The sequence below is a fragment of the Methanoregula sp. genome, assembly GCF_049686655.1.
Taxonomy (GTDB): Archaea; Halobacteriota; Methanomicrobia; order Methanomicrobiales; family Methanospirillaceae; genus Methanoregula.
Map to the genome: position 1 here is coordinate 1 of NZ_JBAVIG010000035.1, position 46,775 is coordinate 46,775.

Here is a 46,775-nt window from a genome sequence, read left to right on the forward strand (position 1 = left end):
TATGATAATGAAACACTGATCCGGGGATTTGCAAAGGCCTGCGACAGCGATCCCCGGCTACACCTGACACTGAAGGGGGACGGCCCCGATGAGCAATACATCAGGGAGCTGGTCACCGATATGCAGTTAACTGACAGGATCAGCTTTCGGAAAAAAACCGGTTATGCGGAAGTCCCTCTTGATTACCGGAATGCGGATATTTTTATCACAACCTCAACATCCGACGGCACACCGGTATCCGTGCTTGAGGCAATGGCAAGCGGCCTTCCCTGTATTGCAACATCGGTCGGGGGCATTCCGGAATGGGTGGAAAACAATGTCACAGGACTCCTGATCGAACCGGGCTCTCCGGATCAGGTTGCGACTGCCATCCTCATACTAAGCCGTGATCAGGGGCTGCGGAAACGTCTGGGAGCCACGGCACGGGAGGTCGTGGTAAACAACGGGCAATGGAAAATACTCATGGGACGGGCAGAGAAAGATTATCAGGAACTCATAAAAACATATAGACAGGACTCACCATGAAATGGCAGGACAGGCAGGTACTGGTGACCGGGGCCGGGGGTTTTATCGGCAGTCACCTGGTTGACGAGCTTCTGCAACGGGGAGCAGATGTCACCGCATTTGTGCATTACAACGCCCGGAACGACTGGGGCATGCTGGAAGACCGCTACACGGATGCAACACCACACCTGAAGGTCATTGCCGGCGATGTCACAGATTCATTATTCGTAAAGAAGGCCGTGGCCGACAAAGAATACATCTTCCACCTGGCTGCACTCATCGGTATCCCCTATTCTTACGTTGCTCCGGAATCCTATGTCAACACAAACATCAAAGGAACGCTCAATGTAATGCAGGCCTGCATTGATGAGGGCGTTACCCGTGTAGTCCACACATCAACCAGCGAAGTATACGGGACTGCGCAGTATACGCCCATCGATGAGAAGCACCCGCTCCAGGGCCAGTCCCCGTATTCCGCCAGCAAGATTGGTGGCGACAAGATCGCCGAATCCTTTTACTGCTCGTTTGGCCTGCCGGTGACGACCATCCGTCCGTTCAATACCTTTGGCCCCCGACAGTCCACCCGGGCTGTGATCCCCACGATCATCACGCAGGCACTCACGTCCAATAAGGTGAAACTCGGCTCGCTGACGCCGGTCCGGGATCTCACCTATGTTGCGGACACGGTTTCCGGTTTCATCAAATTCGCGGAGAGTAAGAAGACTATTGGCAAAACAGTCAATACCGGGACCGGCCGCGGCGTAACCATCGGGGAACTTGCAGAGACAATCATCCGGAAAGTCAACCCCAAGGCAAAGATCGTCTGCGAGCAGAAACGTGTCCGGCCGGAAAAGAGCGAGGTTATGCAGTTGTTGTCAGATAACAGATTAGCCAACGAGCTGGCAGGATGGCAGCCTGCATACACACTTGAAGACGGCCTTGGCCTCACGATCGGATGGATGAAGGAACACATTGCTTCGTACAAAACCGGAGTATATACCGTATAGGAGTGACTTATGCAGGCGATCATTCTTGCGGGCGGGAAAGGCCGGCGGCTCATGCCGTACACTACGGTTCTTCCCAAGCCCCTTATGCCCATCGGGGATTATCCCATCCTCGAAGTGATCCTCCGCCAGCTCAAACACTGCGGGTTTGGGAAGGTGACAATAAGCACAGGGTACCTGCACGAACTCATCCACGCGTACCTGGACAGCAACAAGACGCTGGGGCTTGACATCACCTATGCGCACGAAGATACCCCGCTCGGTACCATTGGCCCGCTCCGGCTGATCGAAAATCTCGACGACACGTTCCTTGTCATGAACGGGGATATCCTGACGGACATAAAGTATCGTGATCTCATCGCGAGCCACCATAAGAACAATGCGATCGCTACCGTAGCTACCTACCGGCGGGATGTGAATATCGATTTCGGTGTACTTGAAAAGGACGAGGCATGCAGGATAACAGCGTTCACGGAGAAACCCACATTTCACTTCGATGTCAGCATGGGAGTCTACGTATTCTCGAAAAAAGTGCTGGACTATGTCCCGGAAGGAGAGCCGTTCGGGTTTGACCAGCTGATGTACGCCCTCACGGCGAAGAATGAAGCGGTGTACAGTTACCCGCACACCGGTTACTGGCTGGATATCGGGAGACCGGATGACTATGCCCGCTCCATCGAGGAGTTTGAGCGGTATAAGGATCGTTTTCTCCCATGAGGCTGTTGGTTACCGGGGCATCCGGTTTTACCGGTACGGCCCTGATCCGGTTCCTGTCTCCGTATGAGGATATCCAGATCACGGGTATTACCCGGGACAAGGTAACCCGGCCTTCAGGAGGGCCAGGTGGCGTAACATGGGTTACGGCGGATCTTCTCGACCGAGATCATCTCTGCAGGTTGGTAGCCTCGCTGCAGCCGGATGCAGTTATCCACCTTGCGGGTATGAACCACGGATCGCCCGCGGAATTATTTATGGCAAATATCTGCGGCACACAAAACCTGCTGGAAGCAGTATCCGGAATAAAACGCGATTGCCGGGTTCTTGTCACCAGTTCATCAGCCGTGTACGGTTATCAGGGATCATCCCCCATAAACGAGGAAAATCCGTTCCAGCCATTGAATGAATATGGGGCAGCAAAAACAGCCCAGGAAATCCTTGCCGTAATGCATTACCGGGCCTTGGGAATCAGCGTGACAATTGCACGCCCATTCAATCTCGCGGGTCCCGGCCAGGCTCATGCATTTTTATGTGGGAAACTTGTCAGTCAGGTCGTGGAGTTCGGGCAGGGGAAGAGAAAAGCCCTTGATCTCTTTGAAACGCAGTCATCCCGTGATTTTGTTGATGTCCGGGATGCAGTAAAGGCATACTGGGCGCTTGTAACTCATCCACGTTTCATGGAGGATTGTGCCGGTAACGCATTCAATATCGGGTCGGGAAGATCGTACGCGATCTCTGAAGTGATCGCAACGCTTGAGAAGATCACCGGCAGGAAGTATCCTGTCAGTCTCCCGGCTGACCCACAGCGGGTCGCCCTCTTATCACAGCAGAGCGATATTTCCCGGATCCACCGGGTTACCGGCTGGAAACCGGAGATTTCCCTTGAAGAGACATTACGCGATATGCTCGCAGCGGAACAGGCACGGATCGCTGCGTAAAAAAATACGTAAAAACAATTGAAACGGGGAATTTCAGATGATCCCCATCTCGCTTAACCGCGCTGGCAGGTACTTCTTGGTGACGAAGTCCAGTCCGCGTGCAGCAAATGCCTGCTGTTCCGACTTAAGGTTCATCCCGATCTGCAGGTTAATCTGTTTTCGCCAGTAATCCGTTGCAAACCGGGGATCGGTCAGCTCGGCCTTCAGCGCCTCCACATCCTTCTCGGTCAGCTTGTCCGAAGGCAGGTTGTAGTCCCGGATGTCGCTCGGCTGCAGTCCGAGGAACTGGGCCTTCGGCGTTGCGAGCAGTTCGGACATGTGGGCGCTTTTGATCGCCCCGTATGCCACAGAGGCATAGATCCGGTACGACCACGGGTCGCCATCGGTAAAGACCATCACGGGGAGATCCCACGTGGAACTGATCTTGTTGAGCATCCGCCGGGTCGAGCGGGCCGGCTGGCCCTTGAGGTGGACGAGGATCGCGTTGTGCTCCTCGTCAAACCCGTTCTCGATCAGCCGGTCGTACATACCTCCCGTCTCTATGGCAATCACGAACTTTGCATCATGGTCCACGAATTCAATATTCTCCACATTGTTCGGGATCGTGTACCCGGCCTGCCCCACATCGTCCTGGCAATGGATTGTCTTCATTCCGCGCCGGGTCTCCTCGCGGATCCGCATAGGTCCATAAATAGAGGCGCCGTTCTCTTCGGGGTGGAGGTGAAAGCCTTCGCGGGGGACATCCGAGAGGATCTCGAGGTCCTCGATTAAGAAATTGCTCTCATCCTGAGCCCCGAACTTTGCGCGCTTCCAGCCCTCGGAGATGTAATACATCTCTCTTAATGTCGAGGACCGGTTTTCTTTGAGTTGCTGCTTGATGAACCCGATCACATAGGCCATCTTCAGGAGGTGTGTTGCGCTCTTGGCCGAGGCCGCGGTCCGCATACTCTCCTTGTCCCCGTACTTCCAGACCTCACTCGCGTCGTCGAACTCGATGTTGTATTTTGTACGGGTGGGCAGGGAGATGGACGGGATCTCTCCTGCTCTCATCTGGTCGTACCAAGCCGTGGCGATCCGGAGCAGGGCCGCCAGCGATTTCTTCTCCAGTTCTTCTTTAGACATCGAGGTCCACCACCATCTTCTTCGCGTCGTCTATACCCCGTACTTCGAGGATCCCCCCGCCGTTCCCGGAGTAGGAGATGCGCGAGGTCTCCTTTGGGGGTACGATAAGCTTCCAGACTTTTGTGAACTGGCCCTCCATGTCGCTCACGAAATCCGCTTTCGGGTGTGCATCGGCTGCATCGTCGGCAGAGATATCGTAGACCGAGATCTCACCCTCATAGCCGCTGTAGTTGGAGAGCTCGATCATGACTTTCCCGTCACGGGTCCACCGCTTGACAATCAGTTTCCGCATGAGCTTGCCTTCGATCGGTGATGTATCGACCAGCGGCTTCTCAACGATCTCGCTCACCTTCTCCGCGATCTCGGGGATGATTGCACAGACCGCCCGGGCCCGATCCTCGGCCAGCTTGTTCTTGTCCCTTCGGGAGACGAAGAGCTTGAGGTCGCGGCCGAGGTCCTGCAGCGCGAGCACGATCTCCTTCTCGATCTCCGGGATGCTCGCGATCGCATCCTTGCTCTCGCTCGTGAACGGGACGTTCGTCGATGCCACGTGGACGAGAATCAGGACGGGGCCGGTCGGCAGGCCCTGCTGGGAGATGTTGTAGGACTTCCAGTTCACCCGTGAGATGCACTCCGTGATCGCACAGGCGCCCTGCTGGTACATGAGCGGGACGCGGTTGGCAAACCGGAGGATGATCGCGTTCCCTTCCGCGGGAAGTTTCCCGCCGTACCCGATCGCGGCCTCGACCATGAACGAGTGACCGGAGAAGACCGAGCTCGGGCGGGTGCGGGCTGCAACAAAGTCCATCTGGAACTCCTTGTCGAGCCCGCGCCGGATCAGTTCCTCTCCGATGGGTGAGAGACACTGGGATGACGGGGGTGCAGGAACGGCAACCGCCTGCATGGCCGCGAGAAGGGACTTGAGTTGTTCGGTATTGAGCCCGTTTACCTTGAGCATGGCTTTCAGGCCGGCCTGGTCGCACATGTCCTGGGCGGACCTCTTGCCTACCCGGCTGAACCCGTTTACCAGGAAATCGAGAAGTTTCTCATCACGGGTCACGGCCATCCGCTTGAGCTGGCCGAATTCGATCCCGTGCGGGTGCGGCTGGATGGCAACCGGACATGCTATCACTTCCTGGCTGACGCGCTCGAACGTGAACGCCTCGTCATCCAGTTCCACGCGGAAACGGGCATGGGGGTTGACGATAGATGTGTACCTGAGGTATTCGATCAGCTTCTTCTTTGCCGCCATCGTGCTTTTGAACTCGATCTGGACCCGGGTGCCGTGAATCCGGTCCCACTCGAACGGGCCATTGGCAATGATATCCGGCTCGTTCGTCTCGATCTTTATCTGGACCTCGAACCGGTGCGCAGATTCCTTATGCCCGGTGCGGGAGATGACAACCGTGGGGAGACCGCTCGTGAGCTGGGCATAGAGGACGGCTGCCGAGATGCCGATACCCTGCTGGCCGCGGGTCTGCCGTATCTGGTGGAACCGCGAGCCGTAGAGAAGTTTGCCAAAAACGAAAGGCACCTGAGCCGGAACGATACCTGGACCATTGTCCTCCACGATGATCCGGAATATGTCGGGGCCGGTCTTTTTGATGCTGATAAAAATATCCGGGAGCACCTGCGCTTCCTCGCAAGCATCCAGCGCATTGTCCACTGCTTCCTTGATAGTTGTAATGACACCGCGTGTCGGGGAGTCGAAGCCGAGCAGGTGTTTGTTCTTCTCGAAGAATTCTGCCACACTGATGCTGCGCTGCTGTTTTGCCAGTTCGTCAGCAAGAACCACGGGCCTCTACCTCGGCAATGGCTTCCCTGAGGCCGAGCGTCTTCTGTTCGCCGGTCTTTAAGTTCTTCAGGGTGATCTCCCCGGACTCTGCCTCTCGCTGCCCGATGACAACGGCAAAATCAGCGGATTTCGCGGCATGTTGGAGCTGGGCACCAAGTCCACGTTCCATCAGATCCATCTCGGTGCGGATGCCGGCATCGCGGAAAGCACGGCCCACTTCAACAGCCCGTTTCCGGCCTTCACTTGTACAGACCAGACCAATCACGGTATCCTTCCTGGCTTGCGTATCGCCAAGGGAGACCATCACCCGGTCGAAACCGATCGCAAACCCGCAGGAGGCCACATCATCTCCACCAAAGAGATGGGCAAGCCGGTACGCTCCGCCGCCAAGGATCTGGTTCTCTGCACCGAGGTTCTGTGCAAAGGCCTCGAACACGATCCCGGTATAATAATCGAGCCCGCGGGCAATGCCGAAGTTCAGAGAGTATTTTATTCCGGCTGCATCGAGGGATCCGATCGTCTGTTCGACCCGCTCCTTCTCCGGAATAGTCCCGGCGATCTCGAAGGCTTCCTCAAGGTCCCGTGTATTTACGAGCGCCGTGAGTGATGCTGCAAGCTCAGTCCTGTCCAGCGACTCGAGAGTGGCGTTGAGCCCGTCGAAGTCCTTCTTGTCAAGGTGTGCCCGCACCCTGCGCTGCATGGGCGGTTCGAGATCCCGTACCAGGTTCTTCATGAACGAGAGATGACCGACTTTCAGATCGTACGTTACACCGGTTGCATTGAGCATATCGGAGGCGAGCATGATTGTCTCTGCATCGGCCGCGGCGGTATCGGCGCCAATCAGTTCGACCCCGAACTGCCAGAACTGGCGGTACCGCCCTTTCTGCGGCCGTTCGTACCGGAAGCAGTCCGCGTAATAGCACCAACGGAGGGGTTTTGGGGCCACCTTCGACTCGTTGATATACATCCGGATCACTGCTGCAGTGATCTCGGGCCGGAGGGCCATCTTCCTGCCACCCTTGTCCTCGAAGACATACATCTCCTCGATGATCCCTTCGCCTGACCGCATGGTGAAGAGTTCCAGGTCCTCGAACTCCGGCGTGCAGACCTCGCGGTACCCGTAGCGACGCGCCACTTCCCGCAGGCGCCCCTCAACAGCCCGTCGGGCTTCCATCTCATCCGGTAAAAAGTCCCTTGTCCCTCGCGGTTTCTGCAGCATGATAAAAAATCCCTATCCTGATTTGTTCGCAAAACATTATCTCTTGTTCGCCCGTTTTCGCGACACGCTGCCAAGGAAGCGCTCAAGCGTCCCTTCGCCATTCCAGATCTTTTCTTTCTCCCGGTTTACCTGCAGGTAGAGCGCGCCAAGGATCAGTCCAAGGCCTAGGATCTCGTAATCCGGCATGAACCACGCGACCTGGAAGCCAAGGGATGCGAGAGCACCATATGCTACACCCCAGTATGCAGCCTTCCGGAACCCGGGCAGGCCGGTCCGTAAAAAGATCCGGGCATCCCGTAACCAGAGGAAGATGACCGATACAGTCCCGAAGATCGCAACATAGACCAGATATGACATGGCAATGAACTAACTTATTATGCGCCGTTCCATATCTGTATTATTGAACCATGCCAACAAACCCGACGTTACAGGATCTTCTGGCCCGGTACCGTGACGGGAAGATCTCCCTTGAGGCCGCAACTGAGGCGATTGAAGGGCTCCGCCTTGAGAGGATCGGCGATTTTGCCTGCCTCGATCTCGGCCGGGATGTCCGGTGCGGCATGCCTGAAGTCATTCTTGCCGAAGGGAAAGATCCTATCCACCTGGCAGAAATTACGATCCGTCTAGCTGAAACGGCCGGCAGGTGCGTAGTTACGCGCGTTGACCCGGCGCAGGCTGCACTGATCTGCGAGCGGGCGGCTCACGCAGGCATTCCATCGGAATACCGGGAGACAGGCCGGGTACTGGTTGTCGGGAAGGCCCCGGCTCCAAAGCCCACCGGAGGAATTGTGGCGATCATCACTGCGGGCACATCGGATATCCGGGTAGCGGAAGAGGCACGCATTATCGCCGAGGAGATGGGCTGTCAGGTCAGGACTGCCTACGATGTGGGTGCGGCAGGCATCCACCGGTTGTTCCCGGCGCTCAAGCCCCTGCTCGGGGCGCACGCATTCATTGTCTGTGCCGGGCGCGAGGGCACGCTGCCTGCAGTTGTCGCGGGACTTGTCGACAAGCCGGTCATCGGCGTGCCGGTCAGTGTGGGATACGGGTACATGGGCCACGGACAAGCAGCGCTTGCCAGCATGCTCCAGTCCTGCTCGGTGGTTGCAGTCGTCAACATCGATGCCGGGTTTACAGCCGGGGCGTTCGCGGCGCGTATCGCAAACAACGGGGTATCACCATGAAACGCGGGTTCTATATCGGGAGGTTCCAGCCGTACCATAACGGGCACCAGTCGGTGCTCGAGCACATAGCAAAAGACGTGGACGAGATCATCATCGGTGTGGGGAGTGCACAGCTCTCCCACAACGTGTCCAACCCGTTCACATCCGGCGAGCGCGTGCTGATGATCACCCGGGCGCTTTCGTTGCTCGACTGCCCATTCTATGTGATCCCGATCGAGGATATCCAGCGCAACGCGCTCTGGGTGGCGCATGTGCGGTCGATGACCCCGCCATTCGATACCTGCTATTCGTCAAACCCGCTCGTAGTCCAGTTATTCAGGGAAGCAGGTGTAGAAGTCCAGTCCCCGGCGATGTACGAGCGGGAACTCCTCAGCGGGACCGAGATCAGGAGGCGCATGATCGCCGGGGAGCCCTGGAAACAGCTGGTCCCTGCCGCGGTGGTCCGGGTGCTCGACGAGATCGACGGGACTGAACGCCTGTGCCAGATTGCACGGGACGACTGAACGCCATTTGCCGAAGGTGTTTGAGAGGCAAGCAGTACATAATCCGGTGATACCCCATGCATGAATTCATAAAAAAACTCTTTGGCGGGAAAAGACCGGCAGCAACGACAATTACCCTCGATTCTGTCCCTGCCTGGATAACCGAACACGAGAATACAACACAGGCAGTCCTTTGTTCGGAAACGGAGGAGCCGATCCGCATAATCAGGAATGCCGCAGCCCAGCTCCAGCTGATCGTCAACACCCTGGCCGGCGCCGGGCACGACCCCCTGCTCCACCCGAAACTCAAGAGCATCGCGAAGAATTCCCTCCCCCTCTTTGTAAAAGCCATGAATGCCTCACTGGTAAAGGAACTGCCCGAAGATCCCGAAGAGTTCTATGCCGCGGCGGTCGAATGCGTGAAAGTCTGCATCAATAGTGCGCGGGGCCAGGGCCGGTATCTCCAGGCGGTCTTCCCGGAAGAGATGAAGTGCGTCAAGCAGGGTATCGATGCGATGGGCCGGGAGATCAACAGCATCACGGGATCCATTGTGCAGTACAAAAAAGAGATGCAGGAACTGGGGACCATACGAACGTTGCATGAAACGGTAACGGACCTGAAAACAGATTTTCTGAAATCTGCCGACAAGGACCGGCGCATCTCGGAACGGATCTCCGGGATCACAAAACGGCTCGAAACAATTGAGAACGAGGAACTGGCGCTGGAAGGCGATGAACGTCAGGCAGGCATTGCCGCAAAGAGAGAACAGCTCGCCCGCATTGCACAGGCGCTTGATGAGGTAGGCCGGTCGTACTCCGCCCACTCCATGACTGCATCGCATGTATTCCGGAAAGCGGAGAAGATTGCAACCCGTCAGCACCATCCGGCGGAGATCGTTACGATAAATCACGCAATGGATCTCCTCTCAAGCCATGATGTTCCGGATGCCGACCAGCTCGGCGAGATCCTCGCGGCCGCCTGCCCGATCGCGGAGAAGATGATCGCATCCGGGGATATCATTCTGAAAAACAAGGAGGAACGGGCAGTTTTTTCGGATATTCTCCTGTTCTGTACCACGATCCGCGGGAGCTGCCGGGAACTGGTCGCCCGGGAAGAGGAGTACCGGAAGGCAGAAGAGGCGCTCGCTACAGACCCGCTGCTTATGAAAACCGGCTCTCTCGGGCGTGAAAAAACGCAGCTGAAATCCATGCTGGAAAAAGAACAAAGTGCCAAGCGGGAACTCGGGGAATGGCGAGTAAAGACCCGGAAGAGGATTCCCGTGCTAACAGAGGAACTGCGTAAAAAAATTGAGGGTATGGAAGAGAACGTGCAAATTCAGATTGATGACCGGCTGCCGTTGTGAGGGTGAGATGCCGGCAGGGCGGGTAACTGCTCAGGTTTCATTCTCGAATTCTTCCAGATCCGAGGTCATCTCATCGACATGCTCGATGAGCCAGTTGAGCTTTTCCTGATTCAGATCTTCGGTCAACATCAGTTTCATGGATGTGATTCTCCGGTTCCGGCGGGTGTGCCGGAATGATCATGGGAGATTTTTTACTCGTTCACCGGGATTGCATCTCGATGAAATCCTCCAGCTCTCTCTGGCCCGCCGGATGCTCATCCGACCAGCCATAACAGTCCTGGATCAGTTTTGCTATGACGTTTGAGAACGTCATATTCCCCCGTTTGAGCGAGAGAAGCGCCTCATACACGTCAGGGTCAATCCGGATCGACCGCCCCTCTCCTGCACGAGGCATAATTACCACTTTGTGGTCACGATATATAAATATTTCTGATAAAAAGAAAAAATACGCGTCTGACTTTAAATAAAGTTGACCCGGGAGACCCGAATTGACGAGATCTGATGAAGTGATATCTCAAAATACTCCTTACAAAAGTGATTCCCCTGAAATGTCTTTCAGGATGCCGGAATTATTCGGATGAACGAGAAACTGGAGAAATCAGTGTAAGCAAATTCCGGCACATCTCCATGGCAGCCCCCGATCCTCAGCAACGTCGGACAGTCCAGGGGAATCCGGGCCACTTCAAGATGAACAACCTGTTCATTATGTTTGAGGTCAACCGGGGTGAAGTCGAGCTGCTGTTCCACGATACCATCCATCGTTTTCCTGCAGCAGATATGCTGGTGCTGGTGGCCGCAACACATATGAGTCAGGCCACGCCGGGCGAGCGTTTCGAATGCCATCGATGCCGTATAATGATAACCGGTGAAAAAATCCCCGCTCTGGTGGGAGAGTCGTTGCCAGCACTTCAGCCGGAGAGTCTGTGTGCCGAGATCCATGGGGCCGCCATGTACGAAAAGCATTCCCTTATCCGCCCACTCCATGGGCATCGCATCGAATATCGACAGGAGCGGGGAGTCACGGAGCTGTTCGTGCCGGTACGTGCTCGCCGCATCACTCCCGCTGACAATGATCCCGTGAAGAAAGGCGTGATCATGGTTGCCAAGTACGGAGACGAGGCGGAATTCCCGTGACAGGGTGTGGATTCTTTCGAGAGTCTCCTGAGGACGGTTTCCCCGGTGAAGGAGGTCCCCGAGGTTTACAAGTATATCAACAGGCCCGAAGTCCTTTTTAAAGGCGGGTAAACGAATGCAGGTCGCAAGTGCTCCAATTGCAGCTGCATCGGCGTGTACATCAGAAAAAACTACTGCACCCATACCGGTGGGGGTATATTAGTGCTTCATTCTCATATAAACCATTGATACCCGGAGTTCTACATATCCGGTAAGGCACGTTAAGATACGTTCATGAGATCGGGACCATAAACCTACTATAAGGATAAGATTTGGAGTCCCACCGGATAATGATAATATCGTCAGGGATCTCCTATAACCACAGACGATACACCGACCCACGGGAGATTTATATATGATGGAACAGTTTCTCGACACCTATATCGAGCGCATGAGATTATCCTATCCCGGATTCCCGCCATCAACGGCCCATGAGATTGCTTCTGCGTTCCTTGCATTCAAATTCGGTATCTATGCAAACGCAGTCCGGGAATGTACCCATGCACTATCCCTCATCCCGGACAGCGCTCCTGATGCGGCATTGAAAAAAGCACTTTCCATTGTCCGGGCAAATGCGCAGGATCGCGATAATTCACAGGTCACCGCTGATCTCGCCGTTGCATTTTCTCCGGAAGAGCGGAAGTTTACGGCCATAAACCTGACTCAGGACAAGATCGAGGATCCCGGTACCTATGAACTCGACAATGCCATTATCCTCGTCTATGTAGTGGCCCTGATCACTTCAGCAGACGATGAAGAGGCACTGGAGGAACACCGTAGGCTGATTGTCCGGCTGCTGACGGATTATAAAAAAGCGCTGGGACTTGAGTGAGAACGATCTCCACGCTGATTTTTTTTTGGAAAATGCCCATCAACCTTGTTTGAAAATTTTTTGGCGTACGTGATCGCGTCTGGAAAATTATTCCGGATCAACCCTGGTTAAAATTTTTAAATAAACCTTACCTGAAAAATTTTGAGCGCGATCATGATCGCATTTGAAAATGTGATCCGGATCGGCACCATACCACAGATGCAGGATGTCAGGTCCCGGGTTTCAGGGATCAAAGTATTGTCGGGTCCCGGGAACTTCCAGTATCCGTGCATATCCGGAAGCTCCCACCTGGCACGACAATTTCAAACCGTGCGCCCTTCCCCGGTTCCCCGGTCTCCCGGATTGTGATGCCGGTAATCGAAAGAATCTCGCGGGCAAGGAATAAACCCTGACCGGTATTTTTCCCAAACCCACGTTCGAAAATCTTCTCCTTCTCGGCATCTGGAATTCCATTGCCGTTGTCCTCGCAGATAATGATCAGTCCCTCATCTGACTGCCGCAATGAAAACGTGATGGCCGTCAACTTTCCGCCATATCTCAGCGCATTGTCGACAAGATTATAGAATACTTTTTCAAGCATGGAATCCGCAAAAATTTCTGGATCCTTATCTGGTATCACGGACAGTTTTATCGATCCCAAACTGGTGGTCTTTGTCACGTTGGAAATTACATTGTTCACATTCTGCCATTGGGGTGAATGGACACCAATATCCTGGTAATCCCTCGTGAATGTAATCTGCTGCTGGATCCGACGGGTTGTGTCTTTAATTTCCCGGATAAGTTGGGACAGCTCCCTGTCAGAGATGAGAGCTATAGCCATATCCTCAAGACCAAGAAGTCCTGTGACCGTGTTGAGGATATCATGCCGGATGATGCTGTTTAACAGGTTCAGTTTTCTGTTGGCAACCTGGATCGCTTTACTCATCCGTTTGAGTTCTGTGAGAGAGGAATCGCGTTCCATCATTTCCAGTGCAAACGAGATGTCATCGGTGAGCTCCTGGAGGAGTTGGAGTTCCCGTTCATTGAAAAAATTGGACTCGCCCGAATAAAACCGCATGGCACCTACAACCGTACTGCCGTTCCTCAACGGGAATCCCGCGGACGAGCAGTACCCGCGTTTTGCTGCTTCGTCATAGTAGGCGGCCATCCGGGGATCTGACGGGATATCGTTGCTGACAGTCGGATGCCCTTCGCGGATCGCGATACCCGTCAGTCCCATCCCCTGCGGGACATTGTCCACAGTAATAGAGAGCCTGCTCAGGTAACCTGCTTCGTACCCGCAGGCAGCGACCGGCCTCACCTTGTGGGTAGCCGGGTCCACCATGCCGATCCAGGCCATCAGGAATTTTCCCTCTTCGACTGCGATCCTGCAGGCTTCGTCAAGGAGTTCCTGCCGGTCGTGGATGCGGATCATCGCCCGGTTGGTCCGGGATACGACAGAGTACAGCCGGTTGAGGATCGTAACCTCCGCATAGGCCCGGCGATGTTCCACCGCCGCCTTGATTTTGTGTATGAGCTCGGCAAACTGCGGTTTGGCGGCTCCACCCTTCTGTACATAAAAGTCTGCACCGAATTCGAACGCCAAAATAGCGATCTCTTCCCTCCCCTTGCCGGTAAACATGATAAACGGGATATCATTGTCAGTTGCCCGTACCTGTTTTAAAAACGCGATGCCATCCATCTCAGGCATCTGGTAATCGGATACAATGGCATGGATCCCATTGGACTTTAACAGCTCAAGCGCACCTGAAACTGATGAAGCGGTTATAACGGTAAATTCGTTTGTCCGCTCAAGGAACAATTTGCAAAGATCAAGGAACGCTGGATCGTCATCTACATAGAGAACTGATATCATAATAACCGACTACAGAGAATTTTTTTTTTGGTGATTACTAAACAGAAGCCACCAGGGAATACTCAATAGATAATTTCACTATAGATTCATAAAGGTCATTATGCCGGCTATAGCAGACAGGGTTAACCCGCCGGCTTATCAGGTGTTACGGAAACCTGATCCAAAGGATGTGTATGCGTGAAATCATCTCCACGACACGGAGGGGCAAGGGAGGTGTTTTTTATTAGTGTATAGCACTGATCCGCCGCGTTGCGCCCCTCCGGGGGCGGGGTTCATTGCAATTTCCACCACAAAATGCATCTTTGGTTTTTACTGCTCTGTAGAAAACCTCATAATCGCTGACGCTCTTTTGGGCTTTGCTCCCGCCGCTATGGTATCCCCCAGTTGCGATGATGATGTACCATTTGACTAAGGTCATCGCACTGCGCCCCGTCCCCCGTGGGAGACTGGTGGCGCAAGAGGGGGCATCGTCTCTTTGAAAAAAATGATTTCTACAGACCGGTTTTTAACAATAAACACTGTGTTTTAAAAAAAGTGTCAGCCAGTCCGGCTACAGACTGTCCATGCTGATCCCGCTGAAATCCTGGGCAACTTCCCGGATATCCTTGACACCAAATGCAGTCTGCACCTGCATGAGTTCGAGCTGGTTTGCCGCATCGCACATGTAGTCCAGGATATCGACCGAGAGTTCTTTCTGGATCTTGCTCTTGCGCAACTGGTCCACCAGTGCCGCCATCTTTTCAGGAGGCTCCATGCGGAGTTTTGCAAGGCTCATGACACACATGTAGATCCTTGTCAGGTTACGGTCAGTACCGGTGATACAGTCAAAGAAGTTCCTGATCACCTGTGCCTGATAAATTTCTCCAGCCATTCCTTTCCACCTCCTGTTCTTTCTTCGGTAATTCCACTTTACCGCTTACCATCTTATAAACTTTGCGGGAAAAATCCCTTTTTTACGGGAAAAAAACAAAAAATTGCCGCTCTTTTTTGAAAGTGCGGCTGCATTGTCTGACAATCGAATGACAATTGTCATACAGCCGCCGCAGGGCCCCGCACCTACTTCGCGGCACTCACGATTTTGATGACATCCCCGTTCTTCAGTATGTGGGTCTCCTTGATCCGCATCTTGGTCCGGGCATCGATGGCATACAGGAACCCCTTGCCAATATCCGTGTGGACCTGGTATGCAAGATCGTGGGGCGTGGATCCCTTCTTCATCAGGAAGGCATCGGGCAGCACATCGCCCTGTTTGTTGCAGTAATGGTTCTCATCCTCGACCGGGTAGACAACGATCATGTCGAGCAGCTCGAAGACCGCCTTGTTGATCGCCTGCTGGACACCGGTCCCTTTGCACTGCTTCATCACGTCAGCAATCTTTGCAAGGCCGGCCTTCTGGGCCGGTGAGAGCGTGCCCTCATTTGCAATTTTGAACATCTCGTCGCCCGGCAGGTACTGGATCACGTGGGCAGCCGCGGCATTGCGCAGGGCCAGCTCCGATGCTGCGCTTGCAAAGAAGACCCCCTCATCGGCAAGTCTCGTCCGGAGGGCTTCCGGGGTCTCATCGAACTTGTTCCCCACGATGAGCATCGGTTTTGAGATCTTCACGATCTCCGCGCAGAGCGGCACGAGATCTTCCATGGTGGCATGGACGAGATCGAGCTTGAGGCCGAGCGAGATGTCCCGGATATCTTCCATCGAGATACCAAGGCCCGTGAAGGTCTCGGCAATACCCTGCTCGATGGCCGCGCCTTTTCCCTGGGACTGGCGGCTGATCCGGGTCCAGTGCTTGTCCAGGATGCCGTAGACCCACATGGTCATCTCAAAACCGAGGAACTTCACATCCTCCGCGGGATCATGGTTGCCGACACCGACCGGGTTCCCCTCGCTGTCCGTGCCTCCGCTCGCATCGATCACGTGCAGGATCGCATCGGCCTGCCGGAGGTTGTCGAGGAACTGGTTGCCGAGGCCCTTTCCCTTGTGGGCATCCGGCACGAGTCCCGCCACATCGATCAGGTTCACGGCTACAAACCGGCTGCCGTCAACACAGTGGGTGCATTTGACATTCAGTTCCGTGCAGGCGCACTTCGTACGCACATATGCCACGCCAAAGTTCGGGTTGATGGTCGTAAACGGGTAATTGGCAATCTCGGCATTCGCCATGGTGGCAGCCTTGAAAAACGTGGATTTTCCGCAGTTTGGTTTTCCTGCAAGGGCAAGCGTGAGCATGATCTGTTCCTCATCGGATAGGTATTACGTGTAGGTAAAATGATAGCCGGAGATACCGGCATGAATCTGACAAAGTTTTTCCATTACGGCTTATTAAAAGGTACTTATGACATTTGTTGAACGAAAATGCTACTATTTTGATGCGCCCGGGGCAGGAAACACTGCCGACGCGGCGCGCTTTTCCCGTGAGCGGGCAGAAGAGCTCGGGGTAAAGACGGTAATTGTCGCAAGTTCCTCCGGCAAGACCGCGCAGGTGTTTTATGAAACCCTCAAGGGATCGGGCATCAGGCTTGTCGTTGTCACGCATGTTATGGGATTTACAAAACCCGGAGAATGGGAATTTTCAAAAGAGACGGCTGCGGACCTGCGGAAGCAGGGAGTGACCATCATCACCGGCACCCATGCGCTCTCGGGGCTTGAGAGGGCGATCTCCCGCTCGCCGCGGATCGGAGGAGGTTCCCGGACGGAAGCCATTGCCGAAGCACTCCGGAGAATTGTTGCAGTCGGTCTTAAAGTCGCCGTCGAATGCGTCCTGATTGCTGCCGACCAGGGAGCGATTGGCGTAGAGGATGAGGTTATTGCAGTCGGGGGAACTGCCACCGGCGCGGATACCGTATGCGTGATAAGGCCGGCCCACACTGCCAGCTTCTTCGATCTCCAGGTGCGGGAGATCGTAGCAATGCCGAGGGCCCGGTAACAATGGCAATCGCTGAACTCAAAACTGCATTCGGGCTCCTTTCCCGGATGCCGGTTCTCTGGATCCCGGGGGTTGTCTGCGGATTATGTGCCGCTGCGCTCTGGCTGGTCTTTAATTTCAGCGGGACCTTTTTTGCCGGCAGGCTGGTGATTGTATCCGGCCTTATTATGCTCCTCTTTATCACCGGCATGTTCTGGAGTGCCAAAAATGAGAGCGGGAATATCCGGACCCTGGTTGAAGGCGGCATCAGGTATTACTTCAGGGTCCTTCTCCCCATCCTTGTCATTATCTTTACCGTAATGCTCGTCTTTATCCTTATCTTCATCACCCTGACGCTTGCAGGAGTTACCCCGGACCCGGTTCTCATGGCGGCGGTTTCCCTGGTGATCATGATCCCATCCATTATCCTTTCCTTCTTCTGCGATACTGCGGCCGTGTTTGAAGATCGCGGCGTATTCGATGCCATCCGGCGCAGTATCGAACTGGTCGGGACCCGCCTGCAGGAAGTGATCGCGTTCCTGGCGATATGCGCGGTAATTACAGCCGGGGTCCTGTTCAGCCTGATGATTCTCTGGGAGGCGGTACTCTACGACAGGCTCGAACCTCTCACTCACTATACCGAAGCGCAGATCCAGGCGTTCACACCAGATCAGCTTGTCGCCATTATCGGTCCGGACGGCACGTGGATCACCGCTCTCGTGCTGTTTATCGCCTGCCTGATCCTCGTGCCTGTGCTCTTTACATTTAAGGCATGCTTTTTCAAATCCCTGGCGCAGAAAGAGGTCCCCGTCCAGCAGGCAACCGGGGAATTCGACAGCAAGGGCCGCTGGTATAAATACTGAAATACGAACAGGGAAAAAGCTGACAACCAGCATGAAATAATGTAGTAAAAAACTGCTCTGTAGAAAACCTCATAATCGCTGACGCTCTTTGGGCTTTGCCCCCGCCGTTATGGCATCCCCCGGTTGCGATGACGATGTATTACCTGCCATTTGACTCGGGTCATCACGCTGCGCCCCGTCCCCCGCGGGGGACTGGGGGCGCAAGAGGGGGGGCATCGACTCTTCGAAAAAAATGATTTCTACAGAGCAGAAAAAACGACAAAGTGCGGGGATTGTACCGGAATCCCAGGCCCGCCCGGGTGTAACCTTTTTTCTTTGTCCTGCCCTACAATTTCAGGAGGATAAATAAAGCGATCGAGAACAACCCTCCACCGATAGTGGCCAACAGGTTTGTTCCCGCATTTCCGAGGAACCCGCGGTTCTCCAGCGTGGCCCCCACAACACTGTCAATATTGGTGCCGACAAACCCGGCCAGCGTGCAGACAAGGACCATCGGGAGGGTGATCACACCGAGGAAAAACGCCGCGAGCGAGACGACAAGGCCGCCAAGCAGGGCGACCGATTCGCCAACAAGCGTCACACCGCCATTCGTGCCGATGGGGACCTTTTTCAAGGTGGTGATCATGTAGGGGATCCCCCCGGTAACGCCGATCTCGCTCGCCAGCGTATCAGCAGCAGCTGTAGCAACGCTGCCGACATACATCACAATGAAGATCGGTTGCTGGAAGACCCCGAAGAGAACGGCCGCCGCAGTAGCCACGATCCCGTTCGCAAAGACATTCCGGTATCCCCGCGCACCGCTCTGCCCCTGTTCCACGCCAATCCGCTTCTTGTACTCGAATTTATACTTCGTGGCCGCCGATCCCACGATGAAAAAGACGAGCATGATCATGAACCAGCGGGGGCCGGCAAATACCAGCAGGACAATCCCGACCAGCGCTGAAGAGAAGAGTCCCGAGAGATCCGCGGTCTTTGACCGGAAGGCAAAATAGGCAAACGTAAACCCGACAATGACGGCTGCGACAACCATCTGGAGATCGGCCTGGTAATTGAGTTCCTGGATCAGCCACATGGTCATCGCGGTACCGACACCCTCGATTACCAGGGAGTCCTCGTATTTCAGGAGGATCACCTTGAGAAGGACCGCAGCAATGATGCCGAATATCACCGTCAGGATCGCGGCCTCGTGGAGGTAGGCCATGACCAGCACACCGGCCCATGCGGTAGATATCACATAGTACAGGTACGTATTCAGGTCATCTGCACCCGTCTGGAAGACAAGTTCTCCCAGTACCAGCATCGCAAGTGTTGTGGAAAAGACAAAAAACGGCAGGAGACTGATCCCATAGAGTGCGGCAAGAACGCACATCGTGTAGGTCAGGTACTTGGTATCGAAAAAACGCCAGAGGAGAAGGGCGAAAAATATGACAACGAGGCCCATCAGCCATGCGGGTTTCATGTACGGGCCGATGAGGATCGCGCCACCGACGAATGCCGATGCAAACCCGAGGCCCCGCTGTCGCTGCATTGGACAGTCATTTGCTTTCAAGCAAAAAGAGTTTTATTATGCACCACATGTCCGGAAGTATCCGGTTTACCGATGAAATATGGTACATCCCCGGGCAGGATACGATCACTATATTTTATTTCACAACCAACTTTCTCCACAAATGGTGTCATCTGATCAACTGCCGAAAAACTATGATTTTGCCGAAGTGGAAGAGCGCTGGCGGAAAACCTGGCGCGATGAGGATCATTATTTTGACCGGAACTCAAAAAAACCGCAGTTCGTCATCGATACCCCGCCTCCTTACCCGACAGGGAATTTTCATATCGGCAATGCACTGAACTGGTGTTATATCGACTTCTTTGCGCGCTACAAGCGCATGAAAGGCTTCAACGTAATGTTCCCGCAGGGATGGGACTGCCACGGCCTTCCCACGGAAGTGAAGGTTGAAGAACTCAACCACATCACCAAGAACGATGTCTCCCGCGAGGAGTTCCGGCGGATGTGCCGCGAACTGACCGAGAAGAACATTGCAGCGATGCGCATCACCCTCCGTAAGATGGCGTTCTCAACGGACTGGTCCAACGAGTACATCACGATGACGCCGAAGTATTACAGCAAGACGCAGCTCTCGTTCCTGCGCATGCTGGCCTCCGGCTACATCTACCAGAGCGAGCACCCGGTCAACTACTGCACCCGGTGCGAGACCGCCATCGCGTTTGCTGAGGTTTCCTACGATGACCGGGAGACCCAGCTCAACTACTTCAAATTCGATGGCGTCGAAATTGCCACTACCCGCCCCGAGCTGCTGGCGGCTTGCGTGGCAGTCGCAGTCCACCCGGGTGATGAGCGGTACCACAAACTGAAAGGCAAGTCCATGAAGGTGCCGCTCTTCGGCCACGATGTCCCGGTCGTGCAGGATGAAGCTGTGGACCCGGCATTCGGTTCCGGCGCGGTCATGATCTGTACGTTCGGTGACAAGCAGGACGTCCACTGGTGGAAACAGCACAACCTCGCGTTGCGGAAGGCAATCGACCGTCAGGGAAAGATGACTGCCATTGCCGGTAAGTTCCAGGGCCTGAACACCACCGAATGCCGGACTGCGATTCTTGCCGACATGAAGGAGAAGGGGATCCTGAAACGGCAGGAAAAACTTGCCCAGCGCGTGGGCACCTGCTGGCGCTGCAAAACCCCCATCGAGATCCTTTCCGAACGGCAGTGGTTCGTGAAGATCAAGCCGGAGGAGATCCAGAAGGCGGCGCACCAGATCACCTGGTATCCCGAGCACATGCTCCGCAGGATGGAGAACTGGGTGGAGCAGATGGAATGGGACTGGTGCATCTCCCGGCAGCGGATCTTCGCGACCCCGATCCCGGTCTGGTTCTGTAAGAAGTGCGGGGAGATGGTGGTGCCGGACGAGAAGGACCTCCCTGTCGATCCCACGATCGTAAAACCGAAGCATCCCTGCAAAAAGTGCGGCGGAACGACGTTCGACGGCGAAGTGGATGTGCTCGACACCTGGATGGACTCCTCCATCTCGGTCCTGAACGTGACCGGCTGGGACGGGAACGGAATGCCACCGTTCTTCCCCGCCCAGATCCGCCCGCAGGGTCATGACATCATCCGCACCTGGGCATTCTACACGATCCTCAGGTCGGTCGCCCTCACCGGGAGCAAGCCCTGGGATGAGATCCTGGTCAACGGTATGGTGCTCGGCGAAGACGGGTTCAAGATGAGCAAGAGCCGGGGCAACATCATCGTCCCCGAGGAGATCCTGGTCAAGTACGGCGCCGATGCGCTCCGCCAGTGGGGTGCAATGGGCGCAGCGACCGGCTCGGACATTATGTTCAACTGGAACGACGTGGTCTCTGCCTCCCGGTTCCAGACCAAAATGTGGAACATCACCAAGTTCGCCCTGATCCAGCTGGAGAAGGGCGGGTTTGACAAGGATACTCCGGTCACGGCACTTGCCGACCGCTGGCTCCTCGTCCGGCTCTCGGACACGATCCAGCAGGTGAGTACGGCGATGGAGAACTACCATTTCGACGATGCGCTCAAGGCGATCCGCGAGTTCGCGTGGGACGTGCTGGCCGACAACTACATCGAGCTCGTCAAGGGCCGGCTGTACAAACAGGACGCGTCCCGCGCGAGCGCCTGCCTCGTGCTCCACACCGCGTTCGATGCCCTCTGCCGGATGCTCGCCCCGTTCACCCCCTACTTCGCAGAGGAGTGCTACTCCTACCTCAACCCGGGACACAGCGTCCACAAGCAGCCCTGGGTCTCGTTCACGTACGAGGATGAAGCGGCACGGAAGGAGGGAAACCTTCTCGTGCAGGTCGTTGCGGAAGTACGTAAGTACAAGCACGATGCCGGTCTTGCCCTCAACGCCCCGCTCGGGAAGGTCACCATCTATGCCCCGCACACGGTCAATGATGAAGGGGACACCGGCCGCACACTCAACGCCGATGTCCACTGGCGCACGGATGTAGCGAAACTCGACCGGGTCGTTACCGACATCGACTTCAACCGCAGCATTGTCGGCCCCACGTTCCGGAAGCAGGCGCAGGCCTTCATGACCGCGGTCCGTGCGCTCTCACCGGAACAGCTGGCGAACCCACCGAAGACTATTGTTCTTGAAGGTACGGAAGTTGCCCTGCCGGAGAATGTCTTCACGCCGAAGTACTCCTATATGGAGGAAGGTGCAAAGGTGGACGTGCTCACGATTGGGGATGTCATTGTGACGATCACGAAGCAGTGATTCAACCCTTTAAAATTTCTTTTTAAGATCGTATTCGTGATTATTATTTGGATACTTGCGATGTCTGCCACCACCCCCGAAGGGGCGCCCCCGCGGCGGCTCAATTACCGGGATTCACAAAACCGGTAATCTGCCCGGCCGCGACCCGACAAGGTATCGCGGCGACACCCCTGCGGGGGTAGGAGGCATCACATATTTTCAGGAAGTATCCTGAAACTCTCATCATTTCCGAGAGTTCGTATTTTTTCCTGAGGGGTTAGGGGGCTCACAAAAATATTTTGCTGAGGGGAATGGGGGGTCACGATAATTTTTTGCTGAGGGGGACATCCCCTCAGCTCATTGTTTTTTACAGGACCTGACAGGGGTCACCGACGCGGACTGAATCATATCTGTAAGGAAAAAGGTGAGGGGCTGGGGATATACCCCTCAGCCAAAATTTTTGATGTTTTAATGAGGGGGTCTGGGAAACTGATCCAATCTATATAGGATCTATCCGGTTTTCCTTAGGCTCCATTTCATATCCAGCCCAGTCCGGCTTTGATAGTCGCAACGAGGGCTCCCCGCCTCAGGGCCTCTCCGAGGCACGGCGGGGCAGATTACCGGTTTTGTACTTGTGAGAATGAGACAACACCTCGCCCGGTAAAATAATTTGTCAGGACTGCGCAAAAACCCGGTCATCTGCCCAGCCGCGACCCGACGAGGCGTCGCGCCGACCCCCATCAGGGGGTGGGTTCACTCGCAACTCCACTACGGTCACCAAAATAGAGGAATCGATCTAAACGTTATTGTCTGGAGAGAAAGTCCACTTTAGCGCTTCCCCTTCCCTTTCTTCGTCCCCGCCTTTGCCATCTCCCGTATCGCCTCCGCCACGAACAGTGCAATCTCCCCCCGGTCCTTCAGCGCATCGATAATAACAAACCGCGACGGTTCGGCCCGGGCATACTCAAGATAATTATTCTGGACCTTCTCCAGCACCTCGCGTTTCTCGAAATGCTCCCGCTCACCTGCGGGTTTGAGCCGGGTCAGTGCATCGTCAACCGGCAGCACGCAGAGGAATGTCCGGTCCGGGACGATCGTCCAGCCATTGTGCATGGCCCGCAGCCATCTCTCCGGTTCCGGAATAATTCCCTGAAGGGTCACGGACTGGTAGGCATACCGGCTGTCGCTGTACCTGTCGGAGATGACGATCTTTCCTTCCGCAAGCGCTGGCCGGACAATCTTGGCGAGATGTGCTGCATGGTCCGCGACGAAAAGGGTCGCTTCCGTCACCGGATCTGTCTGTTCGGCAATGGCCCTGCGTACCGACTCCCCGACCCACGTTGCGCCCGGTTCCCGGGTGAAAACCGGGTCGAGATCGGCGAGCAGTTCTTTGAGCGCCTCGTGGAGCGAGCTCTTGCCGCTCCCGTCAATTCCTTCCAGCGTGATTAACAACAGCGTCCCCTCCGTATCCATGCGAGCGGGACTGCCCCGTGGTGCAGTGCGGTAGCAATGATCGCACCGTCGAACCCGGCATCGCTGAGCAGCTGCAGATCCCCGATCGTTGCCACACCGCCGCCATAGAATAATTTCCGGTGATAGGCCGCCCGCATATTTTCGAGAGATTCCTTACTAAGGCCCGTCTCCGTCCCGACGGCTCCGATATTGAGGATGATGCACCCCTCGAACTTCCAGCCGTTTGCCTGGCGGAGCAGGTCCACCGGGTCCCTGTTGAATGGTATGACGCGCCCGTTTTTAATATCGATACTCAGGAGACCTCCCGTATACCGGGCGAGAGCATCCCCACCGGTCTCCGTGCCGACAATATTCCTGACGTGATAGCCGCTCAGCAGATCCTCCGGCGACCTGCAACCCCGGTCCACGTAACACGCCGAGACCTGCCGGGCACAGTCCCGGACAAGCCGGTCGTGCGAACCGGTGCCTTCGATCCGGTCGAGATCTGCGATATAGATATTTCTGGGAGCAATGGCCCTGACAAAACCGACCGGTTCTGCCGTCGGGGAACAGCCCCAGTCGAGCGGTTTGTAGGTTGTACGTTGCCCGGATTTACCGTGTACAACCAGATTGTGCCGCAAATCCATTGCAAGTATCAGTTCCATAGGCGAACGCAACCACTATTAGTATAAAAGATCATTAAACTTTATGCAATTGTTGGTCAGCCCAAGCTCTATCACCGAGGCAAAAGATTCCACTGCTGCTGACATAATCGATGTGAAGAAACCCTCCGAGGGCTCGCTGGGCGCCAATTTCCCGTGGGTCATACGGGAGATCAAATCGTTTTCCCATAAACCGGTAAGCGCTGCGATCGGTGATTTTGACTTCCGGCCGGGTGGTGCATCGCTCGCTGCTTACGGTGCGGCATGTGCCGGGGCCGATTATGTGAAGATCGGGCTCGCATTTGAAGGCACTGAACAGGCACGGGAAGTGATCAGTGCCGTGGTCAGGGCAGTCAAGGAAGAGTTCCCGAAGAAGTTCGTTGTCATCGCCGCATATTCCGATTACAAGCGCATGCACTCGATATCGCCATTCGATATGGCCCCGATCGCTGCCGAATGCGGGGCTGACTTCGCGATGGTCGATACGGGCATCAAGGACCGGCAGAGCACCTTTGCCTTCATGGATGAGAAGACACTCCGCTCATTTACCGAAACGAACAAGGACCTGGGGCTTGGGACAGCTCTTGCCGGTTCGCTGAAGTTCGAGGACATCGATGCCCTCAAGCGGATCAACCCGGAGATCATCGGTGTCCGGGGCATGGTCTGCGGCGGCGACCGGAACGCAACGGTGCGGGAAGATTTGATCAAGACTGCACTTGCGATGATCAGGTGACTCTTATGTTTGTCGAAAAACTGGACGTACCACTCTCATTAACATTTGACGATGTCCTGCTGGAACCGCTGGCATCCTGGATTGAACCTTCGGAGGCCGATACCCGTTCGCGCTTTTCCAAAAATATCCGGGTCAATATCCCGCTCGTCTCAGCCGCAATGGACACCGTGACCGAAGCGAATATGGCGATCGCCCTCGCCCGGGAGGGTGGTATCGGCGTTATCCACCGGAACATGACTCCCGAGCGGGAACTGCAGGAAGTCATTGCCGTCAAACAGGCCGAAGAACTGATCGAGCGCGATGTGCTGTACGTCGAAGATACTGCTACGGTCTCCGATGCGGAGCGGCTGATGCACCAGTACAGTATCGGCGGGGTACCTGTTGTGGACACGGGAAAGATCATCGGTATTGTCAGCCGGCGGGATGTCAGGGCGATCGTGCAGAAGCGCGGCGATGAGAATATCACCACGATCATGACGAAGAAGCCGATCGTGGCAAACGAGGATATCACCGCGGAGAAAGCGCTCGAGATCATGTATACCAACAAGGTCGAGCGTCTCCCCGTGGTAAACAGGAAAGGAAAACTGCTTGGCATCATCACCATGCAGGACATCCTTGAGAAGCGCCAGTACCCGCTCGCGTCACGGGATGCCAAGGGCAACCTCCGCGTGGCCGCAGCGGTCGGTCCGTTCGATTTCGCCCGTGCAGAACTGCTGGACCAGAACGGTGTCGACGCAATCGTTGTGGACTGCGCCCACGGCCACAACATGAAAGTCGTGGCAGCAGTGAAGGAGATCAAGGGCAGTGTAAAGGCCGACGTGGTGGCGGGGAACATTGCAACCCGGGAGGCTGCCGAAGCGCTCGTTGATGCCGGGGTCGACGGCATCAAGGTAGGTATCGGCCCGGGCTCGATCTGTACTACCCGGATTGTTGCAGGAACGGGTGTCCCCCAGATTACTGCGGTCTCGCAGGTAGCGGATGTGGCACGGCATGCGGATATCCCGATCATCTCGGATGGGGGCATCCGTTTCAGCGGCGACGTGGCAAAGGCAATTGCAGCCGGAGCCGATACGGTGATGATGGGCAGCATGTTTGCCGGTACGGATGAGTCCCCCGGCAAGGTGATCACTATGAAAGGCCGGCGGTACAAGCAGTACCGCGGCATGGGATCGCTCGGGGTCATGAGCACCGGGCAGTCCAGCGACCGGTACTTCCAGAAGAAGGACATCGGGAGCACGAAGTTCGTGCCTGAAGGCGTGGAAGGTGTCACCCCGTATGTCGGCCACGTCGGGGAAGTGATGTACCAGCTCGTGGGCGGGCTCAAGTCCGCTATGGGGTATACCGGTTCAAAGACCATTGCCGATATGCATATCAAAGCCCGGTTTGTCCGCATAACCAATGCAGGCATGACCGAGAGCCACCCGCACAATATCATGATCACGGACGAAGCGCCGAACTACCGGCTCTTCGAATAATCCGGTTCTTTTTTGGCACAATCCTTATCGTTCCCGGGCTTTAAGTCCTCTTGTGGATATTTTCATTTTGCGGCATGGGAAGGCAGAGGATGCCGGGCACAACCTGGCCGATGCCCACCGGAAACTCACAAAGAAAGGGCGTGAGGAGATAGCAGCAGTTGCCGAATGGATGGCCGCGCAGGAATTACGGTTCGATCTCATAGCTGCAAGCCCGCTTGTCCGGGCGCAGGAAACTGCAGCGATTGTTGCGAATACCCTCGGTACACCGGAAAAAATGGAGACCTGGAATATGCTGGTCCCGGGTGGAGACCCGGAGATGATATGCCGGGAAATCGTTAAGCACCCGGAAGATTTTGCGGTCCTGCTTGTCGGCCACGAACCGCATCTCTCATCGCTTATCGCCCGGATAATCTCAGGGAACGAAGGGACCGGCATCGTGATGACAAAAGGGGCGCTGGCAAAGATCCGCAATTTTTCCTGTACGCAACGCCCGTCCGGGGAATTGAACTGGCTGCTTACGGCAAAGCAGATGGCCGGAACCCGCCACTGATCATCCCTCCCGGGCAGAGGAATTTTTCACGAGCATTATGTGCCATCGCGGTCAACACGTACTGTAACGAGAGCCTATCATGTTCTGGAAACCGGCCCGGAGTGCCGAACTGGTCAGTTGCACCCTCATTTTTCTGGGAGGTATGACCGGGTCGGTCCTCAGGTTTGTTGCCGGGGAGATGTTCTCATCCCTGCCCGGGACACTTTTTGTCAATACGCTGGGTTCATTCTTCATGGGCATCTTCATGTACGAATCTATCTATATCGGGCGTTTCAGCAGGCAGGCACGTATGCTGGCGGGTGTCGGGTTCCTTGGGGGATTCACCACGTTCTCCACGCTTGCTGTCATCACCGTCCAGCAGCCCCCTGCAGTATCAGCGGCATACTTTTTCCTGACCCTGGCGTGCGGCCTTGGGGGAATTCTTGCCGGCCGCTCAATCATCGTCCTTGTGAGGAGGCCCTGAATGGAACCCGTGATATTGATTGGGATAGGCGGGGGAGCGGGTTCGGTTGCCCGGTACCTGTGCTCGAAGCTCCAGCCCGTCCGGGGGCTCCCCGCAGGCACGCTCCTTGTCAACGTACTCGGGAGCTTTCTCCTCGGGCTCATCGTCTTTTCCCGGGCGCCACCGGATATCCTGTACTTTGCCGGAGTCGGGATAATGGGAGGATTCACCACGTTCTCGACCTTCAGTTACGAGACCTTCCGCATGCTGGAGGATCGGGATTATTATACGATGCTCCTCAATATCCTCACAAACGGGGGAGGCAGCATTCTCGGCGTGGTGATCGCGCTTTGGATCTGCACGGCCCCCGGCATTCACGGGTGAAATACTATGGACGATGGCGTGCTGTTGCGGATTTACATGGCGGAATCGGCGCTGATCAATAATGAGCTGGGCTACAAGTACCTGGTCAGGTTCTTTCTCCGGAAGGGATTTCCCGGGTGTACGGTTGTGCGGGGGATGTCGGGATTCGGCCACGAACACCTCCTCAAGACCGTGGATGTCTTCCAGCTGTCGCTTGATCTTCCCGTGATCATCGATCTCGTGGACACCCGCGAGCGGATCATGGCAGTGCTCCCGGAAGTCGAGCCCATGATCGTCCATGGGCTTGTGACCCTCCAGGATGTCCGGATGATCCGTAAAGTACCGGAGAAACAATAAGTGCGCCGGGATCTTTCCCCGATTATCTCTATGCGAATTGTTTGAACCTGTATCAGTCTGATTTGTTATCGGGCGTTCAGGCAATACTATTTTTATTCAGTTATTTCTTCGAAGAATTTTACCATCTCATCACCAGTTCATCGCGGGACATTACGCCGGCAGGTTCCGGGCCATTACGTTTTTGCAATGAGCTCCATATTCTTTACAAATACAATTCTGACAAATCGTCCCCATGGACCAAGCCTGTTTTAACCGGTCGGTCCTCACGATTGAAGTGTTCCCACGATAACCACTAGGTACATGGAGATAATCCCCATATATTTGAAAGCAACATTTGCCGCAGGGTGTTTCTGGGATGTCGAGGCAGCATTCCGGAGGCTTGAGGGGATTGTTGAGACCGTGCCCGGCTACACGGGCGGACCAGTACCCGATCCTACCTACGGGCAGGTCAGCGAAGGTACCACCGGCCATGTCGAAGCAGTGGGGATTGTGTATGATCCCGCAGTCATTTCGTACGGGCAACTGCTCGATATGTTCTGGACCATACACGATCCAACCCGGCCGGATGGGCAGGGGGATTATACCGGCCCACAGTACAGGTCCGTGATTTTTTATCATGATGCTGATCAGAAAGGAACTGCCCGTGCATCCCGCAACCAGCTCGCTGCATCGGGAAAATACGGGGACCGTCCCCTTGTCACGGAGATCGTACCTGTGTCCACATTCTGGCCGGCCGAGGAGTGCCACCAGCATTTTTACGAAAAATGTGCCCTTGGCTACTGCACAAGCCGGCAGATCTTTTGAGTGATTCCCGGAAAAACCGTTGCTGGATTTCCCCCGCCCGTGCAACGATATTTTTTGCATTTCACGGGCCGGGTTTTATCAAAATAGTGCCAAAGATCCCAGGGAACTTAAATATCCTTTCCGTTGGAGGGGTTCTTCCATTGAACCTGCAGGTGCGGGAACACTACCTGGACGATTTTACGAATATAAGTGCACTTGCACAAAACCAACTGATCAGAGTGTTCGTCCCGCTGATGGCGGGACAGGTTACACTCGTACCGTATCCGTAAGTACCCGCATCCCGGCCAACGGAGCATCCGTCAGCCCACTTTCCCTGCCGGGTCCTCCCGGAAACCGGATGTGAGGCCTTCAAACGAAAGGAACAAACAGACCGCTGTGCAATAACTCCCGACAGGGAAGGCTTTTGCATCCAGCAGCCAGGAGACAATGCCATGACAACGACCAGCAACCACATCTCCGGAACAGATACCGGACAAGCCCCGCACCACACCCGTGACGGATCGCACCGAAGCACGGATACGCACCCGTGCCGGATGCCGGCAGGCGGATGGCTGAAGGAGGTTGCCACGAGCGAGAACTGGCGCACGACAACGATTGTACTGCGCCACCGCGACCGGGCAGCCGCACCGTCCTCTCATTAATTCCATCCACGGGGGAACCCGCTACCCTGTACCGCACCTGCCGGGCGAGTGCCCGGCATATTTCCTGTTTTGCTAAAAAACAATTTGTTTTTTGCGTGAGCTCGGTCATAAATCAGAAAAATACTCCAGAGAAATAGACATGTTCCCTTATGGTTGACTTGGAGCAAAGAAAAAGGAGGCTCCCCCGCCTCAGGGCCTCTCCGGGACACGGCGGGGCCGGGAGGTTTTACAAATTACTCCCGGTCCGTGATCCGCCGCGGGGGCGCCCCGTCGGGGGCGGCGGCATCCATCGTAACCGGGGGTATGGGGGTTTCAACCCCCGTCATCAAACCTGGAGAGCCCTGTTACCAGAGAAAATCAATAAAATAGTAACATTCCCGAAGGTTTCATTGTCCGGAATTTTCTAAAAGAAAATTATGAGAGGCCAACACTGGGCTCGTATTTCTCCGGGGTTCAAAAAAAAATTACCGGATCTTTGTTCCCGGCTCCACCGTCTTCAGCGGCGTGAGCAGCGATGCCGCATCCCCGGCTGCGAGGATCATGCCGTTGCTCTCGACCCCGAAGATCTTTGCCGGCGCAAGGTTCGTGAGCACGACCACGTTCTGGCCCACGAGCTCCTCGGGCTTGTAGAACTGGGCGATTCCGCTCACGATCTGGCGGGTCTCGCCGCCGATATCTACCTGTAACTTCAGGAGCTTGCTCGACTTCGGGATCGCTTCAGCAGCAAGAACTTTTCCGGTCTTCATCTCAACTTTTGCAAAATCTTCGATTGTTATTGAGGGAGTCTTTTCCATCTTTTTGTTCGCCTCGGCTACGCGCTTGTTGAGCAGGGTCTCGAGCTCTGCTAACTGGGTGTCTTCCATCTTCGTAAAGAGCGGGACGGGTGCCTTGATGCATGCCTCGGGCACCGGGTGGGTGGCATCGCTGACCGGGTGCTTTGCCACGCTGTCGTAGTACCCGAGCTGCTTCCAGCACCGTTCCGCGGTATCGGGCATCACCGGCTCGATGAGGAGCGCAAGGGCCTTGACGATCTGGACTGCGTTCTTAATGACCTGTCCCGCTGCCGTACGATCGGTCTTGATCAATTTCCAGGGCGCATTGGCCTGGATGTAGGAATTGCCAAACGCCGCAAGCGCCATGATCGCGTCTACTGCACCCTTGAACTCGTAGTCCCGCATCAGCTGGTCCACGATCGCCAGGCTTTTCTCTATTTCAGCAGTGATTGCAGGATCGACCGGGCCGGGCGGTATTCCTTCGAACTCCTTCTGGGCAAAGAAGAGCGTACGGTAGACAAAGTTACCAAAAATATTGACAACCTCGTTGTTGATCCGCTCGCCAAAGACCTTCCACGAGAAGTTCAGTTCCTTGGTGTGGCTCGTGTACGAGAGGAGGTAATACCGGAGGTAATCTGCAGGCAGGCCCTTATCGAGATAGTCGTCATTCGTCCAGACCACATAGCCCCGGGACTTGGAGAACTTGTGGTCATCGACTTTCACCATCCCGCTCGCCACGATTGCATGGGGGACGCCGTAGCCGGCTCCCTTCAGGAGCGCCGGCCAGAAGATCGAGTGGTGGTAGATGATGTCGCCGCCGATGAAATGCGTGACCCGGTTCTCGCCGCACCAGTAGCGCTTCCAGTCCTTACCGGTCTTCTTTGCCCATTCTTCAGTGAACGCGATGTACCCGATCGGGGCGTCGACCCAGACATAGACCACGAGGTCGTCGCGGCCCGGGAACTTTACGCCCCATTCGAGCGTCCGGGTGATGCACCAGTCATGGAGCTCGTCTTTGATCCAGCCAATCGCGTAGTTCTTCGCATTGCTCGTGCCCCGGACCTTATCGAGGAATGGCAGGAGGAAGTCCTTGAATTCCGAGAGCCTGAAGAAGTAGTGCTCCTGGTCCCGGAACTCCGCCTTCGTGCCGCAGACCTTGCAGACCGGATCCTTAATCTCGCCCGGCTCGAGATGTTTTCCGCACCCCTGGTCGCACTCGTCGCCCCGGGCGGGGGTGCCGCAATGAGGGCAGATCCCTTCCACGTACCGGTCCGGCAGGAACCGTTTGCATTTCGTGCAGTAGGCCTGGTGCACGATCTGCTTGTAAATGTAGCCGTTCTTCTCGAGTTCTGAGACAATCGCCCGGGTCCGGTGATGAGTGGCCGGGTCATCGGTCATGCCGAACCGGTCGAACATGACGCCCATCCGTTTGAATGTCTCATCGAAATGCTTGTGGTAACGTTCCGAGAGCGCCCGTGGAGAGATACCGGATTCCTCTGCCGAGACCACGATCGGTGTCCCGTGATTGTCCGAACCGCAGACGAAGACCACCTCTTCGCCCGCCCGCCGCATATAGCGGACGTACGCATCGGCAGGAACGTACGTTCGCAAATGACCTAAATGGCAGGGACCGTTGGTGTACGGCAGCCCGCAGGTAACCAGCAGCGGTGGTGTATTCATCAGTACTTTTTAGATGCTTATGAGTAATAAGATCTCTACTATGGTAAAACGGCTGAAACTGGCAACGCGGGGGTTCGGGGCTGAGCCGGGCAGGCCGGATGTGTCCGCACTCGCGGCCTGGATTGCAGAACACCGGGGCAGGACTGCGGATATTGTCACCTACCTGCTCGACCAGTCGCTCGCCCCGCAGGTTTCAGCAGGGATCGGGATTCCCTGTGCCGGCGGGAAATTCTATGACCGGCGTATACGGGACTGCCTCCACGGCGTCTGCGACGGCCGGATCACGGACGAACTCGGTCTCGACCCGGCCCCGGTTATCGAGGATGCAGCCGGCATTGTCGTGCAGAAGAAAGGGGCCTGGTGCGCCCTCACGGCACCCCATGATCTGGACATTAATGACCGGTATTACCTTGATGAGGACGAGCACAAGGACGCGATCCATTCCATATACACCGACCTCATGCGTACCATGCGGGACACCGGGGTTGCGGGGCATGTCCTGATCGCGGAATCGATGGATGAACGGGAAGTACAGGCACTGGCCCGGAAAAATGTCTTCTTCTTCCAGTCCGCTCCCACGAGGCAGGACCTTGCGGTCCTCCTTGAGCGCCAGCGGCAGGTTGCGATTACGAAGGAGATGCTCCCGACGCTCTTTGAGCTGAAGGGCGAATATGATTTTTCACGGATCATTCTCATCGACCCTGACCGGGGGTCGGTGCATCTCGCTCTAGCCCACCTGGATCCGGACCAGATCAGTGCCGGCGGATATTGTAAACGGGACTGCGGGGAGTACTGGAATAACCTGGTCGCGTCAGCAGTATACGAGCGCTGATCTTTTTTCGCGGGCAACCCCGGGGTTCACGAACTCAAAGGGACAAAAAAAGGATTATGCCGTTCGATGTATACCGGGATTACGACAACTGGTGGGTCACCGGGGGAATACGGATCAGGTCATAATAGTTTACGGTGTACCCATCCGGAAACGTGATGGTCGTTACTGACGGGGAAAAATCCGGGGAGATCAGCGGGGCAAACCAGTAGGAGCTGAGTACTTTCTTGGCGCGTTCGAACGAGAGCGACGGGGTTGTTAACGTGGACACGCCGCCGGTGGTTGTCACGGATGCAAAGGAGGGGATCGTGATCTGGGCCGATGAACTGGTTACCCGGGTGACGGTTACCGGATGAGAACTGGCACTGTTGAATGCGGACTGGAGTTCCGTGGCAGGATCTGCGATCCGGAAGAATACCGCAGTCTGCTCTACAAAGGAGAGATCATAGTTCATGTCCACCTGGGCATCGCCATTTCCCGCTACGGTGATGCTGAGGGATTTCATGGTAAAGGCAGATGCCGGCATCACTGCACATGCCAAAACGATGAGACCGACAATAACGAGGTACACATTTTTCATGGTGACTGGTATTGGATGAAGGTAGTTAAAAGATTGGTGGATAGCCGGAGTTATGATCTATTCTGCCGGGATTCCCCACGAAAACGGATGACATTCGGGCACGGCCGGCGATCCCTGGAGTCATATGAGAGGGATACACCGAGGGGACATGGATCAGGAAATTTTCATTCCGGGTAAAAGTCCGCAAAAAGGGACGGGTAATTATCCGGCTTAAAGCCCTTCAGCAATCCGGACAAATTCCTCGAAGTGCCGGCTCTTCCTGAAAAGCCACCACGTAAACCGTTCCACTACGGTAAAACTGAAGGAGCCGCCCGCGGCATTCGGGTGGCCCCCGCCGCCAAATTCACGTGCGATAAGGTGGCTGATCGGCGGCACGGAGCGCAGGGAAAATTTCCCGTCCTTTCCGATGATGACTTCGATGTCGGTCTTCTTTTCGTCCCGGATGAAATGTGCCGTCTCGCTCGGGTAGCCGTAGAGCGGGGCAAAGGCGATCCGGTATTTCTTCCCGGTAATCGTCGCATGCTTCAGGCTCCGGCGCATCATCGCATACATCTCTGACTTGATCTCTGCGTACTCCTTTTCGATCAGCTCGTCACTGAACACGCCCTGTACAAGGCAGTCCCTGACATGGTCCCGGTTTTTCCTGCGCTGGAGCACCTGCCCGAGTATTGCGGAGCGGGGGTCCGCATGTTTCCAGAGATCGTAATCGCAGACCACGCGGGCAACCTCCCCGGCAACAGGATTGTCCGGCATGAGATCGCGGGCTACGATGCCGGTACCGCAGGTGGAGGTATCTACCCGGAGAAGAGTAACTTCTTTTTCCACGTTCCGGATCTCTTCGTCCCGCCACCGGTGGTGATCGCGCCATTCCACGACCCAGCCGTTTACCCGGGCCTTGCGCGCCACATCCTCAAGATCGTGGTGGTACCCGAGGTCAGAGATCGATAGCAGGTCACCATTGCCCTCGCAGGCTGCGACCAGTGAGAAGAGCATGGAGAATTTCCCCACGGAACTCCAGATGGTAAAGACCCCGTCGGTACCGTATTTCATGCGATGGACTGCATCAGCCCCCACGGCATCCAGGTCATTATGGGTCAGGTGGACAACATGCGCTGTGCGGCTTTTCACTGCGCTGGCAAGACCTGAGTCCTCGCTGTTTTTCCCCGGGAGCGACATTGGTTAATACTGTCATTCCCGGCGTATAAAAAAGAGCGGTCGGGGCCGCGATTGCCGGGAGGGGTACCGGGCCGGGGAACAGATCATTTATTAGTCAAAAGTGACAACATTTGTACTCCTGCCCTAGTAGCTCAGCTTGGGAGAGCGCTAGACTGAAGATCTAGTTGTCGCCTGTTCAAATCAGGCCTGGGGCACTCTTGTTTTCTTTTACTCATCTCCGCATACTGGTACAGGACCAGACAGATCAGAAAGGCCAGAAAATGTATCATATCGTCATCGATTTGAAGGATTTTGTTTTTCCGGTACGGCATCACCCGCGAAAGCCGTTCCGGACCAGTCCGGTCGGGCGGGTCCCGGGAAGTGAGGCATAATGGACTTCATGCTTGCACTCGTCAGCATCGTTACGCTTTCGATAGTGCTCCTCTATATCTGCCAGCTCTTCAGGATACCAAGTATCGTAAGTTTCCTCGTCATAGGCATGCTGGCGGGGCCCTACGGGTTTGCCATCATTGCCGACCAGTCCTTAATCGATACCTTCGGCGAGGTAGGCATCATCCTCCTGCTCTTCACGATCGGCCTTGAATTTTCTTTTGAAAAACTGCTCAGGTCCTGGCGGATCGTAATTATCGGAGGCCTGCTCCAGCTCTGTACCACGATCGTCGCCATTACGTTCGTTGCCTACGCCCTTCATGTCCCGTTCAGGGGCGCGATGTTCTTCGGTTTCATAATCTCCCTCTCCAGCACGGCGATTGTCATGAAGATCCTCCAGGAGCGCAGGGAAGTTGATACCCTGCAGGGCAGGACGCTGCTTGGGATCCTCCTCTTCCAGGATCTGGCAATTATCCCGATGATCCTCATCATCCCGCTGTTCATGGGCACCAGCGGCCCTGACCTGAACGATCTTCCCCTCCAGGTGGGGAAAGTGGCTGCCATCCTGCTGGTCGTCATCGTCCTTGCCCGCTGGGTTATCCCGGCACTCCTGTACCGGGTCACCCGCCAGAAGAGCCGCGAGCTCTTTTTCGTTACGATTGCCGGTATCTGCATCATCGTTGCGTGGCTCACTAACCTTGCGGGACTCTCACTCACCCTTGGGGCATTTGTTGCCGGTTTGATTATCGGGGAATCCGATTACAATATAGACGCCCTCAGCCACATCATCCCGTTCCGGGATGTATTTGCCAGCGTATTCTTCCTCTCGATCGGTATGCTGCTCAATACGAAGAGCATCCTTGGGGACCCGGCGTTTATCATGCTCATCCTGCTGATCGTCACCCTCATCATCGGCACCAAGATCCTGACCGGGGTCTTTGCTGCTGCCGTGCTGGGCATGCCGGCACGGATCTGTATCTTTACCGGTTTTGCCCTCTGCCAGGTAGGGGAATTTTCGTTCGTGCTTGCAAAGACCGGGCTGGATGCCAAATTCATACCTGACCAGGTGTACCAGATCTTCTTAGCATCCGCGATCATTACCATGGCACTGACACCGTTTGCCATGAATGCGGCACCGCGGGCAGTTGAAATGTTCTACCGGGTAATGCCGGGCCGGGCTTCACGGGACATACGCAAAAGTCTTCCCGGTACAGAACCGGGGGAGGCGCCTGTCGATCATATTATCATCGCAGGATACGGGATCACCGGCAGGAGCGTGGCAAGGGCGGCAGAGATCACCGGCATTCCCTACAAGGTGATCGAACTGAACCCGGATATTATCCGCCGGGAAAAGACTGCCCGCCGGCCATTCTTCATATTCGGGGATGCGGTCCAGGAAGAGATCCTCGAGTATGCCGGGATCCGGGATGCCAGGGCCCTCGTGGTGGTTGTCTCAGAGCAGGAAGCGATTCCCCGGATTGTCCACAAGGCCCGCCAGCTTGCGCCGGATATCTATATTATCGCGCGGACGCAGCATATCCGTCATTCCCAGTACCTGCTGGACCTCGGTGCTGATGAAGTCGTATCCGAGGAGTTCGAGGCTGCGCGGGAGATCTTCACCCGTGCCCTGAAAAAATACCACCTGCCGGAGACCGAGATTGCAAAGATCGTCGGAAAACTCCAGAGCTGGGGGTATGCCAAGTTCGTGAAAAATGCCGATACCGGCCGGACAATACAGGGTATGGATACGGTCCTCCTCTCCCTGCGCATCCATATGCTTACGGTTGAGCCGAATTCCGCGGCGGAAGGAAAGGCCATTGCCGACCTGTGCCTGAAAGAGAACTTTGGTATCAGCGAGTACGGCCTCCGCCATGAAAACACGACTGTTTTCAGGCCGGACGGGAATACCCGCCTCCGCGCCGGGGATGCCCTCATCGTCTTCACCACGGACCAGACTGCCGGGGAACTCTCACCCCGCTTCTCCGGTAAGCAGGAGGGCTAGGCCCGGGCCAGCAGGTTAACTGCCTGCGCCAAAAAATAAGATCGATCTCCGTGCCTGCATGCGATTTTCTGTCGCCATAACGATCGATCAGCCGGTCTTTTGTGGCCGTATTAAAATAGGGGAAACGCGATAATGTTCAACCGGTGAATTCTCGTGTCAAACGAACAGATGCTCAAAGAGACCGCATCCGGGCTGAAAGATTTCCTTTCCTCGAAGAACGTGATGGGCGATCCGATGGATTTCGGGGACAAACTGGTTATCCCTGTTACGCGGTTCGGGTTCGGGTTCGGTGCCGGCGGCAACCACATGAAAGATGGCGGTGGCCAGGGCGCCGGCGCGGGTGGCGGGATTGAACCCGTGGCACTCATTATCCTCCATAAAGATGTCAGGGGGCCGGAAGGTGTACAGGTAATGTCACTCAAAAAGGACAGCCAGATCGCACAAGTAATTTCGGCACTCAGCGAATCGATGGCACCGCAGCTTATCGATGCGATTAAAACGATGACCCGGAACAAGGCTTCGGAAGCGCCTGATAAGAAAGAAGATCTCTGATTTCCCCCTCTTTTTTATGGATGAACTCCTCATACCGGTCTTTGTTCTCGCTTCCATCATTGTCCCCCTCCTTGCCCTGGCTCTCATTCTCTACGCAGTTCCCGTGAGGGTCACCTTCAGGCTGGTTTTCCGGGATGGCCACCAGGAACCGGCGCTGGCAGTTTCGTGGAGCGTGTTTGGTATCCGGACATCCCACGCGGAAGGCATGACGGTAACTGATGTGCTTGTTGCGAACCATGCGGTATTTTCCCGGACGGGATCTATGCAGACCCGGGGTACGAGGCATATACCGGATCAGCCGGCAGGATTGGCCGGGACTCCGGATGCCGGGGAGATTGTCCATATCATGCAGGGAATAATGGAGCTGGCCGGATCGTTTGGTCCCGTATTCTGGCGCGAGTGCCGGTTTGAGGAGGCCCGCGGCCGGGTGACCCTGGGTCTTGGGGACCCGGTACTGACCGGGGAATGCTGCGGGATGTACTGGGCATCCCGGTTTATTCTCGAAGCCTCCCGGATCTACCTTGAACTGGAGCCGGTCTTTGACCGGGAGATCCTCGAACTGGACATCACGGCGAAGATGAAAGTCCGCCGTCCCCTTCGTATCCTGATCGCAGGAGTACAGCTGGCCCGGCACCCGGCGATACAGGAGGCTATGAGGGTTATGAAACGACAGTCACGGAGAGTGCCTGTCTTATGACTGCTGAGATCCGGATGCAGGAGCCGCTGGTGATCGGGAACCGCACTATTATCCCGGTTGTCAGTGACGTGTCACTTTCTCATGAACAGGGCATGATGGCATCCGTCCGCCCGCTGGCGCTTCTCATTGGAGAGGACGGGAAATGGGGCATTGTGCTGCTGGAAGGGGATTCCGTAGTGGCACTGCTGGAAAAGATCGTCCTGCCGACCTGAACGGGCCGGATCTCCCGGGTCGATAATCCCGATCCCGTTTCCCGGGGATACCTGCATCCGGTCAGGTCGCAGGACTGATCTGCCAGAGGGCAAGGCGGTACTGGTTGTTATTTAGCGTATAGGTCGCAGTCACGTTGAACGTACCTTCGGTTTTCCTGCCGTCCACAGTCAGCGCCTCGTGACACCGGTAACTGATAACCGCGGTATTGTCCGGGAGTTCGCGGATAACCGGCTCTTCCATAGTAAACCCATGCAGGGTAAGTGACGGAAAGAGCCGGTCGAGCAGCTCCTCTTTGCCAAACCTGCCAAGACTGTTGATCTCCACGAAGCCCGGTGCAAGCAGGGCCTCAAGCGCCTGCCGGTCTTTCCGGAGCCATGCATCGGCCCGGGCATGTTCCCGCGCGATCAGTATCGTCCTGAGGTGCCCAGGATCCCGTGATGCAGCATTCCGGCCGGCCAAGAAGGATCGCTCCGGTTATTCCCTCTCTCCCTGCTCTTATATACTATTCTCCGGCAGGGACCAATAACGAACACGAATTTTTCACGCACTTTTCACGTATATCCCATTAAAAAAGTGCTCTGTAGAAATCATTTTTTTTCAAAGAGACGATGTTCCCTCTTGCGCCACCAGTCCCCCGCGGGGGACGGGGCGCAGTGCGATGACCCGGGTCAAATGGCAGGTAATACGTAGTCATCGCAACCGGGGAATGCCGTAGCGGCGGGGGCAAAGCCCAAACGAGCGTCAGCAATTATGAGGTTTTCTACACACCTAAAAAAGAATGAACGTAGTGCCGGAGCGGCATCATTTCGCGAGGAATTTTTCAATCCCGGATTTGAGTTCTACGATCGAGACCGGCTTCTGCAGGACGCCCAAGTAGGGATCCCGCAGCAGGGCAATCTTCTCCTCTACCGCAGGAGACGCGGTAAACAGGATTACGGGCAATTCCCGGATATTATATTCCGATCGGAGCTTTTCTAAGAATTCCCATCCGTTCATGGGGGTCATCATGATGTCAAGGAGGATAAGGGACGGGGGATCGCGCTGCACACGTTCGAGTGCGTCCATCACGTCAGGTACAAGGATCGGCTCATACCCGATACGGCGAAGGAGGATCTCCATCATCTCAAGGATCGGTTGGTCGTCTTCTACTAGCATGATCTTATGAGTCATGAGGCAGCTCCTTTGGAAGATGGATGGTAAATGTACTCCCCGCGTTGACCGCACTCTCCACGGTGATATCCCCCCCGTGCATCTGGACAACCTTTTTGGCAATGGAAAGGGAAATCCCGAGACGATCGTATTTGCGGGAGAGGACTGCGGCATCCGCAAGCTGGAACGGCTCGAAGATTGAGCTGATCTGGTTCCTGGAGATGCCGATACCATTGTCCTGCACAGATATCAGGTGTTCTGTTCCATTGACTCCGGAACGGTAAAAGATTCCGATTTTTCGCGGAGGCTTGGAATAATTGATTGCATTGGAAATGATGGAATCGGTAACACTGTAAATCCGTTCGGCATCTGCAGTCAATTCGACCGACTCGTCAATATCGACCGTTATTTCCGCTTTTGTCATATATCCGCCCGCGTCGATCACTTTTTTCACAAGGGGCGACAGGGAAAATGTCGAAGTGGACAACTGCAGTTTCCCGCTTTCCAAGACAGAGAGATCGAGCATCTGGTTGATGATCTGGCGTTCACGATCAACGCTGACAAGACACCGTTCAAGGATCTTCCTGGTATCATTGATGATGCCAAATCCCGAGGGGTCCGAGATGAGCAGGTTGAGATATCCCAGGATCGGCTGGAGCGGGGTACGCAATTCGTGGGCAACCGTAATGAGAATTCCCCTCCGGCGTTCATTGTCCTGGTGGATCTTGTCCTCGAGCCGCTGTTTTTCCGAGATATCGACGATATTGATGAGTACTGCCCCGGCATCCATATGCCGGATGGGCGTTGTGTAGAGCGCCCCGATCCGCATCCCGCCGGTCTTTGTTACGAACCGGAACTCTTCGTCGTCCGAGACCGGCATCCTCTGGTTCCACTTCGTGGAGAAGGAAACGAAGAGCTCCCGATCGAGCGGATCGATGAAGATGTCGAGCGTTTTACCCGTGATCTCTGCAAGCCCGTAACCGGAAAAAGCCATGAAGGAAGGATTGGCATACCGGATAAGACCGTTCTGGACGATGAGAATGCTGGTAGGTGAGTGTTCCGTCAGCTGCCGGTATTTCATCATGTTGTCATTGTTCAGTTTCTCCGCGAGTTTGCGGGCATTGATATTCATCACCGAACAACTGACCGTCTTTTCGTCAATGCTGCTCCAGGACAGGTTGACCCAGCATGCATCGCCGGCTTTTGAGGCAAACCGCGTTTCAAAATCCGATGCGGTCCGTTCTTTTTCAATGCGTTCCAGGAACCGGCTTTTCTCCCTGGGGGTCAGCAGCAGGTCCAGGAAAGATTTTTGCGCGATCTCCTCCGTAGCGTAATTGAGCATGCCGGCAAACTTGTCGTTGATCTGCCAGATGGAGAAGGTGGTCTTGTCGAAAAGGACGATCCCCAGCTGGGAGTGCTCGAAAACGGTCCGGTAACGGGCTTCTCCGGCCTGGATCCGATCGATGAAATAGGCGATGATGACTGCGATCAGGACAAAGAGAATCGCTTCCGTGGTGACACCTACCATGGCCACGGAATCCGGATAACTGTAATAATAGCCGATTGCCTGGAACGCGATACCGCAGATCCCTGCAACAAGGAGCCCGCGCTTCGGGAAACAATAAGCTGCATAAACGATGGGTATGAAAAACAGCTGGTAGTTGATCATACTGAACAATCGGGAAAAAGAGATGGCCGTAATAAGCATGCAGGAGACGGCAAGTGAGATAATGACACAGATCCTCACCAGGTCCGTCTCTGCAATGGAATAACGATAGATACGGATGGTTTTTTCGGCCATGTCTGCGTTTGACGAATTTGGCGTTCTTTTTATTTTAAGGTACACTATGGACAAAAGTTTCCGTTATACCGGTTATTCATGGGCCGGTGGAGGGAGAGGCCGGTTATGACCGCTGGATGGTTTCACGGAGGGCGTTCAGGATTATTTCAGTGGGTTGATATAATTGGCAAATCAACCAACGATCGTACATGCGACCCCATATTATTGTCAATGTCGCGATGAGTGCTGATGGCAAACTCTCGACCCGTGAACGCCGGCAGGTGAAGATCTCCGGTACGCAGGATTTTAACCGCGTCGACCGGCTCAAGGCCGGCAGCGATGCGGTGATGGTCGGGATCGGGACGGTTCTTGCCGATGACCCGTCGCTGACCGTCAAAGCTGAAGAATGCCGGAACAACCGGATACAGCGTGGGACGGACGAGCAACCGATCCGGATTGTTGTCGACAGCCGGGCGCGTATTTCTCCCGATGCATCGGTCTTCCGCAAGGGCAGCGGGAAGCGGGTGGTTGCAGTTTCACGGAAGGCCAATCCAAAAAAGGTGGAGCAGCTTAAAAAACTGGCTACCGTGATCATTGCGGGAGAAGATACGGTGGACCTGCTGCAGCTCATGGAGGAGCTCGGCGATATGGGTATCCAGCGGATCATGGTCGAAGGCGGGGGAACATTGATCGCGGGACTCATTGAGCAGGGGCTTGTCGATGAGATCTACAGTTATATCGGCAATATCATCATCGGGGGCAGGAATGCCCCGACCCTTGCCGACGGGGAAGGGTTCATCAGCGAGTCCGATTTCAGCCGCCTCACCCTGCTGGAATACCGGAAGATCGAGACCGGGATCCTTCTCCACTGGAACGTGGAACACCCGCAGTGACAAAAGAGGGATTTTTCAGCCCGGAGAAATCATCTGAAGAAATTGCTCTGTAGAAATCATTTTTTTTTCGAAGAGACGATGCCCCCCCGCATGTTGCCTCCCCCTCTTGGGAAAGAGGGGGTCACCCTCGTAGCTCCCCCAGAGAATAACCGGGTGATGGGAAAATAAGGAATTCTCCAGAACCGGTTTCTCCTTTTTTGCGGGATTCAATCGGGATACAAAGGACCGGGTTCTGCTTCCATCCCGCACCGGGAAGCCAATACTCATCTTTTGGGAAGGATAACCGGGATATACGTACCTTCCCGTCATAGTACTTGCAGCAGTCTTCCTCCTCATCGCGGTCCGGCAGATCGGCAGGTTCCACCTGAAAATATGGCAGATCATGCTCGGTGGAGCGCTTGCAGTACTCCTGACCGGGCAGATCGCTCCTGCCGATGCATTCCACGCTGTCGATGCGGATGTGATGATCTTCCTCTTTGGCATGTTCGTGGTCGGGGAGGCGCTGGTGTCGGGCGGGTACCTGTCCTGCATTGCCCACAGGTTCTTTGCCGGGGTGAAAAACCCCGACCGGCTCGTCCTGTGTATTCTCTTTGGCGCCGGGATCCTCTCGGCCCTGCTGATGAACGATACGCTTGCGGTGATCGGCACGCCGCTGGTGCTTGCCCTTGCAGCAGGCCGCCGCATCTCCAAAAAACTGCTCCTGCTCACGCTCGCCTTTGCGATCACGACCGGCAGCGTCATGAGCCCGATCGGGAACCCGCAGAACCTGCTCATTGCCCTGCATTCCGGCATGGCATCGCCGTTCATTACGTTCGCCGTGTACCTGGCCGTGCCGACCCTTGCCTGCCTCGGCATCACCTATGGCGTGCTGCGCTGGACCTGTCGCGATGATTTCCAGCCCCGGGGATGGGAAGAGCAGCCGGCTCCCGCCTGCGATGCGCGGAAGATGATCCCGGCACAGGTCGCGCTCGCCGTCATCCTTGTGCTGACACTGGCAAATGTCGTTGCATCGCTCGTTACCGTGACCATGCCGGTATCCCTGCCGCTGATCGCGATCGGTGCCGCCCTGCCGGTGCTGATCCTGTCGGAGGACCGGACCGCCATCCTCCGGTCGATCGACTGGTGCACGCTCGTCTTCTTTGCCGCGATGTTCGTTCTCATGGCAAGCGTCTGGCAGACCGGGTTCTTCCAGTCCATGGCCACAGACGGGATGTTCACCTCGGTTCCTGCACTGCTCGGCACCAGTGTCGTCATCAGCCAGTTCATTTCCAATGTCCCGTTCGTTGCCCTCTTCCAGCCGCTCGTGCAGCAGGCCGGCAGCGGTACCGCACGGCTCATGGCGCTTGCGGCCGGCAGCACGATCGCCGGCAACCTCACGATCCTGGGTGCGGCAAGCAACGTGATCATCATCCAGAACGCGGAGAAGCAGGGGGAGACCCTGACATTTTTTGAATTCCTGAAAGTCGGGCTGCCCCTGACTATTATCCAGATTGTGATCTTTGCCGGGTGGCTGGCGGTTGTGGGGTGAGAGGAAGGAGAGCAGCGGCTCACGAACCTGGATCTGCCGTGTGAGAGCTGCCAGGCAGCCTGTATATCCATTTCCGGTTCACAGGGATCGGGCGGGGCATTATGACGATGGAATCCTCTTGAAATGTGGGCATCGCATTCAGTCAGATGAGGGCACCGGGCGCAGTCTGCGATCGTTTTGAGCGTCGTGGTAAGAGAAACGTTGTTCTTTCCTTCCGGTCCGGTTAATAAAGTGGGAATATACCCGTCCGGTTTAATTTACCGGAAATCCGGATTAGATGAACTCCGGAGTACTACGAATCCGGCTGAGCCGTGGGGTGCCGGGGCGGACGGGCCTTAAGCTTGTGCCTGCAAGGGGCAGCCGGAAACCGGGGAGTGCGGGGCGTCTGGCACCAGCCGATGATCACGCAGCAGGCCGGGGAACCGGGGGGGGGGAAAATTTGTCCTGCCTCTGCAGTTCCATCAAAATGCCTTTGTAGGGTAACAGCGATTATGGTACAAGGGCATCTTATGGGAAGCGAAGCAGTATCCCTCAATACGGTTCTGGAATATGTCGATAAACTCGACATCGAGGACCAGCAATACATCCAGGAGATTATCCAGCGCAGGCTTATCGACGCAAAACGTTCGGCCATTGTACACCGTGCAAAGGAAGCGAAAGACAGTGTCCGGAAAAACAAGAGCCGAAGCGGAACGGCAAAAGATCTCCTGGTGGATCTGAATGGTTGAACTCATCTGGGATGATAAGTTCAAAAAGATCTACAGGAAATGGTCCCACCGGCACCCGGAACTGAAAGAGTAATTTGCCAAAAAGATCGTTCTGTTCGAAGATGATCCGTTTCATCCTTCCCTGAAAACCCATACCCTGAGCGGCGTCCTGAAAGGTCTCTGGTCGTTCCGGATCACCTACGAGCATCGCCTGTCTTCGATTTTATTGATGAAAGCCGGACCCGGGTTGTATTGATCGATATCGGCGCACACGAAGAAGTGTACTAGATCTCTTTTTTCAAACGAAGATGAGAACCTGGCCGGTGATCGCGGGGCGGTCTCGGCATCAGCCGGTGATCGCAGGAAGTCAACAAATCCAGATAATTCAATTCGTGTTTTGCAGGCCGGCGCTTTTCCGCTTTTTCAGTTCCTGACCTGTAGATGACTGCGTTAGAAAGAATAAATACCACGAATATAAATCGCTCATTGTGGACAGCCGGGGGTTGTTCCACAGAAGAGGAGGACGGGTCCACCAAGCGACGAACTTCGTTGGACCCGGTCCCGCCCGTAGGCATGAGAACACCATCTTCTGTCCTAATGAAGATTTCCCGTGCCTTGCGAGCGTAGCGTATGAAAAAGGAGTTGAAAAAAGTATGAACCTACGCAAAGTGAGCATCGTCCTGCTGGCACTATTGCTGGCAGCGATGGCGATGGTACCGCTGGTGAGTGCGACGAGCGCTCAAAACATTCCGGATAAGATGATCCGGGTTGATCCAAAAACTGATACGCAAGGATTTGTGGCAGTAGATGTCATCAATATCGATCATTCGATAAAAGATGCGACACCGTATTATTACCTGCTTGTTCTCAGCAAAGAAGGAAAACAGAATTATCTGAGAGATCTCGATACGGTCAGTTCCGTGGAAGATGTAACAACGCAGAATTCCACCGCGTATAAAGCAGAACTGACCAGGGAACTGAAGGCACTCTGGGATAAGTATCCTGTCATCTCTGAAACATCAAACGGGGATTTGGGATATCCATCTTATGGAGGGACAATTACAACGATGAAATTTTCACCTTTGGTGAAAGGTGCTCGTTTATCAGATGAAGAAAACAAACTCCTCGAGACAATCCAGTCTCTTATGAAAAAATCGTATGAACAGAAACTTGCTGATACGGTATCTCCCATGTGGGCCGGATCACCGTCCCATGCAAATATCAGTTATTGGGCGGCCTACAAAGAATCATTCCCTCAGCCAAATACCGTAGCTGCCAGTGCCCCAGTTCCTGATACATGGCCCTCGGTATTACCAGAACCGTTTGCAACATTATACCGGTCAATTAACCATTATTATAATCCGAACAATGGAGTCGGGAATGCACCAGGCCAGACAGCCACGTATATTAACGCAGCCAACTCGCAATATAAAGTCCAGTATTATACCCAGGCAGCGACGGATCTCGGATATGCATCGCATTTTCTCGAGGATGTAGGAAACCCGATGCATACCGGGAGAGAGACGGATCAATACAGCAATCCCTGGGTACATTTCAATTACGAGAGTTATGTTGCCAACCGGTGGTACTCCAGTAATTTTGACTATGTTGTAAAAAATAACAACAATTATTATTGGTATACGGACTGGGCTCAGGGCACAAAGGACCTTGCCACATATTCAAACGGTTACCTTGATACCATATATACGAAAGTGTACAATAAAGGCCAGACCAACCTTGCCCAGGATTCCAGTATCGATGCTATTTCCCAGAACCTGATACAAATGACGGCAAAATATACGAATGGGTTAGCCCTGTATGCAAGGATCGGGTAATAATAATTCCCGACCAACGTATTTTTTTTTAGTAAACGATGAGGTAAGATATATGAAAAAAACCAGTTATATTATTCTCATTATCTGTTTTTTTATTATCTTCACTCTGGTTACCGGGTGCATTGAAAGTTCTTTTAAAAAAACCGATATGGTTTTAGTGAAACTGGACCGTGCCAAAAACATTCAGTGGACTGCCGTGATTGACAATAATGACTATGCGACATCTCAATCGCTTGCACCTTCTTCCAGTCAATATATCCAGACTTCAGACAAGGGGTTTTTCATTGCAGGTTTCTTTTTCAATAGTTCCGGGGGACATAGTCTCAGGATTCTTA

The 46,775-nt window shown here is 55.1% G+C and carries 47 protein-coding genes and 1 tRNA gene; 30 read left to right on the top strand and 18 right to left on the bottom strand.

All coding sequences use genetic code 11. The features are described from left to right. The 4 genes from WBL42_RS04215 to WBL42_RS04230 form a co-directional block, all read left to right on the top strand. Nucleotides 1-525 (top strand): glycosyltransferase (locus WBL42_RS04215; RefSeq protein WP_424720015.1); only part of this gene is annotated, 525 nt, incomplete at its 5' end. Further along, a complete protein-coding gene (locus tag WBL42_RS04220) occupies nucleotides 522-1,511 on the top strand; it encodes an SDR family NAD(P)-dependent oxidoreductase (RefSeq protein WP_424720016.1) in 990 nt (329 codons plus the stop codon). The genes WBL42_RS04215 and WBL42_RS04220, both read left to right, overlap by 4 nt. Before the next feature lie 9 nt (nucleotides 1,512-1,520). After that, nucleotides 1,521-2,225, top strand: coding sequence for a sugar phosphate nucleotidyltransferase (locus tag WBL42_RS04225; RefSeq protein WP_424720017.1), 705 nt, complete (start codon nucleotides 1,521-1,523; stop codon nucleotides 2,223-2,225). Then, nucleotides 2,222-3,163 (top strand): NAD-dependent epimerase/dehydratase family protein, encoded by a 942-nt coding sequence (locus WBL42_RS04230; protein ID WP_424720018.1) that lies wholly within the window; start codon nucleotides 2,222-2,224, stop codon nucleotides 3,161-3,163. Before WBL42_RS04225 ends, WBL42_RS04230 begins: the two co-directional genes overlap by 4 nt. Before the next feature lie 33 nt (nucleotides 3,164-3,196). Here WBL42_RS04230 and WBL42_RS04235 read toward each other — a convergent pair whose 3' ends face one another. From WBL42_RS04235 to WBL42_RS04250, 4 genes are read right to left on the bottom strand one after another with little or no spacing between them, the layout of a single operon-like run. Further along, a complete protein-coding gene (locus WBL42_RS04235) occupies nucleotides 3,197-4,285 on the bottom strand; it encodes a DNA topoisomerase IV subunit A (RefSeq protein WP_424720019.1) in 1,089 nt (362 codons plus the stop codon). Continuing rightward, complete coding sequence (locus tag WBL42_RS04240; RefSeq protein ID WP_424720020.1) at nucleotides 4,278-6,080, bottom strand: DNA topoisomerase VI subunit B; 1,803 nt, start codon at nucleotides 6,078-6,080, stop codon at nucleotides 4,278-4,280. Before WBL42_RS04240 ends, WBL42_RS04235 begins: the two co-directional genes overlap by 8 nt. Then, nucleotides 6,067-7,299 (bottom strand): histidine--tRNA ligase, encoded by a 1,233-nt coding sequence (gene hisS / locus WBL42_RS04245; protein WP_424720021.1) that lies wholly within the window; start codon nucleotides 7,297-7,299, stop codon nucleotides 6,067-6,069. Before hisS ends, WBL42_RS04240 begins: the two co-directional genes overlap by 14 nt. Nucleotides 7,300-7,335: 36 nt before the next feature. Beyond that, entirely contained in the window at nucleotides 7,336-7,656 is a 321-nt protein-coding gene (locus tag WBL42_RS04250; RefSeq protein ID WP_424720022.1) for an ABC transporter permease, read from the bottom strand. Between the two features lie 50 nt (nucleotides 7,657-7,706). Here WBL42_RS04250 and larB point away from each other — a divergent pair, with 50 nt between their 5' ends. The 3 genes from larB to WBL42_RS04265 are packed head-to-tail and all read left to right on the top strand — an operon-like array spanning nucleotide 7,707 to nucleotide 10,329. Next, on the top strand, nucleotides 7,707-8,483 hold the full coding sequence (larB, locus tag WBL42_RS04255; RefSeq protein WP_424720023.1) for a nickel pincer cofactor biosynthesis protein LarB: 777 nt from the start codon (nucleotides 7,707-7,709) through the stop codon (nucleotides 8,481-8,483). After that, nucleotides 8,480-8,986, top strand: a complete 507-nt coding sequence (locus WBL42_RS04260; RefSeq protein ID WP_424720024.1) for a nicotinamide-nucleotide adenylyltransferase — start codon at nucleotides 8,480-8,482, stop codon at nucleotides 8,984-8,986. The genes larB and WBL42_RS04260 overlap by 4 nt, the downstream gene beginning before the upstream one ends. 56 nt (nucleotides 8,987-9,042) lie before the next feature. Beyond that, a complete protein-coding gene (locus WBL42_RS04265) occupies nucleotides 9,043-10,329 on the top strand; it encodes a hypothetical protein (protein ID WP_424720025.1) in 1,287 nt (428 codons plus the stop codon). 199 nt (nucleotides 10,330-10,528) lie between these two features. On the opposite strand, the gene WBL42_RS04270 is transcribed toward WBL42_RS04265, so the two are convergent. Both WBL42_RS04270 and WBL42_RS04275 read right to left on the bottom strand, forming a co-directional pair. Next, nucleotides 10,529-10,723: an antitoxin VapB family protein gene (locus tag WBL42_RS04270; protein WP_424720026.1), complete on the bottom strand. Its 195-nt coding sequence runs from the start codon at nucleotides 10,721-10,723 to the stop codon at nucleotides 10,529-10,531. Nucleotides 10,724-10,884: 161 nt separating this feature from the next. Continuing rightward, a complete protein-coding gene (locus WBL42_RS04275) occupies nucleotides 10,885-11,646 on the bottom strand; it encodes a metallophosphoesterase (RefSeq protein ID WP_424720027.1) in 762 nt (253 codons plus the stop codon). Nucleotides 11,647-11,857: 211 nt separating this feature from the next. Here WBL42_RS04275 and WBL42_RS04280 point away from each other — a divergent pair, with 211 nt between their 5' ends. After that, entirely contained in the window at nucleotides 11,858-12,334 is a 477-nt protein-coding gene (locus WBL42_RS04280) for a hypothetical protein (protein ID WP_424720028.1), read from the top strand. A 229-nt stretch (nucleotides 12,335-12,563) separates the two neighbouring features. On the opposite strand, the gene WBL42_RS04285 is transcribed toward WBL42_RS04280, so the two are convergent. From WBL42_RS04285 to WBL42_RS04295, 3 genes are all read right to left on the bottom strand, one after another. Beyond that, the gene (locus WBL42_RS04285; protein WP_424720029.1) at nucleotides 12,564-14,189 is read right to left on the bottom strand and encodes a GAF domain-containing protein; all 1,626 of its coding nucleotides are present in this window, start codon (nucleotides 14,187-14,189) and stop codon (nucleotides 12,564-12,566) included. 550 nt (nucleotides 14,190-14,739) lie between these two features. Further along, entirely contained in the window at nucleotides 14,740-15,060 is a 321-nt protein-coding gene (locus WBL42_RS04290; RefSeq protein WP_424720030.1) for a hypothetical protein, read from the bottom strand. A gap of 185 nt (nucleotides 15,061-15,245) precedes the next feature. Next, complete coding sequence (locus WBL42_RS04295) at nucleotides 15,246-16,415, bottom strand: redox-regulated ATPase YchF (protein WP_424720031.1); 1,170 nt, start codon at nucleotides 16,413-16,415, stop codon at nucleotides 15,246-15,248. A 106-nt stretch (nucleotides 16,416-16,521) separates the two neighbouring features. Between WBL42_RS04295 and WBL42_RS04300 the strand changes: the two genes are divergently transcribed. Together WBL42_RS04300 and WBL42_RS04305 are read left to right on the top strand one after the other, a co-directional pair. Beyond that, nucleotides 16,522-17,112 carry a pyruvate kinase alpha/beta domain-containing protein gene (locus tag WBL42_RS04300; protein WP_424720032.1) on the top strand — a complete coding sequence of 197 codons (591 nt, stop codon included), beginning with the start codon at nucleotides 16,522-16,524 and terminating at the stop codon, nucleotides 17,110-17,112. A gap of 2 nt (nucleotides 17,113-17,114) precedes the next feature. After that, nucleotides 17,115-17,954: a hypothetical protein gene (locus tag WBL42_RS04305; protein WP_424720033.1), complete on the top strand. Its 840-nt coding sequence runs from the start codon at nucleotides 17,115-17,117 to the stop codon at nucleotides 17,952-17,954. Nucleotides 17,955-18,279: 325 nt separating this feature from the next. Here the strand turns inward: WBL42_RS04305 and WBL42_RS04310 are convergent, their stop codons facing one another. Further along, nucleotides 18,280-19,482 (bottom strand): TIGR00297 family protein, encoded by a 1,203-nt coding sequence (locus WBL42_RS04310; protein WP_424720034.1) that lies wholly within the window; start codon nucleotides 19,480-19,482, stop codon nucleotides 18,280-18,282. Nucleotides 19,483-19,624: 142 nt separating this feature from the next. On the opposite strand from WBL42_RS04310, the gene WBL42_RS04315 reads away from it, so the two are divergent. After that, nucleotides 19,625-22,219 (top strand): valine--tRNA ligase, encoded by a 2,595-nt coding sequence (locus WBL42_RS04315; RefSeq protein ID WP_424720035.1) that lies wholly within the window; start codon nucleotides 19,625-19,627, stop codon nucleotides 22,217-22,219. A gap of 807 nt (nucleotides 22,220-23,026) precedes the next feature. On the opposite strand, the gene tmk is transcribed toward WBL42_RS04315, so the two are convergent. After that, a complete protein-coding gene (tmk, locus tag WBL42_RS04320) occupies nucleotides 23,027-23,650 on the bottom strand; it encodes a dTMP kinase (RefSeq protein WP_424720060.1) in 624 nt (207 codons plus the stop codon). Continuing rightward, nucleotides 23,644-24,315: a HisA/HisF-related TIM barrel protein gene (locus WBL42_RS04325; protein ID WP_424720036.1), complete on the bottom strand. Its 672-nt coding sequence runs from the start codon at nucleotides 24,313-24,315 to the stop codon at nucleotides 23,644-23,646. The genes tmk and WBL42_RS04325 overlap by 7 nt, the downstream gene beginning before the upstream one ends. A 43-nt stretch (nucleotides 24,316-24,358) precedes the next feature. On the opposite strand from WBL42_RS04325, the gene WBL42_RS04330 reads away from it, so the two are divergent. The 8 genes from WBL42_RS04330 (at nucleotide 24,359) to WBL42_RS04365 (ending at nucleotide 29,677) form a co-directional block, all read left to right on the top strand. After that, nucleotides 24,359-25,045, top strand: coding sequence for a (5-formylfuran-3-yl)methyl phosphate synthase (locus tag WBL42_RS04330; RefSeq protein ID WP_424720037.1), 687 nt, complete (start codon nucleotides 24,359-24,361; stop codon nucleotides 25,043-25,045). Between the two features lie 5 nt (nucleotides 25,046-25,050). Then, on the top strand, nucleotides 25,051-26,520 hold the full coding sequence (gene guaB, locus WBL42_RS04335; RefSeq protein WP_424720038.1) for an IMP dehydrogenase: 1,470 nt from the start codon (nucleotides 25,051-25,053) through the stop codon (nucleotides 26,518-26,520). A 52-nt stretch (nucleotides 26,521-26,572) separates the two neighbouring features. Further along, on the top strand, nucleotides 26,573-27,070 hold the full coding sequence (gene sixA, locus WBL42_RS04340; RefSeq protein ID WP_424720039.1) for a phosphohistidine phosphatase SixA: 498 nt from the start codon (nucleotides 26,573-26,575) through the stop codon (nucleotides 27,068-27,070). 79 nt (nucleotides 27,071-27,149) lie between these two features. Continuing rightward, nucleotides 27,150-27,533: a CrcB family protein gene (locus WBL42_RS04345; protein ID WP_424720040.1), complete on the top strand. Its 384-nt coding sequence runs from the start codon at nucleotides 27,150-27,152 to the stop codon at nucleotides 27,531-27,533. Beyond that, nucleotides 27,534-27,896: a fluoride efflux transporter CrcB gene (gene crcB, locus WBL42_RS04350; protein ID WP_424720041.1), complete on the top strand. Its 363-nt coding sequence runs from the start codon at nucleotides 27,534-27,536 to the stop codon at nucleotides 27,894-27,896. 6 nt (nucleotides 27,897-27,902) lie between these two features. After that, on the top strand, nucleotides 27,903-28,232 hold the full coding sequence (locus WBL42_RS04355; protein WP_424720042.1) for a DUF190 domain-containing protein: 330 nt from the start codon (nucleotides 27,903-27,905) through the stop codon (nucleotides 28,230-28,232). 300 nt (nucleotides 28,233-28,532) lie between these two features. Further along, entirely contained in the window at nucleotides 28,533-29,036 is a 504-nt protein-coding gene (gene msrA / locus WBL42_RS04360; protein WP_424720043.1) for a peptide-methionine (S)-S-oxide reductase MsrA, read from the top strand. A 431-nt stretch (nucleotides 29,037-29,467) separates the two neighbouring features. Continuing rightward, nucleotides 29,468-29,677, top strand: coding sequence for a hypothetical protein (locus tag WBL42_RS04365; RefSeq protein ID WP_424720044.1), 210 nt, complete (start codon nucleotides 29,468-29,470; stop codon nucleotides 29,675-29,677). A 464-nt stretch (nucleotides 29,678-30,141) separates the two neighbouring features. Here WBL42_RS04365 and metG read toward each other — a convergent pair whose 3' ends face one another. Further along, nucleotides 30,142-32,130, bottom strand: coding sequence for a methionine--tRNA ligase (gene metG, locus WBL42_RS04370; protein WP_424720045.1), 1,989 nt, complete (start codon nucleotides 32,128-32,130; stop codon nucleotides 30,142-30,144). A 40-nt stretch (nucleotides 32,131-32,170) separates the two neighbouring features. Between metG and WBL42_RS04375 the strand changes: the two genes are divergently transcribed. Continuing rightward, nucleotides 32,171-32,962 carry a hypothetical protein gene (locus WBL42_RS04375; RefSeq protein WP_424720046.1) on the top strand — a complete coding sequence of 264 codons (792 nt, stop codon included), beginning with the start codon at nucleotides 32,171-32,173 and terminating at the stop codon, nucleotides 32,960-32,962. A gap of 79 nt (nucleotides 32,963-33,041) precedes the next feature. Here the strand turns inward: WBL42_RS04375 and WBL42_RS04380 are convergent, their stop codons facing one another. After that, complete coding sequence (locus WBL42_RS04380; protein ID WP_424720047.1) at nucleotides 33,042-33,539, bottom strand: hypothetical protein; 498 nt, start codon at nucleotides 33,537-33,539, stop codon at nucleotides 33,042-33,044. Nucleotides 33,540-33,749: 210 nt separating this feature from the next. Further along, nucleotides 33,750-34,715: a DHH family phosphoesterase gene (locus WBL42_RS04385; RefSeq protein ID WP_424720048.1), complete on the bottom strand. Its 966-nt coding sequence runs from the start codon at nucleotides 34,713-34,715 to the stop codon at nucleotides 33,750-33,752. 120 nt (nucleotides 34,716-34,835) lie between these two features. Between WBL42_RS04385 and WBL42_RS04390 the strand changes: the two genes are divergently transcribed. From WBL42_RS04390 to WBL42_RS04410, 5 genes are all read left to right on the top strand, one after another. Continuing rightward, nucleotides 34,836-34,909: transfer RNA gene (locus WBL42_RS04390), tRNA-Phe, on the top strand. A 176-nt stretch (nucleotides 34,910-35,085) separates the two neighbouring features. After that, nucleotides 35,086-37,086, top strand: a complete 2,001-nt coding sequence (locus WBL42_RS04395) for a cation:proton antiporter (RefSeq protein WP_424720049.1) — start codon at nucleotides 35,086-35,088, stop codon at nucleotides 37,084-37,086. 153 nt (nucleotides 37,087-37,239) lie between these two features. Next, nucleotides 37,240-37,638: a GerW family sporulation protein gene (locus WBL42_RS04400; protein WP_424720050.1), complete on the top strand. Its 399-nt coding sequence runs from the start codon at nucleotides 37,240-37,242 to the stop codon at nucleotides 37,636-37,638. Between the two features lie 16 nt (nucleotides 37,639-37,654). Beyond that, nucleotides 37,655-38,335 carry a DUF2953 domain-containing protein gene (locus WBL42_RS04405; RefSeq protein WP_424720051.1) on the top strand — a complete coding sequence of 227 codons (681 nt, stop codon included), beginning with the start codon at nucleotides 37,655-37,657 and terminating at the stop codon, nucleotides 38,333-38,335. Further along, complete coding sequence (locus WBL42_RS04410; protein WP_424720052.1) at nucleotides 38,332-38,547, top strand: hypothetical protein; 216 nt, start codon at nucleotides 38,332-38,334, stop codon at nucleotides 38,545-38,547. Before WBL42_RS04405 ends, WBL42_RS04410 begins: the two co-directional genes overlap by 4 nt. Nucleotides 38,548-38,608: 61 nt before the next feature. Here WBL42_RS04410 and WBL42_RS04415 read toward each other — a convergent pair whose 3' ends face one another. From WBL42_RS04415 to WBL42_RS04425, 3 genes are all read right to left on the bottom strand, one after another. Further along, the gene (locus WBL42_RS04415) at nucleotides 38,609-39,007 is read right to left on the bottom strand and encodes a nuclear transport factor 2 family protein (RefSeq protein WP_424720053.1); all 399 of its coding nucleotides are present in this window, start codon (nucleotides 39,005-39,007) and stop codon (nucleotides 38,609-38,611) included. Nucleotides 39,008-39,349: 342 nt separating this feature from the next. Continuing rightward, complete coding sequence (locus tag WBL42_RS04420; protein WP_424720054.1) at nucleotides 39,350-39,718, bottom strand: response regulator; 369 nt, start codon at nucleotides 39,716-39,718, stop codon at nucleotides 39,350-39,352. Further along, nucleotides 39,708-41,498, bottom strand: a complete 1,791-nt coding sequence (locus tag WBL42_RS04425; RefSeq protein WP_424720055.1) for a PAS domain S-box protein — start codon at nucleotides 41,496-41,498, stop codon at nucleotides 39,708-39,710. Before WBL42_RS04425 ends, WBL42_RS04420 begins: the two co-directional genes overlap by 11 nt. Nucleotides 41,499-41,686: 188 nt before the next feature. On the opposite strand from WBL42_RS04425, the gene WBL42_RS04430 reads away from it, so the two are divergent. The 5 genes from WBL42_RS04430 to WBL42_RS04450 form a co-directional block, all read left to right on the top strand. After that, nucleotides 41,687-42,370 (top strand): 2,5-diamino-6-(ribosylamino)-4(3H)-pyrimidinone 5'-phosphate reductase, encoded by a 684-nt coding sequence (locus WBL42_RS04430; RefSeq protein WP_424720056.1) that lies wholly within the window; start codon nucleotides 41,687-41,689, stop codon nucleotides 42,368-42,370. Nucleotides 42,371-42,719: 349 nt separating this feature from the next. Then, complete coding sequence (locus tag WBL42_RS04435; RefSeq protein ID WP_424720061.1) at nucleotides 42,720-43,898, top strand: anion transporter; 1,179 nt, start codon at nucleotides 42,720-42,722, stop codon at nucleotides 43,896-43,898. 491 nt (nucleotides 43,899-44,389) lie between these two features. After that, nucleotides 44,390-44,626, top strand: coding sequence for a hypothetical protein (locus WBL42_RS04440; protein WP_424720057.1), 237 nt, complete (start codon nucleotides 44,390-44,392; stop codon nucleotides 44,624-44,626). 737 nt (nucleotides 44,627-45,363) lie between these two features. After that, entirely contained in the window at nucleotides 45,364-46,440 is a 1,077-nt protein-coding gene (locus WBL42_RS04445) for a hypothetical protein (protein ID WP_424720058.1), read from the top strand. Between the two features lie 52 nt (nucleotides 46,441-46,492). Further along, nucleotides 46,493-46,775 (top strand): hypothetical protein (locus WBL42_RS04450; protein ID WP_424720059.1); only part of this gene is annotated, 283 nt, incomplete at its 3' end.

Excerpts from the sequence above, each read along its gene's own strand:
- WBL42_RS04445 (WP_424720058.1), top strand. The coding sequence starts at position 45,364 with ATGATCCGGGTTGATCCAAAAACTGATACGCAAGGATTTGTGGCAGTA.
- WBL42_RS04235 (WP_424720019.1), bottom strand. The coding sequence starts at position 4,285 with ATGTCTAAAGAAGAACTGGAGAAGAAATCGCTGGCGGCCCTGCTCCGG.
- WBL42_RS04285 (WP_424720029.1), bottom strand. The coding sequence starts at position 14,189 with ATGATATCAGTTCTCTATGTAGATGACGATCCAGCGTTCCTTGATCTT.
- WBL42_RS04440 (WP_424720057.1), top strand. The coding sequence starts at position 44,390 with ATGGTACAAGGGCATCTTATGGGAAGCGAAGCAGTATCCCTCAATACG.
- WBL42_RS04310 (WP_424720034.1), bottom strand. The coding sequence starts at position 19,482 with ATGCAGCGACAGCGGGGCCTCGGGTTTGCATCGGCATTCGTCGGTGGC.
- WBL42_RS04225 (WP_424720017.1), top strand. The coding sequence starts at position 1,521 with ATGCAGGCGATCATTCTTGCGGGCGGGAAAGGCCGGCGGCTCATGCCG.
- WBL42_RS04265 (WP_424720025.1), top strand. The coding sequence starts at position 9,043 with ATGCATGAATTCATAAAAAAACTCTTTGGCGGGAAAAGACCGGCAGCA.
- WBL42_RS04220 (WP_424720016.1), top strand. The coding sequence starts at position 522 with ATGAAATGGCAGGACAGGCAGGTACTGGTGACCGGGGCCGGGGGTTTT.
- msrA (WP_424720043.1), top strand. The coding sequence starts at position 28,533 with ATGGAGATAATCCCCATATATTTGAAAGCAACATTTGCCGCAGGGTGT.
- WBL42_RS04295 (WP_424720031.1), bottom strand. The coding sequence starts at position 16,415 with ATGCTCACGCTTGCCCTTGCAGGAAAACCAAACTGCGGAAAATCCACG.
- WBL42_RS04355 (WP_424720042.1), top strand. The coding sequence starts at position 27,903 with ATGGACGATGGCGTGCTGTTGCGGATTTACATGGCGGAATCGGCGCTG.
- WBL42_RS04275 (WP_424720027.1), bottom strand. The coding sequence starts at position 11,646 with ATGGGTGCAGTAGTTTTTTCTGATGTACACGCCGATGCAGCTGCAATT.
- WBL42_RS04425 (WP_424720055.1), bottom strand. The coding sequence starts at position 41,498 with ATGGCCGAAAAAACCATCCGTATCTATCGTTATTCCATTGCAGAGACG.
- WBL42_RS04375 (WP_424720046.1), top strand. The coding sequence starts at position 32,171 with ATGGTAAAACGGCTGAAACTGGCAACGCGGGGGTTCGGGGCTGAGCCG.
- WBL42_RS04280 (WP_424720028.1), top strand. The coding sequence starts at position 11,858 with ATGATGGAACAGTTTCTCGACACCTATATCGAGCGCATGAGATTATCC.
- WBL42_RS04315 (WP_424720035.1), top strand. The coding sequence starts at position 19,625 with ATGGTGTCATCTGATCAACTGCCGAAAAACTATGATTTTGCCGAAGTG.
- WBL42_RS04330 (WP_424720037.1), top strand. The coding sequence starts at position 24,359 with ATGCAATTGTTGGTCAGCCCAAGCTCTATCACCGAGGCAAAAGATTCC.
- WBL42_RS04420 (WP_424720054.1), bottom strand. The coding sequence starts at position 39,718 with ATGACTCATAAGATCATGCTAGTAGAAGACGACCAACCGATCCTTGAG.
- WBL42_RS04345 (WP_424720040.1), top strand. The coding sequence starts at position 27,150 with ATGTTCTGGAAACCGGCCCGGAGTGCCGAACTGGTCAGTTGCACCCTC.
- WBL42_RS04380 (WP_424720047.1), bottom strand. The coding sequence starts at position 33,539 with ATGAAAAATGTGTACCTCGTTATTGTCGGTCTCATCGTTTTGGCATGT.
- guaB (WP_424720038.1), top strand. The coding sequence starts at position 25,051 with ATGTTTGTCGAAAAACTGGACGTACCACTCTCATTAACATTTGACGAT.
- WBL42_RS04230 (WP_424720018.1), top strand. The coding sequence starts at position 2,222 with ATGAGGCTGTTGGTTACCGGGGCATCCGGTTTTACCGGTACGGCCCTG.
- WBL42_RS04305 (WP_424720033.1), top strand. The coding sequence starts at position 17,115 with ATGGCAATCGCTGAACTCAAAACTGCATTCGGGCTCCTTTCCCGGATG.
- WBL42_RS04270 (WP_424720026.1), bottom strand. The coding sequence starts at position 10,723 with ATGCCTCGTGCAGGAGAGGGGCGGTCGATCCGGATTGACCCTGACGTG.
- WBL42_RS04430 (WP_424720056.1), top strand. The coding sequence starts at position 41,687 with ATGCGACCCCATATTATTGTCAATGTCGCGATGAGTGCTGATGGCAAA.
- WBL42_RS04405 (WP_424720051.1), top strand. The coding sequence starts at position 37,655 with ATGGATGAACTCCTCATACCGGTCTTTGTTCTCGCTTCCATCATTGTC.
- hisS (WP_424720021.1), bottom strand. The coding sequence starts at position 7,299 with ATGCTGCAGAAACCGCGAGGGACAAGGGACTTTTTACCGGATGAGATG.
- larB (WP_424720023.1), top strand. The coding sequence starts at position 7,707 with ATGCCAACAAACCCGACGTTACAGGATCTTCTGGCCCGGTACCGTGAC.
- WBL42_RS04300 (WP_424720032.1), top strand. The coding sequence starts at position 16,522 with ATGACATTTGTTGAACGAAAATGCTACTATTTTGATGCGCCCGGGGCA.
- WBL42_RS04290 (WP_424720030.1), bottom strand. The coding sequence starts at position 15,060 with ATGGCTGGAGAAATTTATCAGGCACAGGTGATCAGGAACTTCTTTGAC.
- WBL42_RS04385 (WP_424720048.1), bottom strand. The coding sequence starts at position 34,715 with ATGTCGCTCCCGGGGAAAAACAGCGAGGACTCAGGTCTTGCCAGCGCA.
- WBL42_RS04250 (WP_424720022.1), bottom strand. The coding sequence starts at position 7,656 with ATGTCATATCTGGTCTATGTTGCGATCTTCGGGACTGTATCGGTCATC.
- crcB (WP_424720041.1), top strand. The coding sequence starts at position 27,534 with ATGGAACCCGTGATATTGATTGGGATAGGCGGGGGAGCGGGTTCGGTT.
- WBL42_RS04410 (WP_424720052.1), top strand. The coding sequence starts at position 38,332 with ATGACTGCTGAGATCCGGATGCAGGAGCCGCTGGTGATCGGGAACCGC.
- WBL42_RS04365 (WP_424720044.1), top strand. The coding sequence starts at position 29,468 with ATGACAACGACCAGCAACCACATCTCCGGAACAGATACCGGACAAGCC.
- metG (WP_424720045.1), bottom strand. The coding sequence starts at position 32,130 with ATGAATACACCACCGCTGCTGGTTACCTGCGGGCTGCCGTACACCAAC.
- WBL42_RS04260 (WP_424720024.1), top strand. The coding sequence starts at position 8,480 with ATGAAACGCGGGTTCTATATCGGGAGGTTCCAGCCGTACCATAACGGG.
- WBL42_RS04325 (WP_424720036.1), bottom strand. The coding sequence starts at position 24,315 with ATGGAACTGATACTTGCAATGGATTTGCGGCACAATCTGGTTGTACAC.
- WBL42_RS04395 (WP_424720049.1), top strand. The coding sequence starts at position 35,086 with ATGGACTTCATGCTTGCACTCGTCAGCATCGTTACGCTTTCGATAGTG.